Source organism: Pseudomonas sp. FG-3G, assembly GCF_901007645.1.
Classification (GTDB): domain Bacteria; phylum Pseudomonadota; class Gammaproteobacteria; order Pseudomonadales; family Pseudomonadaceae; genus Aquipseudomonas; species Aquipseudomonas rhizophila.
This window is the reverse complement of the sequence record NZ_CAAKGZ010000004.1, coordinates 54,233-106,752: the sequence shown is the minus strand read 5'-3', so window position 1 is coordinate 106,752 and position 52,520 is coordinate 54,233. Positions and strand designations below refer to the sequence as shown.

At 60.3% G+C, this 52,520-nt stretch carries 53 protein-coding genes (1 of these 53 cut by a window edge); 19 read left to right on the top strand and 34 right to left on the bottom strand.

Features of this window, described 5'->3' with window-relative positions:
* Positions 1–466: 466 nt before the first annotated feature.
* The 7 genes from PSEUDOMOFG3G_RS03060 to rplM all read right to left on the bottom strand — a co-directional run bounded on the left by PSEUDOMOFG3G_RS03060 (position 467) and on the right by rplM (position 5,342).
* Positions 467–880 carry a ClpXP protease specificity-enhancing factor gene (locus PSEUDOMOFG3G_RS03060; protein ID WP_047228570.1) on the bottom strand — a complete coding sequence of 138 codons (414 nt, stop codon included), beginning with the start codon at positions 878–880 and terminating at the stop codon, positions 467–469.
* A 16-nt stretch (positions 881–896) separates the two neighbouring features.
* Entirely contained in the window at positions 897–1,514 is a 618-nt protein-coding gene (locus tag PSEUDOMOFG3G_RS03055) for a glutathione S-transferase N-terminal domain-containing protein (RefSeq protein WP_047228571.1), read from the bottom strand.
* Positions 1,515–1,663: 149 nt separating this feature from the next.
* Positions 1,664–2,446: a cytochrome c1 gene (locus PSEUDOMOFG3G_RS03050; RefSeq protein WP_047228572.1), complete on the bottom strand. Its 783-nt coding sequence runs from the start codon at positions 2,444–2,446 to the stop codon at positions 1,664–1,666.
* Positions 2,446–3,657: a cytochrome bc complex cytochrome b subunit gene (locus PSEUDOMOFG3G_RS03045; RefSeq protein ID WP_047228573.1), complete on the bottom strand. Its 1,212-nt coding sequence runs from the start codon at positions 3,655–3,657 to the stop codon at positions 2,446–2,448. The genes PSEUDOMOFG3G_RS03050 and PSEUDOMOFG3G_RS03045 overlap by 1 nt, the downstream gene beginning before the upstream one ends.
* Positions 3,657–4,250, bottom strand: coding sequence for a ubiquinol-cytochrome c reductase iron-sulfur subunit (gene petA, locus PSEUDOMOFG3G_RS03040; protein ID WP_047228574.1), 594 nt, complete (start codon positions 4,248–4,250; stop codon positions 3,657–3,659). Before petA ends, PSEUDOMOFG3G_RS03045 begins: the two co-directional genes overlap by 1 nt.
* A gap of 256 nt (positions 4,251–4,506) precedes the next feature.
* Complete coding sequence (gene rpsI / locus PSEUDOMOFG3G_RS03035) at positions 4,507–4,899, bottom strand: 30S ribosomal protein S9 (protein ID WP_003205364.1); 393 nt, start codon at positions 4,897–4,899, stop codon at positions 4,507–4,509.
* A gap of 14 nt (positions 4,900–4,913) precedes the next feature.
* Positions 4,914–5,342 carry a 50S ribosomal protein L13 gene (gene rplM, locus PSEUDOMOFG3G_RS03030; RefSeq protein ID WP_003205365.1) on the bottom strand — a complete coding sequence of 143 codons (429 nt, stop codon included), beginning with the start codon at positions 5,340–5,342 and terminating at the stop codon, positions 4,914–4,916.
* A gap of 245 nt (positions 5,343–5,587) precedes the next feature.
* Here rplM and PSEUDOMOFG3G_RS03025 point away from each other — a divergent pair, with 245 nt between their 5' ends.
* On the top strand, positions 5,588–6,628 hold the full coding sequence (locus tag PSEUDOMOFG3G_RS03025; RefSeq protein ID WP_047228575.1) for an NADP(H)-dependent aldo-keto reductase: 1,041 nt from the start codon (positions 5,588–5,590) through the stop codon (positions 6,626–6,628).
* 129 nt (positions 6,629–6,757) lie between these two features.
* Here PSEUDOMOFG3G_RS03025 and PSEUDOMOFG3G_RS03020 read toward each other — a convergent pair whose 3' ends face one another.
* A complete protein-coding gene (locus PSEUDOMOFG3G_RS03020; RefSeq protein WP_047228576.1) occupies positions 6,758–7,894 on the bottom strand; it encodes an acyl-CoA dehydrogenase family protein in 1,137 nt (378 codons plus the stop codon).
* A 245-nt stretch (positions 7,895–8,139) separates the two neighbouring features.
* Between PSEUDOMOFG3G_RS03020 and PSEUDOMOFG3G_RS03015 the strand changes: the two genes are divergently transcribed.
* On the top strand, positions 8,140–9,036 hold the full coding sequence (locus PSEUDOMOFG3G_RS03015; protein ID WP_171061317.1) for a GlxA family transcriptional regulator: 897 nt from the start codon (positions 8,140–8,142) through the stop codon (positions 9,034–9,036).
* Positions 9,037–9,226: 190 nt separating this feature from the next.
* Here the strand turns inward: PSEUDOMOFG3G_RS03015 and zapE are convergent, their stop codons facing one another.
* From zapE to PSEUDOMOFG3G_RS03000, 3 genes are all read right to left on the bottom strand, one after another.
* Positions 9,227–10,321 (bottom strand): cell division protein ZapE, encoded by a 1,095-nt coding sequence (zapE, locus tag PSEUDOMOFG3G_RS03010; protein WP_047228578.1) that lies wholly within the window; start codon positions 10,319–10,321, stop codon positions 9,227–9,229.
* 100 nt (positions 10,322–10,421) lie between these two features.
* On the bottom strand, positions 10,422–11,777 hold the full coding sequence (locus tag PSEUDOMOFG3G_RS03005; protein ID WP_139049179.1) for a tryptophan--tRNA ligase: 1,356 nt from the start codon (positions 11,775–11,777) through the stop codon (positions 10,422–10,424).
* A gap of 24 nt (positions 11,778–11,801) precedes the next feature.
* Positions 11,802–12,431: an alpha/beta hydrolase gene (locus PSEUDOMOFG3G_RS03000; protein WP_047228580.1), complete on the bottom strand. Its 630-nt coding sequence runs from the start codon at positions 12,429–12,431 to the stop codon at positions 11,802–11,804.
* Positions 12,432–12,579: 148 nt separating this feature from the next.
* Here PSEUDOMOFG3G_RS03000 and PSEUDOMOFG3G_RS02995 point away from each other — a divergent pair, with 148 nt between their 5' ends.
* Complete coding sequence (locus PSEUDOMOFG3G_RS02995) at positions 12,580–13,017, top strand: YhcB family protein (protein ID WP_047228581.1); 438 nt, start codon at positions 12,580–12,582, stop codon at positions 13,015–13,017.
* A 242-nt stretch (positions 13,018–13,259) separates the two neighbouring features.
* Here the strand turns inward: PSEUDOMOFG3G_RS02995 and PSEUDOMOFG3G_RS02990 are convergent, their stop codons facing one another.
* The 8 genes from PSEUDOMOFG3G_RS02990 to PSEUDOMOFG3G_RS02955 all read right to left on the bottom strand — a co-directional run bounded on the left by PSEUDOMOFG3G_RS02990 (position 13,260) and on the right by PSEUDOMOFG3G_RS02955 (position 22,768).
* Positions 13,260–14,645, bottom strand: coding sequence for an aspartate aminotransferase family protein (locus PSEUDOMOFG3G_RS02990; RefSeq protein WP_139049178.1), 1,386 nt, complete (start codon positions 14,643–14,645; stop codon positions 13,260–13,262).
* Positions 14,642–16,129, bottom strand: a complete 1,488-nt coding sequence (locus tag PSEUDOMOFG3G_RS02985; protein ID WP_139049177.1) for an NAD-dependent succinate-semialdehyde dehydrogenase — start codon at positions 16,127–16,129, stop codon at positions 14,642–14,644. The genes PSEUDOMOFG3G_RS02990 and PSEUDOMOFG3G_RS02985 overlap by 4 nt, the downstream gene beginning before the upstream one ends.
* A gap of 129 nt (positions 16,130–16,258) precedes the next feature.
* Positions 16,259–16,738, bottom strand: a complete 480-nt coding sequence (locus PSEUDOMOFG3G_RS02980; protein WP_139049176.1) for an Lrp/AsnC family transcriptional regulator — start codon at positions 16,736–16,738, stop codon at positions 16,259–16,261.
* Between the two features lie 196 nt (positions 16,739–16,934).
* A complete protein-coding gene (doeB, locus tag PSEUDOMOFG3G_RS02975) occupies positions 16,935–17,936 on the bottom strand; it encodes a N(2)-acetyl-L-2,4-diaminobutanoate deacetylase DoeB (protein ID WP_047228585.1) in 1,002 nt (333 codons plus the stop codon).
* A 3-nt stretch (positions 17,937–17,939) separates the two neighbouring features.
* Positions 17,940–19,130 (bottom strand): ectoine hydrolase DoeA, encoded by a 1,191-nt coding sequence (gene doeA / locus PSEUDOMOFG3G_RS02970; protein ID WP_047228586.1) that lies wholly within the window; start codon positions 19,128–19,130, stop codon positions 17,940–17,942.
* A 41-nt stretch (positions 19,131–19,171) separates the two neighbouring features.
* On the bottom strand, positions 19,172–20,164 hold the full coding sequence (locus tag PSEUDOMOFG3G_RS02965; RefSeq protein ID WP_047228587.1) for a cyclodeaminase: 993 nt from the start codon (positions 20,162–20,164) through the stop codon (positions 19,172–19,174).
* Positions 20,165–20,188: 24 nt separating this feature from the next.
* Positions 20,189–21,160: a hydroxyectoine utilization dehydratase EutB gene (gene eutB / locus PSEUDOMOFG3G_RS02960; RefSeq protein WP_139049175.1), complete on the bottom strand. Its 972-nt coding sequence runs from the start codon at positions 21,158–21,160 to the stop codon at positions 20,189–20,191.
* 213 nt (positions 21,161–21,373) lie between these two features.
* A complete protein-coding gene (locus PSEUDOMOFG3G_RS02955) occupies positions 21,374–22,768 on the bottom strand; it encodes a PLP-dependent aminotransferase family protein (RefSeq protein ID WP_047228589.1) in 1,395 nt (464 codons plus the stop codon).
* A 290-nt stretch (positions 22,769–23,058) separates the two neighbouring features.
* On the opposite strand from PSEUDOMOFG3G_RS02955, the gene ehuB reads away from it, so the two are divergent.
* From ehuB to ehuA, 4 genes are all read left to right on the top strand, one after another.
* The gene (gene ehuB, locus PSEUDOMOFG3G_RS02950) at positions 23,059–23,916 is read left to right on the top strand and encodes an ectoine/hydroxyectoine ABC transporter substrate-binding protein EhuB (protein WP_047228590.1); all 858 of its coding nucleotides are present in this window, start codon (positions 23,059–23,061) and stop codon (positions 23,914–23,916) included.
* Positions 23,917–23,982: 66 nt separating this feature from the next.
* Positions 23,983–24,642 carry an ectoine/hydroxyectoine ABC transporter permease subunit EhuC gene (gene ehuC, locus PSEUDOMOFG3G_RS02945; RefSeq protein ID WP_047228591.1) on the top strand — a complete coding sequence of 220 codons (660 nt, stop codon included), beginning with the start codon at positions 23,983–23,985 and terminating at the stop codon, positions 24,640–24,642.
* Complete coding sequence (ehuD, locus tag PSEUDOMOFG3G_RS02940; RefSeq protein WP_047228592.1) at positions 24,639–25,295, top strand: ectoine/hydroxyectoine ABC transporter permease subunit EhuD; 657 nt, start codon at positions 24,639–24,641, stop codon at positions 25,293–25,295. The genes ehuC and ehuD overlap by 4 nt, the downstream gene beginning before the upstream one ends.
* A complete protein-coding gene (ehuA, locus tag PSEUDOMOFG3G_RS02935; RefSeq protein WP_373685062.1) occupies positions 25,295–26,164 on the top strand; it encodes an ectoine/hydroxyectoine ABC transporter ATP-binding protein EhuA in 870 nt (289 codons plus the stop codon). The genes ehuD and ehuA overlap by 1 nt, the downstream gene beginning before the upstream one ends.
* A gap of 127 nt (positions 26,165–26,291) precedes the next feature.
* Here the strand turns inward: ehuA and PSEUDOMOFG3G_RS02930 are convergent, their stop codons facing one another.
* Together PSEUDOMOFG3G_RS02930 and PSEUDOMOFG3G_RS02925 are read right to left on the bottom strand one after the other, a co-directional pair.
* The gene (locus PSEUDOMOFG3G_RS02930) at positions 26,292–27,026 is read right to left on the bottom strand and encodes an OmpA family protein (protein ID WP_076383595.1); all 735 of its coding nucleotides are present in this window, start codon (positions 27,024–27,026) and stop codon (positions 26,292–26,294) included.
* Positions 27,027–27,130: 104 nt separating this feature from the next.
* A complete protein-coding gene (locus PSEUDOMOFG3G_RS02925) occupies positions 27,131–28,306 on the bottom strand; it encodes an aspartate aminotransferase family protein (protein ID WP_139049174.1) in 1,176 nt (391 codons plus the stop codon).
* Positions 28,307–28,404: 98 nt separating this feature from the next.
* Between PSEUDOMOFG3G_RS02925 and PSEUDOMOFG3G_RS02920 the strand changes: the two genes are divergently transcribed.
* The 3 genes from PSEUDOMOFG3G_RS02920 to PSEUDOMOFG3G_RS02910 all read left to right on the top strand — a co-directional run bounded on the left by PSEUDOMOFG3G_RS02920 (position 28,405) and on the right by PSEUDOMOFG3G_RS02910 (position 31,369).
* Entirely contained in the window at positions 28,405–29,322 is a 918-nt protein-coding gene (locus tag PSEUDOMOFG3G_RS02920) for a LysR family transcriptional regulator (RefSeq protein WP_139049173.1), read from the top strand.
* A gap of 190 nt (positions 29,323–29,512) precedes the next feature.
* On the top strand, positions 29,513–30,526 hold the full coding sequence (locus tag PSEUDOMOFG3G_RS02915) for a diguanylate cyclase (RefSeq protein ID WP_139049172.1): 1,014 nt from the start codon (positions 29,513–29,515) through the stop codon (positions 30,524–30,526).
* A 138-nt stretch (positions 30,527–30,664) separates the two neighbouring features.
* Positions 30,665–31,369, top strand: a complete 705-nt coding sequence (locus tag PSEUDOMOFG3G_RS02910; protein ID WP_139049171.1) for a hypothetical protein — start codon at positions 30,665–30,667, stop codon at positions 31,367–31,369.
* A 344-nt stretch (positions 31,370–31,713) separates the two neighbouring features.
* On the opposite strand, the gene cyoE is transcribed toward PSEUDOMOFG3G_RS02910, so the two are convergent.
* The 7 genes from cyoE to hmpA all read right to left on the bottom strand — a co-directional run bounded on the left by cyoE (position 31,714) and on the right by hmpA (position 39,375).
* Entirely contained in the window at positions 31,714–32,601 is an 888-nt protein-coding gene (gene cyoE, locus PSEUDOMOFG3G_RS02905; RefSeq protein WP_047228597.1) for a heme o synthase, read from the bottom strand.
* Positions 32,602–32,612: 11 nt separating this feature from the next.
* Positions 32,613–32,948 carry a cytochrome o ubiquinol oxidase subunit IV gene (gene cyoD / locus PSEUDOMOFG3G_RS02900; protein WP_025211927.1) on the bottom strand — a complete coding sequence of 112 codons (336 nt, stop codon included), beginning with the start codon at positions 32,946–32,948 and terminating at the stop codon, positions 32,613–32,615.
* Positions 32,949–33,575, bottom strand: a complete 627-nt coding sequence (locus tag PSEUDOMOFG3G_RS02895; RefSeq protein ID WP_047228598.1) for a cytochrome o ubiquinol oxidase subunit III — start codon at positions 33,573–33,575, stop codon at positions 32,949–32,951.
* 3 nt (positions 33,576–33,578) lie between these two features.
* Complete coding sequence (cyoB, locus tag PSEUDOMOFG3G_RS02890) at positions 33,579–35,609, bottom strand: cytochrome o ubiquinol oxidase subunit I (protein ID WP_047228599.1); 2,031 nt, start codon at positions 35,607–35,609, stop codon at positions 33,579–33,581.
* A 3-nt stretch (positions 35,610–35,612) separates the two neighbouring features.
* Positions 35,613–36,560, bottom strand: a complete 948-nt coding sequence (gene cyoA, locus PSEUDOMOFG3G_RS02885) for a ubiquinol oxidase subunit II (protein WP_047228600.1) — start codon at positions 36,558–36,560, stop codon at positions 35,613–35,615.
* A gap of 793 nt (positions 36,561–37,353) precedes the next feature.
* Positions 37,354–37,863 carry a disulfide bond formation protein B gene (locus tag PSEUDOMOFG3G_RS02880; protein WP_047228601.1) on the bottom strand — a complete coding sequence of 170 codons (510 nt, stop codon included), beginning with the start codon at positions 37,861–37,863 and terminating at the stop codon, positions 37,354–37,356.
* A 330-nt stretch (positions 37,864–38,193) separates the two neighbouring features.
* A complete protein-coding gene (gene hmpA, locus PSEUDOMOFG3G_RS02875) occupies positions 38,194–39,375 on the bottom strand; it encodes an NO-inducible flavohemoprotein (protein ID WP_139049170.1) in 1,182 nt (393 codons plus the stop codon).
* 151 nt (positions 39,376–39,526) lie between these two features.
* Between hmpA and norR the strand changes: the two genes are divergently transcribed.
* The 5 genes from norR to PSEUDOMOFG3G_RS02850 all read left to right on the top strand — a co-directional run bounded on the left by norR (position 39,527) and on the right by PSEUDOMOFG3G_RS02850 (position 44,673).
* Complete coding sequence (norR, locus tag PSEUDOMOFG3G_RS02870; protein ID WP_139049169.1) at positions 39,527–41,083, top strand: nitric oxide reductase transcriptional regulator NorR; 1,557 nt, start codon at positions 39,527–39,529, stop codon at positions 41,081–41,083.
* Between the two features lie 200 nt (positions 41,084–41,283).
* Positions 41,284–42,186: a chemotaxis protein CheV gene (locus tag PSEUDOMOFG3G_RS02865; protein WP_047228604.1), complete on the top strand. Its 903-nt coding sequence runs from the start codon at positions 41,284–41,286 to the stop codon at positions 42,184–42,186.
* Between the two features lie 98 nt (positions 42,187–42,284).
* Entirely contained in the window at positions 42,285–42,611 is a 327-nt protein-coding gene (locus PSEUDOMOFG3G_RS02860) for a hypothetical protein (protein WP_139049168.1), read from the top strand.
* 77 nt (positions 42,612–42,688) lie between these two features.
* On the top strand, positions 42,689–43,438 hold the full coding sequence (locus tag PSEUDOMOFG3G_RS02855) for a YkgJ family cysteine cluster protein (protein WP_139049167.1): 750 nt from the start codon (positions 42,689–42,691) through the stop codon (positions 43,436–43,438).
* Between the two features lie 263 nt (positions 43,439–43,701).
* Positions 43,702–44,673 (top strand): D-glycerate dehydrogenase, encoded by a 972-nt coding sequence (locus tag PSEUDOMOFG3G_RS02850; protein WP_139049166.1) that lies wholly within the window; start codon positions 43,702–43,704, stop codon positions 44,671–44,673.
* 42 nt (positions 44,674–44,715) lie between these two features.
* Here the strand turns inward: PSEUDOMOFG3G_RS02850 and PSEUDOMOFG3G_RS02845 are convergent, their stop codons facing one another.
* Complete coding sequence (locus tag PSEUDOMOFG3G_RS02845) at positions 44,716–45,618, bottom strand: DMT family transporter (protein ID WP_139049165.1); 903 nt, start codon at positions 45,616–45,618, stop codon at positions 44,716–44,718.
* Between the two features lie 139 nt (positions 45,619–45,757).
* Here PSEUDOMOFG3G_RS02845 and PSEUDOMOFG3G_RS02840 point away from each other — a divergent pair, with 139 nt between their 5' ends.
* Entirely contained in the window at positions 45,758–46,633 is an 876-nt protein-coding gene (locus PSEUDOMOFG3G_RS02840; protein ID WP_139049164.1) for a helix-turn-helix domain-containing protein, read from the top strand.
* Between the two features lie 205 nt (positions 46,634–46,838).
* On the opposite strand, the gene PSEUDOMOFG3G_RS02835 is transcribed toward PSEUDOMOFG3G_RS02840, so the two are convergent.
* Positions 46,839–47,249, bottom strand: coding sequence for an HPF/RaiA family ribosome-associated protein (locus tag PSEUDOMOFG3G_RS02835; RefSeq protein WP_139049163.1), 411 nt, complete (start codon positions 47,247–47,249; stop codon positions 46,839–46,841).
* A gap of 499 nt (positions 47,250–47,748) precedes the next feature.
* Between PSEUDOMOFG3G_RS02835 and PSEUDOMOFG3G_RS02830 the strand changes: the two genes are divergently transcribed.
* Positions 47,749–48,066 (top strand): DUF3509 domain-containing protein, encoded by a 318-nt coding sequence (locus PSEUDOMOFG3G_RS02830; protein ID WP_047228614.1) that lies wholly within the window; start codon positions 47,749–47,751, stop codon positions 48,064–48,066.
* On the opposite strand, the gene PSEUDOMOFG3G_RS02825 is transcribed toward PSEUDOMOFG3G_RS02830, so the two are convergent.
* Positions 48,063–48,563: a phosphate-starvation-inducible protein PsiE gene (locus PSEUDOMOFG3G_RS02825; RefSeq protein WP_076383585.1), complete on the bottom strand. Its 501-nt coding sequence runs from the start codon at positions 48,561–48,563 to the stop codon at positions 48,063–48,065. The genes PSEUDOMOFG3G_RS02830 and PSEUDOMOFG3G_RS02825 overlap by 4 nt on opposite strands.
* Before the next feature lie 305 nt (positions 48,564–48,868).
* Between PSEUDOMOFG3G_RS02825 and PSEUDOMOFG3G_RS02820 the strand changes: the two genes are divergently transcribed.
* Positions 48,869–49,129, top strand: a complete 261-nt coding sequence (locus PSEUDOMOFG3G_RS02820; RefSeq protein WP_047228616.1) for a YebG family protein — start codon at positions 48,869–48,871, stop codon at positions 49,127–49,129.
* Positions 49,130–49,201: 72 nt separating this feature from the next.
* Here PSEUDOMOFG3G_RS02820 and PSEUDOMOFG3G_RS02815 read toward each other — a convergent pair whose 3' ends face one another.
* On the bottom strand, positions 49,202–50,221 hold the full coding sequence (locus tag PSEUDOMOFG3G_RS02815) for a Glu/Leu/Phe/Val dehydrogenase dimerization domain-containing protein (RefSeq protein ID WP_047228617.1): 1,020 nt from the start codon (positions 50,219–50,221) through the stop codon (positions 49,202–49,204).
* Between the two features lie 186 nt (positions 50,222–50,407).
* On the opposite strand from PSEUDOMOFG3G_RS02815, the gene PSEUDOMOFG3G_RS02810 reads away from it, so the two are divergent.
* Positions 50,408–51,211, top strand: a complete 804-nt coding sequence (locus PSEUDOMOFG3G_RS02810) for a SirB1 family protein (protein ID WP_047228618.1) — start codon at positions 50,408–50,410, stop codon at positions 51,209–51,211.
* A 153-nt stretch (positions 51,212–51,364) separates the two neighbouring features.
* Here the strand turns inward: PSEUDOMOFG3G_RS02810 and maiA are convergent, their stop codons facing one another.
* Entirely contained in the window at positions 51,365–52,000 is a 636-nt protein-coding gene (maiA, locus tag PSEUDOMOFG3G_RS02805; RefSeq protein ID WP_047228619.1) for a maleylacetoacetate isomerase, read from the bottom strand.
* Between the two features lie 10 nt (positions 52,001–52,010).
* On the bottom strand, positions 52,011–52,520 hold the 3' end of the coding sequence (gene fahA / locus PSEUDOMOFG3G_RS02800) for a fumarylacetoacetase (protein ID WP_076383583.1). 795 nt of this gene lie beyond the right edge of the window; the window shows 510 of its 1,305 coding nt (coding positions 796–1,305); its start codon lies beyond the right edge, outside the window; its stop codon occupies positions 52,011–52,013.

The window sequence follows — 52,520 nt, the reverse complement described above, 5'->3', positions numbered from 1 at the left end:
CTCTTGCTCTTGCTCTTGCTCTTGCTCTTGCTCTTGCTCTTGCTCTTGCTCTTGCTCTTGCTCTGCTTTTGATCTTGATCTTGATCTTGATCTCGACGCCCCGTTAAACCACGCTGGCCGAACGTAGGAATTGCGCAGTGGGCATCCCGGCATGGATGCCGGGATAGCCGCGCTGGGCCATGGATGGCCCTTCGCGGCGGGCCCACGGAGCAATGCCGGAGTGAGGGTACACCGAGCCTAAGCGAGGTGCCGAGTGGTGGGGCAAAGCGCTTTGGTTACTTTCGCGCTCTTCGAAAGTGACCCGCCGTAAGGGCGGAACCATAAGCAGCCGTTACCGAAGAAATGGATATACACACCAACCATGACACTACAAAAAAAATGCCCACATCTCACGATACGGGCATTTTCTTAACCAAGTTGCGACACCCGGCTTATGGCTGGATGGCTTTTTTCATACCCCGGCCACTTATTTCACCACTTTCAAACTAGGCCGCCCGCTAGGACGCGGCGGCTCGTCATCCGGTGGCGGCAGGTCATCATCAGCCTCGAACTCTTCTTCGCCATCCAACGGCGATTCCAGCTCGAACACCATACCCTGACCATTTTCCCGGGCATAAATCCCCAGGATCGAGGCGATAGGCACGTACAGGGTGTGTGGCACCCCCCCGAAGCGTCCCTCGAAACTGACCGCGTCATTGTCCATGTGCAGGTGACGCACAGCGGCCGGTGATACGTTCAAGACAATTTGCCCATCGTTGGCAAAACCCTGCGGCACCTGCACCGATGGATACTCGGCGTTGACCAGCATGTGCGGGGTGCAATCGTTGTCCACAATCCACTCGTAGAGCGCGCGGACCAGATAAGGTCGACTGGAGTTCATAGCGGCTCCCTAAGCCTTAGCGCATGTCACGTTCGACACCAGACAGACTCGCCTGGAATGCCTCACGCGCAAATTGGCGCTCCATATAATCAAGCAACGGCTTGGCAGGCCGCGGCAGTTCAATACCCAGAATCGGCAAACGCCAGAGTATTGGCAATAGGCAGCAATCCACCAGGCTTTGTTCCTCACTGAGGAAGAATGGCTTGTCGATGAACAGCGGCGATACGCCAGTCAGGCTTTCACGCAATTCTTTGCGCGCCACGACCCGCGCAGGTTCTTTGGTTCGTGAATCCAGGATCAGGTCCACCAACCCGCACCAGTCACGCTGGATGCGATGGATCAGCAAACGGCTGTTGGCCCGCGCAACAGGATATACCGGCAGTAAAGGCGGATGCGGATAACGCTCATCCAGGTATTCCATCACCACTGTCGACTCCCACAATGCCAGGTCACGATCGACCAGCGTGGGCAGGCTGCCGTAAGGGTTCACTTCGATCAGCTTCGGCGGCTGACGGCCCGCTTCGACGTAAATGATCTCGGCGCTGACACCCTTCTCTGCCAGTACGATGCGTACCCGGTGGGAGTAGTGGTCGGCGGGGTCGGAGTAACAGGCCAACCGATTGGTCACGCCCATGGCGATCCTCCTCGCTTGTTGAAATTATCGAAAAACGGAAAAACGAGCGCGCCCAAAGGGCGCCTCCCGTAACACCCGGCGGACCAGGTTCGTTACATCCAGAGACGCCCTTGGGCGCGCACGATTAACAGCAACGGTTTACAGCTTTATCAATGCACGTCTTTCCAGTATTCGCGCTTGAGCAGGTAAGCGAATACGAAGAAGAACGCCAAATACAGCAACACATAAGTACCGATGCGCTGATGCTCCAGCTTCACCGGGTTGGCCGAGTAGGCCAGGAAGGTCACCAGATTCTTGACCTTCTCGTCGAACTGCTCTTCAGTCAGGCTGCCGGTGTTCGGCAACACGGTCAACTGGTCGCAGGCTTCGTGAGTCAAAGCGGTGCCGGTCAGCGGATCGTATTGCTTCTTGCCGTCCTCGACGATTTGAACCTGTTTGCAGCCTACCACCTGGCGACCCTGCAGGCCGACCAGAACGTTTGGCATGCCGACGTTCGGGAAGACCTTGTTGTTCACGCCCCAAGGACGCGCAGGATCTTCATAGAACGAACGCAGGTAACCGTAGAGCCAGTCGGTGCCACGCACGCGTGCCACCAGGGTCAGGTCGGGCGGTGCAGCCCCGAACCAGGTCTTGGCGTCTGCCGGCTGCATGCCGATGTTCATGTGATCGCCCAGCTTGGCGCCAGTGAACACCAGCTTCTCGAGCATCAACTCATGGGGAATGCCCAGGTCATCAGCTACGCGCTCGTAACGCTGGAACTTGGCGCTGTGGCAGCCCATGCAGTAGTTGGCGAACGTACGCGCGCCATCCTGCATGGCAGCTTTGTCGGAAACGTCAATGTCGACTTTTTCCAGCTCAGGACCACCGGATGCGGACGCAAAGGACAGTACAGGCATAGCAGCAAGAATCAGTACAGAAAATAGCTTTTTCATCAGCCAGTCACCCTTTCCGGAACCGGTTTGGTCTTCTCGAGCCTGGTGTAGAACGGCATCAGAATGAAGTAGGCGAAGTACAGGAAGGTGCAGACCTGCGACAGCAGCGTCCGGCCCGGCGTTGGAGCGAGTACGCCCAGCACACCCAGGATCACGAACGAGATGCAGAACACCCAGAGCCAGATTTTGCTCAGCCAGCCTTTGTAGCGCATCGACTTGACCGGACTGCGGTCCAGCCACGGCAGGACGAACAGCACGGCGATCGCTGCACCCATGGCGATGACGCCCAGCAGCTTGTCCGGAACCGCCCGCAAAATCGCGTAGAACGGCGTGAAGTACCAGACCGGAGCAATGTGCTCAGGGGTCTTGAAGGCGTTCGCCTGCTCGAAGTTAGGCTTCTCGAGGAAGTAACCACCCATCTCTGGGAAGAAGAACACGATGGAGCAGAAGATGAACAGGAACACTACCACGCCGACGATATCTTTGACGGTGTAGTACGGGTGGAAGGCGATGCCGTCCAGCGGTACACCGTTTTCGTCCTTGTACTTCTTGATGTCCACGCCATCGGGGTTGTTCGAGCCAACTTCGTGCAGCGCCAGGATGTGCAGCACCACCAGACCGAGGATCACGATCGGCAGGGCCACCACATGCAAGGCGAAGAAGCGGTTCAGGGTAATGCCCGAGATCAGGTAGTCACCGCGAATCCACTGGGTCAGGTCATCACCGATGACCGGGATTGCACCGAACAGCGAGATGATCACCTGGGCGCCCCAGTAGGACATCTGGCCCCACGGCAGCAGATAGCCCATGAAGGCTTCCGCCATGAGCGCCAGGTAGATCAGCATGCCGAAGACCCACACCAGCTCACGAGGCTTCTGATACGAACCGTAGAGCAGACCACGGAACATATGCAGGTAAACCACGATGAAGAACGCCGAAGCGCCGGTGGAGTGCAGCAGACGCAGGATCGAGCCGTACTCGACGTCACGCATGATGTATTCGACGGAGGCAAACGCTTCTTCCGCCGAAGGGGTGTAACTCATGGTCAGCCAGACACCGGTGACGATCTGGTTGACCAGAACGAGCAATGCCAGGGAGCCAAAGAAGTAGAAGAAGTTGAAGTTTTTCGGAGCGTAATACTTGCTGAGATGGTCTTCCCACATTTTGGTCGCGGGAAAGCGCGCATCAACCCAATCCATGAATTTGCTCATCACGCTGTCTCCGTATCGACGCCAACGACAATGATGTCGTCGGTCTCATAGGAATGCGGGGGAACTGGCAGGTTCAGAGGTGCAGGCTGCGATTTGTAGACGCGACCCGCCAGGTCGTAGTGGGAGCCGTGGCAAGGGCAGAAATAACCACCGACCCAGTCCTTGCCCAAGTCGGCAGGGGCTACCTCAGGACGGAACGTTGGCGAGCAACCCAGGTGCGTACAAATCCCGATCAGCAGCAGGACTTGCGGCTTGATCGAGCGTGTCTCCGGATCGACATAGGTCGGTTGCGTCGAGTTCTTGGAGGTAGGGTCAGACAACTGGCCCTCGATCTTTTTCAGATTCCCCAGGATTTCCTCTGTACGGCGGACGATGAACACCGGCTGACCGCGCCACTCAGCAATCATCTGCTGGCCTGGCTCGATCTTGCTGACATCCACTTTCACCGGTGCACCTGCGGCTTTCGCCTTGGCACTGGGAAACCATGACCCCACGAACGGGACCGCAGCCCCCACCGCTCCTGCAGCACCCACCACGGATGTGGCTGCTACCAGGAAGCGACGCCGGCCTGCATTCACGCCGTCATTGCTCATTCAGTCCTCTCCCATCAGCTTTGTGGCCTGTTAAATCAGGCGTCTACTAAGTAAAAATCTGAACTTATAAAAATTTTGCCGAATGGTAATGAAAAGCCCCAGTTCTGACAAGGTAATTACCAAGCGACCCAACCGCCAAGCCTTGTAGTATAGGGGCTTCACGGATGTGGCAAGTTGTCACAGCATAAATCTTTCGCGCATAAAAAAACGCCCAGCTCCGTGAGGAACTGGGCGCCTTTTGAACGCGAAAGCGAAATTAACGCTTCGAGTACTGCGGACGCTTACGCGCTTTACGCAGACCGACTTTCTTACGTTCAACTTCACGAGCATCGCGAGTTACGAAGCCGGCTTTGCGCAGTGCACCGCGCAGAGTTTCGTCGTAATCCATCAGTGCGCGAGTGATGCCGTGGCGGATTGCGCCAGCCTGACCACTTACACCACCACCGATAACAGTGACGTAGATGTCGAATTTTTCGACGGTCTCGGTCAGTTCCAGCGGCTGACGAACTACCATGCGGGCAGTTTCGCGGCCGAAGAAGTTATCCAGGGAGCGGTTGTTGATGGAGATGTTACCAGTGCCCGGACGCAGGAAAACGCGTGCGGTTGCAGTCTTGCGACGGCCAGTGCCGTAATTTTGAGTCGCCGACATAATGAACTATTCCGTTAAAACTTCAGTTCTTGGGGCTGCTGAGCAGTATGAGGGTGAGCAGCGCCCGCATAAACCTTCAGCTTACGATACATGTCGCGACCCAGTGGGTTTTTAGGCAGCATGCCTTTAACCGCGGTCTCGATCACGCGCTCAGGGGCTTTGGCGATCAGCTTTTCGAAGTTGATCGACTTGATGCCGCCAGGAAAACCGGAGTGGGAGTAGTACATTTTGTCAGTGGTTTTAGCGCCAGTAACACGTACTTGCTCAGCGTTGATGACGACGATGTAGTCACCGGTGTCGACGTGAGGGGTGTACTCAGGCTTGTGCTTGCCACGCAGACGGCTCGCGATTTCGGTGGCCAGACGACCCAGGGTCTGACCAGCAGCGTCGACGACAAACCAGTCGCGCTTTACTGTTTCCGGTTTAGCAGTAAAAGTTTTCATTCTTTATAGCCTCAGGGGCCGCCCTGTAAATTAGACGGCGGATCTTACTGAATAGTGCGTACTTTGACAAGTCAAAGGCAGCCGGATACAGACGCTTTCGGGGGCTCGGGTCGGCGCGTCCGTTCAACGGCAAGATTCTTCGGCGGCGGCGCATCACTTCCACTGCAGAAAGAGGTGCGCAATTATGCAGATTGCGAAAAATAATTCAACCTGCTTTTATGATTGTTTTGCCCAAGGAGTTCCCGATGGATTATCGCCAGCTAGGCCGTACCGATCTAAACGTGAGCGCCCTGTGCCTCGGAACCATGACCTGGGGTGAGCAGAACAGCGAGGCCGAGGCCTTCGCCCAGATCGAACGCGCCAAGGGTGCCGGGATCAATTTCATCGACACCGCCGAGATGTATCCGGTACCGCCCAAGGCCGAGACCTACGCCACCACCGAGCGCTACATCGGCAATTATTTCAAGAGCCGCGGCGACCGTGCCGACTGGATCCTGGCGAGCAAGATCGCAGGCCCGGGCAACACCATCGACTACATCCGCGACAAAAACCTCAAGCACAACCGCCGCCATATCGTCGAAGCGGTGGACGCCAGCCTCAAGCGCCTGCAGACCGACTGGATCGATCTCTACCAACTGCACTGGCCGGAACGCAGCACCAATTTCTTCGGCCAGTTGGGCTATCAGCACAAGGCCGACGAAGATTTCACCCCGCTGGAGGAAACCCTCGAGGCCCTGGACGAGCAGGTCCGGGCCGGCAAGATCCGCCACATCGGCCTGTCCAACGAAACGCCGTGGGGCACCATGAAGTTCCTCGCCCTGGCCGAAGCCCGTGGCTGGCCGCGGGCAGTGTCGATCCAGAACCCCTACAACCTGCTCAACCGCAGTTTCGAGATCGGGCTTTCGGAAATCGCCATCCGCGAACAGTGTGGCCTGCTGGCTTACTCGCCATTAGCGTTCGGTTTCCTGTCGGGCAAGTATGAAGGCGGCGCACGGCCAGCCAAGGGCCGCCTGACGCTCTATAGCCGCTTCATGCGCTACTTCAATCCGCAATCGGAAGCGGCGTGCAGCCGTTATGTGGCATTGGCCCGGGAACACGGCCTGGACCCGGCGCAGATGGCCCTGGCCTTCGTCACCCGACAACCGTTCGTGACCAGCAACATCATTGGCGCCACCACGCTGGAACAACTGGACAGCAACATCGCCAGCTTCGACCTGAAGCTGTCCGATGAAGTGCTGGCGGGGATCGAGGCGATTCACAAGGATCAGCCGAACCCGGCGCCTTGATCCATAGGCCTCATCGCGAGCAAGCTCGCTCCCACATGGGTTCGATGTCGATCACGAAATAGCGATCAGACACGAATCCCATGTGGGAGCGAGCTTGCTCGCGATAGCGGCCTCAAGCTCACAGCGAATTCAAAGCGACCGCGCAATAATTTCCTTCATGATTTCATTGGTCCCGGCATAGATGCGCTGCACCCGCGCGTCGGCCCACGCCCGGGCGACCGGGTACTCCCACATGAACCCGTAGCCGCCATGCAGCTGCACGCATTCGTCGAGCACCTTGCACTGCAGGTCGGTGCCCCAGTACTTGGCCATCGCCGCCGTCGGCACGTCGAGCTTGCCTTGCAGATGCAGTTCCAGGCAGCGGTCGACGAAGACCCGACCGATCTGGATCTCGGTCGCCATTTCCGCCAGTTTGAACCGGGTGTTCTGGAAGTCCGCGATGGATTTACCAAAAGCCTTGCGCTCGCGGGTGTAGTCCAGCGTCCATTGCAGCGCCGCTTCGGCCGACGCCAGGCCGCCAATAGCCACCGTCAGGCGTTCCTGGGGCAGTTCCTGCATCAGGTAGGCAAAGCCCATCCCGGCCTGCCCCAGCAGGTTTTCCTTGGGCACGCGAACATCCTGGAAGAACAGCTCCGAAGTGTCCTGAGCCTTCATCCCGACCTTCTCCAGGCGCTTGCCTTTTTCGAAGCCAGGTGTGCCCGCTTCCACCAGGAACAGACTGGTGCCCTTGGCGCCTGCCTTCGGATCGGTCTTGGCAACCACGATCACCAAGTCGGCCAGAAAGCCGTTGGTGATAAAGGTCTTCGAGCCGTTGATGATGTACTCATCACCCTCCAGCACCGCCGTGGTCTTCACGCCTTGCAGGTCGGAACCGGCGCCCGGCTCGGTCATAGCGATGGCCGTGACCATCTCACCAGACACCAGTTTGGGCAGGTACTTGTGTTTCAGCGCTTCGCTGCCGTAGTGCAGGATGTAGGGTGCCACGATGTCGGAGTGCAGCGAGAAGCCGATGCCCGTCAGCCCCAGCCTTCCAATTTCTTCAATCACCACGGTGCTGTAGAGAAAATCGGCATCCAGCCCGCCATAAGCCTCTGGCAGATGCGAGCACAACATCCCCGCCTCCCCCGCCTTGTTCCACAGCTGACGATCCACATGCCCCTGTTTTTCCCACTGGCTGTGGTACGGCACCGCTTCTTTTTCGAGGAAGGTTCGTACGCTGTCGCGAAACAGTTCGTGTTCGGAACTGAACAGGGTTCTGGGGATCATGGCGCACCTTTGCATTATTGTTCGAGGGGGTTATCCAACAGAGCCTAAGCCTGCGAGGGATGACAGGACACTGGACACATCCGACAAAAAATAAGACGATCCAGCCGTCTGGTGACCACTTTCCCCTATAAAAATAAAGATCAACTATGTCCAAGCACACCTCCACGCCCTTGCGGCGCGTCAGCATCCTGGCTATCGACCGGGTTTTCGCTTCCACCCTCATGCAAGCCAAGGATTTTTTCCACCTGGCCAGCCTGCGCTACGGCAAACAACTGGGCCACGGCCTGACACCGGCGTTCGAAACGCGGCTGGTCAGCCCCGACGGCAAACCGGTGAACAGCTTCAGCGACGTGATCATGCCGGTGGACGGCGGCCTGGAAAACACCGATGTGATCATCCTCCCGGCTTTTTGGGATGATTTCGCCACCCTCTGCGAACGTTACCCGCAGGTCCTGCCCTGGCTGCGGGAACAGCATGCCCGTGGCGCAGTGCTCTGCGGCGAGGCGACCGGGGTGTTCTGGCTGGCCGAGGCCGGGCTGCTCGATGGCAAGGAAGCCACCACGTACTGGCGTTTCTTCAACGCCTTCAAGGAGCGCTTCCCCCAGGTCCACCTGAACCAGGACAAGCACCTGACCGACGCCGACAACCTGTTCTGCGCTGGCGGCACGACCTCGGCCTGCGACCTCTATATCTACCTCATCGAACGGTTCTGCGGCGCCAACGTGGCCCAGGCCGTGGCACGAGACATTCTCTATGAAGTGCAGCGCAGCTACTCACCGGGAAGAATCGGTTTCGGGGGCCAGAAACTGCATCAGGATGTGATCATCCTGCAGATCCAGCACTGGCTCGAAGAACACTTCGCCGACAAGTTCCGCTTTGAGGACGTCGCTCGGGAGCACGGTATGAGCATCCGCAACTTCATGCGCCGCTTCCAGACCGCCACGGGGGACAAACCGCTGCATTACCTGCAACGGCTGCGTATAGAAACCGCCAAGGGCTTGTTGTCCGGCAGCCGCAAAAGCATCAAGACCATCAGCTATGAAGTCGGCTACGACGATGCAAGCTTCTTCGCACGGCTGTTCCGCCAACATACCGAGTTATCGCCGAACCAGTATCGACAGCAATTTCAGCAGGCGGCGTGAATCAAGGGTTGAATACAGTCCAATGTGGGAGCGAGCCTGCTCGCGATAGCGGTGTATCAGTCAACATCAATGCTGGCTGCCACACCGCTATCGCGAGCAGGCTCGCTCCCACAGGGTTATGCGGTGCGCCGTTGAGCTCGCACGCGCAAAAAAGGCCTGCAATTGCAGGCCTTTTTTTATCCGAACCGGTTTACGGCTTATGCGCCCGCGCCAGGAATTCGTGTGATTGCATTTCCAGCAAACGACTCAAGGTTCGCTGGAACTCAAAGGTCAGGCGACCGCCGGTGTAGAGATCCTTGAGTTCGACTTCGGCCGAAATGATCAGCTTCACGTTACGGTCGTAGAACTCGTCGACCATGTTGATGAACCGGCGGGCAATGTCGTCGGTGGTGACGCTCATTTGCTCCACGTTGCTGAGCAGTACCGCATGGAAAATCTTGCCCAGCTCGATGTAGTCGTTCTGGCTACGAGGGCCATCGCACAGTTCACGAAAGTCGAACCAGGCCACGTCATCGCAAGTCCGCACGGCGCGGATCTGGCGATTCTCGATGACCAACACATCATTTTCGACCGCCTGGGTGCATTCCGGCGTCAGGGCCCGGAAGCTCTTGCGCAGGCTTTCTTCAGCTGCGGCGTCCAGGGGAAAGTGAAACAGCTCCGCCTGCTCCAGGTGACGCAGGCGATAGTCCACCCCGCTGTCGACGTTGACGATATCGGTGTGTTCCTTGATCAGCGCAATGGCCGGCAGGAAACGCGCGCGTTGCAGGCCGTCCTTGTAAAGGCCGTCCGGCACGATGTTCGAGGTGGCGACCAAAGTCACGCCGTTCTTGAACAACTCCTCCATCAAGGTGCCGAGAATCATGGCGTCGGTGATGTCGGAAACGAAAAACTCATCGAAGCAGATCACCCGGGTCTCGTCGGAGAACCGCTTGGCGATGATGGTCAGCGGGTTCTTCTCGCCGCCCAGCGTCTTCATTTCTTCATGCACGCGCTTCATGAAGCGGTGGAAGTGCGTCCGTGTCTTCTCCTTGAACGGCAACGCCTCGAAGAAGGTGTCGACCAGGTAGGTTTTGCCACGGCCGACACCGCCCCAGAAATACAGGCCCTTGACCGGGACCTGATCCTTCTTGCCGAACAGTTTGCCCAACAAGCCCGGCTTGTTGTTCGACGCGGCGACCAGATCGTCGTACAGGCGCTGCAAATGCCGCACTGCCGTTTCCTGGGCTGCGTCGTGGAAGAACTCCGGGCGTTTCAGATCAGCTTGATATCGTTCTAGGGGCGTCATATTCGTTAGCAAGGCAACAAAAACGGGCCGTCACTGTAGCGACGGCCCGCGGGAATGGCAATCGGCCCTTATTCGAGCCGATGGTCGGAATAGCCCCGGTTCAGTCCTGAACTGGCGTCAGGGCCACGCGCAAAGCCTCGATGGCAGCATCCCGAGCGGCGCTGTCCGCAAAGGCCGGACTGTCGGCCACACAGGCGCCGTCAAGCCAGACACTGAAGCTCAGCTCGTCGCTGCGCACGTCCAGGGGCTGGCCGGCTTGCAGTTGCTTGGTGACCTGGCCCGCGGTCTTGCCATCGGCAAAATTGCGCGACAACACCAATTGCTCGCCATCGGCGGCCAGCAGACGGAAGCGGAAACTGCCGTCGTCTTCGCGAAAGCTCACGAAACGTGCGGCTTTGGCCACTTTCTTTTTCGTGCTGGTCGCCACCTGAACCTGGCTGACAAACGAACGCAGGCCGACGGCTTCGCGCAGTTCGTTGAGGAACGGTGTGGCCACGGCCCGGGCTTTTTTCGCGCCCAGTTGCAGGATGTCTTCAAGGTCCGCCGGGCGTTCGATCAACTGGTGATAACGTTCGCGGGACTCGCCCAGTTCACTGTCGAGCAATTGGAACAGGCGGTTCTTGGCTTCGCCCCAACCCAGGCCCTGCAGCAGTTCGCTGCGGAACTCGTCGGACTGCGCTGGCGTGGCGAAGGCCTGGAACAGGGTGAACAGGTGGGAGTTGTCCGGATCCTTGGCTTCGCCCGGTGCGCGGGAGTCGGTGACGATCCGCGAGATCGCGTCCTTCATGTCCTTGGCGCTGCTGAACAACGGGATGGTGTTGTCGTAGCTCTTGGACATCTTGCGGCCATCGAGGCCCGGCAGGGTGGCGACGCTCTCCTCGATCAGCGCCTCGGGCATGGTGAAAAACTCCTTGCCCTGGCCGAACAGATGGTTGAAGCGCTGGCCGATGTCGCGGGCCATTTCCACGTGCTGGATCTGGTCGCGACCGACCGGCACCTTGTGGGCGTTGAACATCAGGATGTCCGCGGCCATCAGCACCGGGTAGCTGTACAGCCCCATGGTGATGCCGGCATCCGGGTCTTCGCCGGCCTCGACGTTTTTGTCCACCGACGCCTTGTAGGCGTGGGCGCGATTGAGCAACCCCTTGGCGGCGACGCAGGTCAGCAGCCAGGTCAGTTCCGGAATTTCGGGAATGTCGGACTGGCGATAGAAGGTCACGCGGTCCACATCCAGGCCACCGGCAAGCCAGGTCGCTGCGATTTCCAGGCGCGAGCGCTGGATGCGCAACGGGTCATCGCATTTGATCAAGGCGTGGTAGTCGGCCAGGAAATAGAACGAATCGGCGTTGGTGTCGCGGCTGGCGAGGATCGCCGGACGGATAGCGCCGGCGTAGTTGCCCAGGTGCGGGGTGCCGGTGGTGGTGATGCCGGTCAGGATGCGGGTACGAGTCGTCATGGGTTATCGCTTGTCAGACTGCTGTCAATTCGAGAGGCGCGGCAGGAGCAGATCCTTGAGATCGGTCAGCTTGCCATGGAAAAAGTGCCCGCATTCTGCCACTTTCAGCAGCTCATGGGGGCGCTGGAGCGCGTCCGACCATTGGTAAACCAGCTGGGGGTCGACCACTTCGTCGGTTTCCGGCTGGATCACGGTCAACTCGCCGCTCATCGGCAAGGGCGATTGCGCGTCCAGGCGCATCACCGCCGGGGCCACCATGAACAGGTGCTTGGGTGGCTGGCCCTGGGCTTCCAGACGTCCGCCAAGGCTTGCGGCAACGAAGCCGCCAAACGAGAAACCGAACAGGGTGAGCGGCAGTTGCGGGTATTTTTCCCGCAACCAATCGGCTGCAGCCTGGGCGTCGTCGACTTCGCCGGTGCCCATGTCATGGCTGCCGGCACTGGCGCCGACCCCGCGATAATTGAAACGCAACGTAACCAGGCCAGCATCACGGGCAGTGCGTTGCAAGGTCGAGACGACTTTGTTGAGCATGGTCCCGCCCTGCACCGGGTTGGGGTGGCAGATCAGCGCCAGGCCACGGGGCGCTTCGCTGTCCAGGTACAAGGCTTCCAGTTGGCCCACGGGGCCATCAATGACTACAGGGGTTTCGCGCATAAGCAAGGGAAAGAACTCCGTGACCCCGAATAGGGTCGACTCGTCTAGCTAAAAGTCTGTGCCTGGCATGATTGCGATGTTCTTCGCGGTATACAGCGCAGGTCCGAGCCGTTAACGTAAAGCAAAGCCGTTTATAGAGGAAGGACTCGTGGAACACTCGCTCTTAGTTTGGCTGTTGCCGACTCTTGCCCTGGTTGCCGGTGTCGCCATTGGATTCCTGCTTGCCCGACTGCTGCCCAATGCGGTGCCTAACAGCACGCAACGTCAGCTGGACGACATTCAGGAACGTTTCGACAGTTATCAGAATGAAGTGGTCACTCACTTCAACAGCACCGCTTCTCTGGTGAAAAAACTCACTCAGAGCTACCAGGACGTCCAGGATCATTTGTCCGAGGGTGCCAATCGCCTGGCCCTCGACGAGCAGACTCGCCAACGCCTGCTGGCCGCCCTGCACGCTGATGCGGCGCAGACGCCACGGGAACGCCTGACCCCGCCAAAAGAGGTCCAGGAACCGCCCCGGGACTACGCCCCCAAGGCCCCCAATTCACCCGGCATGCTCGATGAGCATTACGGTTTGAAGAAGTAATCTCCAAGCGACACCCAAAAGCCCGCCCGATCGCATGATCGGGCGGGCTTTTTTTTGACTCCGACGCCTTGTGGGAGCGAGCCTGCTCGCGATGTCGGCGGCACATCCAGCATCACCGTTTCAGACACACCGCTTTCGCGAGCAGGCTCGCTCCCACAGTTTTGATCGGGGTGTTCACAAAGTCTGTGCCCGCACCCATCTCCTGTGGGAGCTGGTGTCACAGGTTCTGCGCCACCCTGCCCTCACCCCAACACTTCACCCGCCACCTGATCGATAGCCCCTTTGGTGATGTCGACGATCAGGTCCGCCTCTTCGCGGGTCAGGATCAGCGGCGGGGCGAAGCCCAGGATGTCGCCGTGGGGCATGGCGCGGGCGATCATGCCGCGTTCCAGGCAAGCGGCCGAGACCCTGGGGCCGACTTTCAGCGCCGGATCAAAAGCGCTGCGCTGCTCGCGATCAGCCATGAACTCCACCGCCGCAAGCATGCCATCACCGCGCACTTCACCCACCAGCGGATGGCCTTCGAGGCTTTCACGCAGCCGGCGGTTCAGGTAGCCGCCGACATCCTCGGCGTTGGCGGTGAGGTTTTCCCGCTCGAGAATGTCGAGGTTGGCCAGTGCCGCCGCCGCGCAGATCGGATGCCCTGAATAGGTCCAGCCGTGCCCCATGGCGCCTTCGGTCTGGGAGGCTTTTTCAATCACACTCCAGACCTTTTCCCCGATGATCACCGCCGACAACGGTGCATACGCGCTGGTCAGGCCTTTGGCGGTGGTAATCAGGTCCGGCTTCATGCCGTAGCGCTGGCTGCCCATCTTCGAGCCCAGGCGACCGAAGGCGCAGACCACTTCATCGGCAATCAGCAACACGTCATACTTTTTCAGCACCGCCTGGATCGCGTCCCAATAACCGGCCGGCGGAACAATGATCCCGCCCGTGCCCATCAAAGGCTCACCAATGAACGCCGCCACGGTGTCCGGCCCTTCAGCCAGGATCATTTTTTCCAGCTCATCGGCGCAGTAGCGTACGAACGAGCCTTCGTCCATGCCCGCCGGGGCCTTGCGATACCAATGGGGGCACACGGTGTGCTTGACCCCTTCCACCGGCAGGTCGAAATGCTGGTGGAAGGTCGCCAGCCCAGTCAGGCTGCCGGTCATGATGCCCGAACCATGGTAGCCACGATCGCGAGAGATGATTTTCTTCTTCTGCGGCCGGCCCAGCACGTTGTTGTAGTAACGCACCAGTTTGACCTGGGTTTCGTTGGCATCGGAACCGGACAGGCCGTAGTAGACCTTTTTCATCCCTTCCGGTGCCCAGTCCATGATGCGACTGGACAGTTCGATGATCGCCTCGCTCGAGTGGCCGACGTAGGTGTGGTAGTAGGCCAGTTCCTTGGCCTGCTTGTAGATGGCATCGGCCACTTCGGTGCGGCCGTAGCCGATGTTCACGCAGTAGAGGCCAGCAAAGGCGTCGATGAAGTCACGGCCTTCATGGTCGCGAATGCGGATGCCCGCTGCGCTCTTGATGATCCGGCCCTTGAGCGCACCGCTGGCGTGGTCGTGGGCATGGGTCGAGGGGTGCATGAAATGCGCACGGTCTTGTTCGAACAGCGTGTTGAATTCCTGGCTCATGCGGATTCTCCTGGGAACTGGCCTTGATGGTGCAGGCAAAAGTATTTGGTTTCGACGAAGGGCTCGAAGCCCTCGCTGCCACCCTCGCGGCCAAGGCCCGAGGCTTTCATGCCACCGAAGGGAATCGGATGGCCGGTGAACTTGACGCCGTTGACCGCGACCATGGCGTGGTCGAGACGGTGAATCAGTGGATAAATGAGGTCCAGGCGGTTGGAGCAAATATAGGCTGCCAGTCCGTACTCGGTGTCGTTGGCCATTTCGATGGCTTCATCCAGAGTGTCAAATGGCATCACCCCGGCGATGGGCGCGAAATTTTCTTCGCGGTAGATGCGCATCTGCGGCGTGACATCAGCCAGCACCGTTGGCTGGTAGAACAACCCGCCCAAGGCATGGGCCTCGCCACCGACCAGGCGCTGGGCGCCAAGGGCCAGCGCATCGGCGACCCGGTCGGCAGTTACGTCGAATGCCGCCTGGTGCATCAACGGGCCAATATCCACATCCTGCTCCTGCTGATCGACCATGGCCGGGCCGACCCGCAACGCCCGAACCGCCGCGGCGAAACGGCTGAGGAACGCCTGATAAACCGGGCGCTGGACCATGATCCGGTTCGCCGCGCAGCAATCCTGGCCCGAGGTCTGGAACTTCGCCTCCACGGCGACTTTTACCGCCAGCGCCAGGTCAGCATCGGCGCAGACAATGAACGGCGCGTTGCCGCCCAACTCCAGGGCGACTTTCTTCACATCATGGGCGGCGGCTTGCAGCACCAGTTTGCCGACCCGAGTCGAGCCGGTGAAGCTCACTGAGCGGACACGGCGATCCTTGACCAGGGTTTCCATGGTCATCTGCGGCTCACCCAACACCACGTTGAAGACCCCGGCAGGAAAACCCGCCTCCTCGGCCAATTGCGCCAAGGCCAAAGCCGAGTACGGCGTTTCGTGGGCCGGTTTGATGACCACGGTGCAACCGGCAGCCAGGGCAGCGGCGGCCTTGCGGGTGATCATCGCCGACGGAAAATTCCACGGCGTGAGCAGCGCGCAGACGCCCACTGGCTCCTTGAGGGTGCCCAGGTGGGCGTTGGGAATGTGGCTGGGGATGTTCTGCCCGTACAAGCGCCGGGCTTCTTCAGCGAACCAGGGAATGAAGCTTGCGGCATAGGCGATTTCGCCGCGGGATTCGGCCAGGGATTTGCCCTGCTCCAGGCTGAGGATGCGCGCTAGGTCTTCACTGTGTTCGACGATCAACGCCGCCCAGCGTCGTAGAATCTTGCCCCGGGCATCCAGGCTCTGTTCACGCCAGGCCGGGAATGCTTGCTGGGCCGCGTCCACCGCCGCGACAATCTGCGGCTGATCGAGCATCGGCACATGGCCGATCACCGTACGGGTGGCGGGGTTGTGCACGGCAATGCTCTGGCCGCTGTCGCTGTGGACCCACTGGCCGTTGATGTAGCAAAGCGCTTTGAACAGCAGCGGATGTTGATAAGTCATGACGTTCACTCCAGACCGTGTGCGTGAAACCATGCTAGGGCAGCAGCACTTGGATAATCGGGTGTTTGCCGTGGGTCATTGCTTGGTTTTTTCTGAAACAAGGGGCTGTAAAAGTGATTTCTGCGGTGCTCAGGTTGACGGTGCCAGCTCCGCCGGCAAGGCGCCGCCGGTCTTGATGACTTTGGTGACGATGTAGGTGAAATAGCGCTCGATGCCGAGGTCTTCGAGTAGCAGTTGATCGACAAAGCGCTGGTAGTGATCGATATCCGGAGACTGGATCATCGCCAGGTAATCCACCCCGCCGCCGGTGGCGTAACAGAACGCGACTTGCGGGGCGGTGGCCATGCGCTGCTCGAAGCGACGCATGTCCTGGGCGGTGTGTCGGGCCAGGGTGATTTCCACTAGCACCTGTTGACGCTTGAACACCGCGCCCCAGTCGATCTGCGCCCGATATCCGGTGATCAGCCCTGCCATTTCCAGCTTGCGCACCCGCTCCCAGGCCGGCGTCACCGAAAGGTTGATCGCCTCGGCCAGACTCGACTTGGTGATCCGTCCATCCTCCGCGAGGATCTGCAGGATCTTGAGGTCATAGCGGTCGAGCTTGTGCATGGGCCGGGCTCCCGGTGATTAAAAACTCAAGGCATACATCAATTATGGCGAGGGGATTTATCCCCGCTGGGTTGCGAAGCAGCCCCCAAGTTACTGACTCAATCTGTCTGCCATACCGAAGTGTCAGGTTGTAGGGTCGCTGCGCAACCCAGCGGGGGATAAATCCCCTCGCCACAAGTTCAGTGCCCAACCCGACTCACGCCAACACATCCGCAATCACTGCCAAGGTATCGCCACATCGCACCAGCCCCGGAAAGTGCCGGGCCGCCAGCAGTCCGCTGCGGGCGGCGCGGTATTCGATGGGGGCGACGCCGCTGCGGGTGGCGTCGTAAATACGCGCCACCACCTCGCCCAGGGTCACGTGTTCTCCCAGGTCGCGGCACATTTCCAGCAGGCCGTCGTGTTCGCTGGCGATGAAGCAACTGGCATCGGGCATGTCGAGCATCATCGATGGCTGTAGCTCGATTTCGCCGCGCAGGATGCCGGCGTGGATCAGCAGATTGCGTACGCCGCGCTCGGCAATCGCCACGCTGCGGGCCGTCGATGAGCCGCCACCGCCCAGTTCGGTGGTGACAAACACCTTGCCCTGGGATTCGGCGGCAGTGTCGTACATCGCTCCGGCGTCCAGTTCCAGCATGCGCATGCAATACGGCGCATTGAACGCCAGCATCCCCGCCTCGCAACGGGCCTGTTGCTGCTTGTCCGGCAACACGTGGCAGGCGGCGAACGGCAGGAAGTCCAGGGTCCGGCCACCGGAGTGGATGTCCAGGACGATGTCGGCCAAAGGCAGCAATGTACGGTTGAAGTAATCGGCGATTTTCTCGGTGACGGTACCGTCCGGCTTGCCGGGAAAACTGCGGTTGAGATTGCCCTTGTCGATGGGCGAAGTCCGGCGTGCGGCATGGAACGCCGGGGTGTTCATGAACGGCACGATAATCACCCTTCCGCTCACCTCTTGCGCGGTCAACCGTTGTGCCAGCTTGCTCAGGGCTACCGGGCCTTCGTACTCATCGCCGTGGTTGCCACCACTGAGCAACGCCGTCGGGCCGCTGCCGCGCTGGATCACGGTGATGGGAATCATCACCGCGCCCCAGGCCGAATCGTCTCGCGAATACGGCAGTTTGAGGAAACCGTGCTGTACGCCCTCGCGGGTGAAATCGACCGTGGCGCTGATGGGATTGGCAGGCAAGTCAGTCATGGCTCAATCCTTCACGAACAATTGACGAGGCACGTTGCACAGCGTCTCGACGCCGGTTTCGGTGATCAGGATGCTTTCAGTGATTTCCAGGCCCCAATCGTCCATCCACAATCCGGGCATGAAGTGGAACGTCATGCCCGGCTGCAACACGCTGGTGTCGCCGGGGCGCAGGCTCATGGTGCGCTCGCCCCAATCCGGTGGGTAACTGATACCGATCGGGTAGCCGCAACGGCTGTCCTTGTGGATGCCGAACTTCTCCAGCACTTTGAAAAACGCCACGGCGATGTCGCCCGTGGTGTTGCCCGGCTTGGCCGCGTCCAGGCCGGCGGCGATGCCCTCGACCACGGCTTTTTCGCCGTCGAGAAAATGCTGCGGCGGCTTGCCCAGGTAGATGGTGCGTGACAGCGGGCAGTGGTAACGCTTGTAGCAACCGGCAATCTCGAAAAAAGTCCCGGCGCCCTTCTCGAACGGCGAGTCGTCCCAGGTCAGGTGCGGCGCGCTGGCGTCGGCACCAGTGGGCAGCAAGGGCACGATGGCCGGGTAATCGCCGCCATGACCATCGGCCCCAAGGATGCCGCTGCTGTAGATCTCGGCCACCAGTTCGTTCTTGCGCATACCCGGCTCGATCCGCTCCAGAATCCGACCGTGCATGTTCTCGACGATGCGCGCGGCGATGCGCATGTAGGCGATTTCCTGGGGGGACTTGACCGCCCGCTGCCAGTTCACCAGGCCCACCGCGTCCACCAGTTTGGCCTGCGGCAAATGTTTTTGCAGCGACAGGTATGCGGCGGCGCTGAAGTAGTAGTTGTCCATCTCCACGCCGATGGTCAGCGCGCCCCAGCCACGAGCGCTGATCACTTCCCGGGACAGGTAGTCCATGGGATGGCGTTCGCGCGACTGCACGTAGATGTCCGGGTAGCCGACGATATTCTCGGCCTGCATGAACACCGTGCGTTTGGCACCGTTGGCATCCTGGCCGCGACCGAACCACACGGGCTCGCCGTCCAGCGCCAGCAGCACGCACTGGTGTACGTAGAACGACCAACCGTCGTAGCCGGTGAGCCAGGCCATGTTCGACGGATCGGTGACCAGCAACAGCTCCAGGCCCTGGACCTGCATGGCCACACGGACCTTCGCCAGGCGCTGGGCGTATTCCTCCCGCTGGAACGGAAGATTGACGACTATCTCTGACATCCACCTGCCCTCTGATCAATGACGCACGAATAAAAGATCGGTCAACGACCGAATGGGAAACCCTTGCCTGCCGCCCGCGCCCGCTCAAAGGCCAGGTTGGCGATGGCGGTGTCCTGGGCGCCGGTGCCGGTGAGGTCGCACAAGGTGACTTGCGCCTCATCGGTCCGCCCGGCCCGCTGCCCCGCCAGTACCTGGCCCAGCTCCAGCAACGCCGACTCATCGCCGACGACACCGGCCGCCAGGGCGTGATGCAATTCGCCGAGCACGCGGGTCTGGCTCAGGCGATCAGCGACGTAGCAGTCGACTGCCGCCAGGGCTTGCGGACAAATCTCGTTCTTGTTCTCCGCGTCCGAGCCCATCGCCGTGATATGCAGGCCGGGATGCAGATGCCGGGACTCGATCAGCGGCTCACGACTGGGTGTGCAGGTAATGGCGATGTCCACACCTTCCAGCGCGGCGTCGAGCGTTGCGCACGGTGTCACCGAAAGCCCCGTCTCACGTGCCAGTTCGGCACTGAAGGCCTGGGCCTTTTGTGCATCGCGAGCCCAGACCCGCACCTCCTCGATGGGCCGCACCAGACGCAGCGCCTGAAGCTGCAACGCGGCCTGCTCGCCAGCGCCGATCAACGCGACACTGCGGCTCTGCGGGCGGGACAGGCAGCGCGCCGCCACCGCCCCGGCCGCGGCCGTGCGCACGGCAGTGAGGTAGCCGTTGTCGAGTAACAGCGCCTCGAGCAAACCGGTGCGCGCCGACAACAACATCATCATGCCGTTGAGGCTGGGCAGGCCGAGTTTCGGATTATCGAAAAAGCCTGGGCTGACCTTGATCGCAAACCGCTCCAGACCCGGCAGATAAGCGGTCTTCACATCCACCTCACCGTTATGTTCGGGGATGTCCAGCCGCAGGATCGGCGGCATCGCCACGGCTGCCGTTGCCAGCAGCACAAAGGCCTGCTCAATGGCGTCGATGCTGGGCAAGTCGAGGGCCACGCAACTGCGCAGATCCGCTTCGCTCAATAGGGTGACTTCACTCATGGCTGGCTCCGTTGCGGCTGAGGGTTATTGAAGGGCCCCGGCGATCACGCGGGCATGTTGTTCGGTGTCGACGTTGCGCCCGCTGATCACCAGCACAATGGGGCCGCGCGGTTCGATCAGGCCGTCGAGCAAAGCGGCAATACCCACCACGGCAGCGCCCTCAAGCACCAGGCGTTCCTCGTGATAGGCGTGGCGCAAGGCATTGGCGATGGAAGCTTCTGAAAGCAGGTGCAGGTCATCGCTCAGTTGCCGGGTCATGTCGAAGGTGTAGCGGTTGTCCAGGCCGATGCCGCCGCCGAGGGAGTCCGCCAGGGTGGGCAACTCCTCGACTTCCACCGGATGCCCGGCGGCGAGGCTGGCGCCCATGGCGGCGCCTCGGGCCATGCTGATGCCATGCACCTGAATCGCCGGATTCGCATTTTTGAGCGCCAGCGCCACACCGGCGAACAGGCCGCCACCGGACAACGGCACCAGCACCTGGGCCACATCCGGCTGTTGTTCGAGGATCTCCAGGCCGAGGGTGCCCTGGCCGGCGATGATCGCTGGATGGTCGAAGGGCGGCAGAAAGGTCGCACCCTGCTCTCTGGCGATGCGTTCGGCTTCGCGCTGGGCATCGTCCTGGGACTGGCCGACGATGCACACCTGCGCGCCGAGGTCGCGGATCGCCTGGACCTTGTTGGCCGGCACCAGGTTCGACAGGCAGACAATCGCCTTGACGCCTTGTTGCGAAGCGGCATGGGCCAGCGCCCGACCATGATTGCCGGTCGAAGCGGTGACCACGCCGAGGGTCTTTTGCTCGGGGCTGAGCTGGGCCACGGCATTAGTCGCGCCGCGCAGCTTGAAGCTGCCGGTGATTTGCAGGGATTCGAGCTTGAGGTACACCGCCACCCCCATCAGCCGTGACAGGCTGGGGGAATGCTCCATGGGCGTACGCCGCACCAGCGATTCGATGCGCTGGCGAGCGAGGTAGACATCCTGTAGCTGCAACACTGCCATGACCGCGTCCCGAGCTGATGTGTTGGGCGCAGTCTAAGAGGGCTGGATTGTGGTGATGAATGTACTAGGGCAATTTAATCAATGATTGTCCGGCCCCAAATCCTCGACCACTACAAATCCCCTGTGGGAGCGAGCCTGCTCGCGATGGGGACAGTACAGCCACAGTTTCTGTTGGCTGTTACGCCGCTATCGCGAGCAGGCTCGCTCCCACAGTTAAAAATCATGCACCTGCGGATACTGGTCAAACATCTCGCGCATGCCGATCAGCGCATGGCGCATTTCCTCATCGCTGCATTCGGCGCCTACGCATACTCGCACCGCACGGGGTTTGGGGGTGCCGCGCACGGTGAACGGGTCGGGAGAGGTTACGGCGATGTGTTTGTGCCGCAGCGCCCGCACCAGGCTGTCCACCTCCCACCGGGGTGGGATGCCTATCCAGGCATTCAAGGCGTGAGGATGCTGGCCCAGCAAATGCTCGCCCATGTACTCGGTCACCATCGCCTGGCGCCCGGCCAACAGCCGTCGTTGCAACTGCACCAGCGACTCGGCGCGGCCATCGCGAATCCAGCGGGCGGCGATCTCCGAGACCATGGGCGTGGCCATCCAACTGTTGACCCGCAGGATGCTCTCGGTGCGTAGCGCCAGGCGCTTGGGCACCACCAGATAACCGATGCGCAGCCCCGTGAGCACCGACTTGGTCATGCTGGTGCAATAGAACGACAGCTCCGGCAGGTAGTGGCTGATGGGCGGCGCACGGCGCTCGTCCAGCAGCGGACCGTATACGTCATCTTCGATGATGTGCACACCAAAGCGCCGGGCAATCTCGGCGATTTCCCGCCGGCGGGTGTCGGGCATCAGGCTGGTGGTGGGGTTGTTCAGGTTCGGCGTGCACACCAGCGCGGTGATGCGCTCGTTGCTGCACATGTCCTCGAAGTGTTCAGGGTCGATGCCATAGCGATCCATCTCCAGGCCCTTGAGGGTGAAACCCAGCACCTGGGAATTGCCGATCACCCCGTGGTCGGTCACCCCTTCGCAAAGCACCACATCATCGGGACCGGCCAGGGAAGCGAGGGCCAGGAAGATCCCATGGGCTGCGCCGTTGGTGATCAATATGTCGTTGCGATCAACCTTCAACCTCTGGCGGCCGATCCATTGGGCGGCCGCTTCGCGATGGGATTCAAAACCTGCGATCGGACGAAAAGCATGAATCCACGGCTGATCTTCTTCGGTGCTCAATTGAAGGCAGGTGTCGCGCCAGAACTGGTCGTGCTCGCGGGTGTGCATGATTCGCGTGATGGAAAAGTCCACCAGCGCTCGCTCGGGGCTGTCGAGGATGTAGGTCGCGACCCGATCACTCATGCGTCGCGAAACGAAGCTGCCGCGCCCCACTTCACAGCGCACCAGCCCCTGGCGCTCCAGCTCCTTGTAGGCATTGGTAACGGTCTGCACGCTGATGCCCATGGCGTCGGCCACTTGCCGTTGCGGCGGCAGGCGTTGGTCATTGGCCAGGGCGCCCTGCTCGATATCGTCAGCAATGGCCTGTACCAGAATCTTGTATTTGGACTCACCGCTACGGGCCGCGTCCAAGGCTGATTTCCACTTTTCCATGACGCTGCAACCCGCGTGTGTTCTGGTGCGCACAGCATCCCGCGGCAACGGCGACAAAGCAATTGTCCTAGTGCAATACAATCGGTGCCGGGGCTTTTGTATGCTCGGTCCAAGGTTGTCATCCAGGCGGGTTCACCACCCCGACAAAAAAGCCGGATCGACCTGTACCGGCGCCGTTCCCGATTCCAGGCCAAGGCCGGATCAGCCGCTGTACGCTTTGCTCTTGTAACACTGCCTCCTACCACAGAGCCGTCAAACGACGGATCCACAAGAAACAGGAGATTTTACCGATGAGCAATTTCCTTCCCGCCACATGCGCGCCCCTGCGTCGGCTCTTAATGACTTGTGCCGTACTTGGCCTGGCTGGCAGCGTTCACGCCGCCACCCTCGATACCGTCAAAAGCAACAGCAGCATCCGGATCGGCTACGCCAACGAAACTCCGTTCGCCTTTACCGAAACCGACGGCACCGTAACCGGTGAATCACCGGAAATCGCCAAGATCATCTTCGCCAAGATGGGCATCAAGCAGGTCAACGGCGTGCTCACCGAATGGGGCTCGCTGATTCCCGGCCTGCGCGCCGGCCGATTCGATGTGATTGCCGCCGGGATGTACATCACCCCGGCGCGCTGCAAGCAGGTATTGTTCACCGATCCGCAATACCAGTTGCCCGATGCCCTGCTCGTGGCCAAGGGCAATCCCAAGCAACTGCACAGCTATGAAGACATCGCCAAACAACCGGACGTGAAGCTGGCAATCATGGCCGGTACGGTGAACCTGGCGTACGCCCGGGATTCCGGGGTCAAGGATGAGCAGATCCTTCAGGTCCCCGACACCACCGCGCAGTTGCAAGCGGTGCGCGCCGGTCGCGCGGACGCTGCCGTCGGCACGCAACTGACCATGAAGGGCCTGGCCAGCAAGGGCGGTGACAAGGTTGAGGCGATGACCGAGTTCAAGGACGACCCGTCGCACATCGGCTACGGCGCCCTCGCCTTCCGCCCCGAAGACAAAGACCTGCGCGATGCGGTCAATGCCGAGCTGAAGAAATGGCTAGGCTCTGAAGAACACCTCAAGGCCGTTGCGCCGTTCGGTTTCGACAAGTCCAACGTGACCAGCAAAACCGCGGCCGAGCTCTGCGCTCAGCCATAGCCGAAACGGGCATGACGCGCAGTGCGTGATGCCTGTTCCCTGCTTCATCGGATATCGGGTTGAACCATGGGCGAATTACTTCCGTTATTGATTCAAGGGGCCTGGGTCACGCTTCAGGTGACCTTTCTCGGCTCGCTGCTGGCGATCGTCGCCGCGGTCCTGGCGGCCTTGGGGCGGCTGTCACCGTGGCGAGCGCTGCGCTGGTTTTCCATCACCTACATCGAAGTGTTTCGTGGCACGTCGCTGCTGGTGCAGTTGTTCTGGTTGTTCTTCGTGCTACCACTGCCGCCGTTCAACGTTGAGTTGAGCCCCTATGCTGTGGCGATTGTCGGCCTGGGCCTGCACATCGGCGCTTATGGTGCCGAAGTCATGCGCGGCGCCATCAGCTCGGTGGCCAAGGGGCAATACGAAGCGTGCACGGCGCTGAATTTCAGCGGCTTCAAGCGCTTCAAACGGATCATCCTGCCCCAGGCCCTGCTGGCGGCGATCCCACCGGGCACCAACCTGCTGATCGAATTGCTCAAGAACACGTCGCTGGTGTCGTTGATCACGTTGTCCGACCTGAGTTTCCGTGCTCGGCAGCTGGATCAGGCAACCTTCCAGACCCTGGAGATCTTCAGCCTGGCGCTGGTGATGTATTTCATCCTCGCCCAGGCCATTAACCTGGGGATGCGCCATGTCGAACGACGACTGAGCCGGGGCCGGATGCGTGGAGGTCTGTCATGACCCTGTTCGACTGGTCCTACGCCGCACAGATCCTGCCGGACTTGCTGCGCGCCTCACTCAATACGGTGGGCATCACCCTGATCGGCTTTCTGATCGCGATTGTCCTGGGGCTGTTCCTGGCAATTGGTCGGCGCAGCCGAAAAGTCTGGCTGTCATGGCCGGCCACCGCCGTGATCGAGTTCATCCGCAGTACGCCGCTGCTGATCCAGGTGTATTTCCTCTATTACGTGCTGCCTAACTACGGCTTGAGCCTGACGGCCATGCAAGTGGGGATTCTGGGCATCGGCCTGCACTACGCCTGCTACATCGCCGAGGTCTATCGCAGCGGCCTCGACGCGGTGCCGCGGGCGCAGTGGGAAGCGGTGACGGCGTTGAACATCGCTCCGTACAACGCTTACCGCAACATCATCCTGCCCCAGGCGCTGCGGCCGATCATACCGCCGCTGGGCAATTACCTGGTGGCGATGCTCAAGGACACGCCGGTGCTGTCGGCGATCACCGTGGTGGAAATCATGCAGCAGGCCAAGAACATCGGCTCCGAGCATTTCCGTTATCTGGAGCCGATCACCATGGTCGGCCTGTTCTTCCTCGCCCTGAGCCTCGCCTTGGCCTATCTGGTACGGCGCCTTGAAACGCGCATGGAGCTACGCTAATGACTTTACCCCTGTCCTCGCCCACCGATTTGTCCCGGCGCAGCACGCTGGCGTCGCAGCAGGAGGCCCCGGCCATGCAAGATCAGACACCGTCCCGGCCGATCGTGAGTTTCCAGGACGTGACCAAAAGCTATGGCAGCTTTACGGTGCTCGACCATCTGAACCTGGATGTCGCGCCCGGTGAAAAAGTCGCGATCATCGGCCCCAGCGGCTCGGGCAAGTCCACATTGTTGCGGGTGTTGATGACCCTGGAAGGCATCGACCAGGGCCAGATCCGCATCGAAGATGACTCCCTGACCTACATGCCCAACCGCAACGGCGTGCTGGTGCCGGCCAACGACCGGCACATCCGCCGTGTGCGCGGCAAGATCGGCATGGTGTTCCAGAGCTTCAATCTGTTTCCCCACATGACCGCGCTGCAAAACGTGATCGAGGCGCCGGTGCAGGTGCTGGGCATGAATCCGAAGGAAGCCCGGGAGCGCGCCGCCGATTTACTGGAGCTGGTAGGGCTGGGCAGCAAGCTCGACCATTACCCTTCGCAGTTGTCCGGCGGCCAGCAACAACGGGTGGCGATTGCCCGGGCGCTGGCGATGCGACCCAAGGTGATGCTGTTTGACGAAGTGACCTCGGCACTCGATCCGGAACTGTGTGGCGAAGTGCTGAATGTGATCCGCAAACTGGGGGCCGAGCACAACCTGACCATGCTGATGGTGACCCACCAGATGGGCTTCGCCCGGGAATTCGCCGACCGGGTGTGCTTCTTCTACAAAGGGCAGATCCACGAACAGGGCACTCCGGCGCAGATCTTCGAAAACCCGCAGCAGGAGCGCACGTGCGCGTTCTTGAGTGCGGTGAAAGAGGCTAACTGAACCTATCTACTAAAGTGAACACTGTTGTGGCGAGGGAGCTTGCTCCCTCGCCACAAAGGTCCAAACGCTAGCCGCAAAAAAGGGGGCCCCTGTTTTCAGGGGCCCCCTTTCATTTACCGCCCAGCGATTATGGGTACTGCTGGTAAGTCTGCCCCTGCTGCGGCGCTGTCTGGTATTGCTGGCCCGGAATGGCCTTGAGGTTGACTTCGACGCGGCGGTTTTGCGCGCGGCCATTGACGTCGGCGTTGCTGGCCACCGGATTGTCCGGGCCGGCACCGCGGGCCGTCAGGTTGGCGCCACTGACACCTTGGGACGTCAGGTAGGTCGCCACGCTCTGTGCACGACGTTGCGACAGATCCATGTTGTGCTGGCGGCTGCCGGTGCTGTCGGTATAACCCACGATTTCGATCTGGTTCTGGTTGAACTCCTTGAGGGAGTTGGCCAGGTTGTTCAGCGGCTGGTAGAAACTGGACGCGATGTTCGCCGAGTCGGTGGCGAAGGTGATGTTGCCCGGCATGATCAGTTTGATCTGGTCGCCCTGGCGCTGCACTTCAACGCCGGTATTGGCCATGCTGGCACGCAGTTTCTTTTCCTGCTGGTCGGCGTAGTAACCGTAGCCGGCCGCGGAAGCCCCCACGACCGCAGCGCCGATCAATGCACCCTTGCCACGGTTATCGTGACCGATGGCCGCACCGGCCAACGCACCGGCCAGGGCACCGAGGCCGCCGTACTTGGCGGTCTTGCTCATGCCGGAGGACTCTGTGGAGGCCTGCCCCTGGTTGTCATAAGGATTAGGCGACGCGCAGCCGGACAGCAGGGCCACAGCGGTTGCGACAACAATCAAGCGACGCGAGGTGAACATGAAGATGCTCCTGGTATTTTAATTCTGAAGTGCCAGTATCGACTCTGGCTGGCGTTGGAACACGGTAATTGGCAAAAATTCCGTCCAGCCGTGTCGCGCCTGGCTTAGTCCTGCGTCAGGCACCGGCTCACACCCCTGACGATCATCTCCACTTCCCGCCCATCAATGGTCAACGGGGGCAGCAGGCGGATGGTCTTGCCGCGAGTGACATTGATCAGCAGAGCGTGGTCGCGTGCGGCGCAAAGGCTCAGGTCGCGGACCGGTTGCTTGAGTTCGACGCCGATCATCAAGCCCTGGCCGCGAATCGCCAGCACGTTCGGGTTGTCCGCCAGTTCGGCCGTCAGCCGGTTGAGCAACTGTTCACCCTGATGCCTGGCGTTGTCCAGCAAACCTTGCTCCTGGATGATGTCCAGCACCGTACAGCCGACCCGACAGGCCAGCGGATTGCCGCCGAAGGTGCTGCCGTGGCTGCCAGGGGTAAACAGTTCGGCCGCCTTGCCCCGGGCCACGCAGGCGCCGATGGGCACGCCATTGCCCAAACCCTTGGCCAGGGTCATGACGTCCGGCACGATGCCTTCGTGCTGGAACGCAAACCATTGGCCGGTGCGGCCGATGCCGGTCTGGATCTCGTCGAGCATCAGCAACCAGGCGCGCCGGGTGCACAGTTGACGCAAGGCCTTGAGATAGCCCGGCGGCGCCAGTTGCACACCGCTTTCGCCCTGGATCGGTTCCACCAGTACCGCAACGATGCGCTCGCCATGAACCTGCTGAATATTTTCCAGCGCCGCCAGATCACCGAATGGCACCTTGATGAAATCCCCCGGCAACCGATTGAAGCCCAAGCGCACCGCCGGGCCATCACTGGCGGACAAGGTGCCCAATGTGCGTCCGTGAAACGCATTCTCCATGACCACCACCAGTGGCTGCTCGATACCTTTGTGCCAGCCATAAAGGCGCGCCAGTTTCAGTGCGGTTTCGTTGGCCTCGGCACCAGAGTTGTTAAAAAACACCCGATCCATGGCTGAGAGCTGAGTGAGTTTTTTCGCCAACCGTTGCTGCCAGTCGATGCCGTACAGGTTGGAGGTGTGCAGCAGCAGGCCAGCCTGCTCGCTGATAGCCTCCACCAGTCGAGGGTGGGAATGGCCGACGTTGGTCACAGCCACGCCCGCCACCGCATCCAGGTACTCGCGACCGTCCTGATCCCACAGGCGCGTACCCAACCCATGGGTAAAATTCAGCGCCAGGGGTTGGTAGGTGGTCATCAGGCAGGCGGCGGTCATGGCTTCAAGCTCCATCAGGTGGTTTTTTCCAGTATGGTTAGCCACTCTTGCTGGATAAACGCTACATTCCTTCAATCATTTTAAAGCCAGGCTTGATAATGGATCTTTTTCAGGCAATGACGGTTTACGTCAAAGTGGTGGAAACCGGGAGCCTGACAGCGGCGGCCCAAGCGTGCGAAATGTCCACCACCATGGTGGGTAATCACCTTCGCGCACTGGAAGAACGTCTTGGCGTGCGCCTGATCAACCGTACGACGCGGCGCCAGCGCCTGACGGAATTCGGCTTTTCCTATTACCAGCGCTGCCTGGAAGTGCTCGGGCTGGTGGCCGATTCCGAACGACTGGCCGAGCAAACGCAAGGCGAGCCCACCGGCACCTTGCGCATCACCGCGCCACTGACCTTTGGCACCGAGCGACTTGCCCCGGCGCTGGCCGAATTCAGCCGGCTCCATCCCCAGCTTAAACTCGACGTGGTGCTGACCAACCAACGCCTGGACCTGCTGGATCACGGTTTCGACGTCGCCATCCGTCTCGGCCCCATCGACCCTAAGCTGATCGCCCGACCATTGATGGACTACACCCTGACCATCTGCGCATCCAGGGCCTACCTGGCGCGCCGCGGCACACCGCAAAAACCCGCTGACCTGGAGCAGCACGACTGCCTGTCCTTCGCCTATTCCGCCGGCGACGAGTGGCGCTTCGCCCAGGATCACTGGCCCATCAACGGGCCGGAAGGTGAAATCAAAGTACCGGTGACTGGGCCGATGCTGATCAACAGCTCCTCAGGACTGCATCGCGCGGCCCTGGCCGGCATGGGCGTGGTGATGCTGCCCGATGCACTGGTGGCGCAAGACCTGGAAGAAGGCCATCTGGTCGCGCTGCTGCAGGACTATCAACTCCCCCACCGGCCAATGAACCTGATGTATGCCCAGGATCGCTATCGGTTGCCCAAACTGCGCAGCTTTGTCGAATTTGCGATGCAGCAATGGGGCAAACCCCAAACCCAACCCGAATGACAAAGTAGGAGCTGACGCGTGCAACGAGGCTGCGATCTTCCCCCCAGCGCTTGAGTCCCACACAGACCGTCCACCCCGGCCCTCGTCAGCGCCCCAACAGAGCGAACCCCGCTAGTGCCCCCCCGCCCCATCAGCTACTCTTCTTCCTTGGACGAGCATTTTGATATCAAGGCTGATTGAGGAAACGACGATGGGCGACGCCTCGAACATCGATATGCTGCGCCTCGACCTGTCCGGTCTGGACGAAGGTGTGCTGCACACCATCCTTGAGCTGGTCAGCGATGGCATCTGGGACTGGAACGCCAACACCGGTTTCGTCTACCGCAACCCTGGCTGGTACACGATGCTGGGGTATCCGCCTCACTCACTCGATAACACCGTGCTGACGTGGGAAAGCGTGATCCATCCCGATGATTACCCGCAGGTGATGGCTTTGTTCGACGACCACCTGCAACAACGCTCCCATCACTACCAGGCCGAATACCGCTGTCGCACGCGCGACGGCTCCTGGATGTGGATCGAGGACCGTGGCTATGTGATCGCCCGTAACCCCGACGGCACGGTGGCGCGGATGATCGGCGCCCATCGCAGCATTGACGACAAGAAGCGTCTGTTCGAACAACTGGAACGGCGCAACAAATCGCTGGAAGCCGTCATCCAGGAGCGAACCCTGGAACTGTCCCGGGTCAACCATCAGTTGCAGATCCAGCTCGACGAAAACCGCAGGCTTGCCGAAACCGACGCCCTGACGCGGGTTGCCAACCGCTATCGTCTCGAACAGGCCCTGCCGCTGGCCTGCGAGCGTGCCCAGCGTTTTCGCGAGCCGTTGTCACTGATCGCCATGGACGTCGATGACTTCAAGGACATCAATGATCATTACGGTCATGCTTTCGGCGACGCAGCGCTGGTGCAAGTGGTGCAAGCCGTTAAACGCTGCGAACGCGACGGCGACTTGCTCGCACGTTGGGGGGGTGATGAATTCATCATGATTTTGCCCAATACCTCCCTGGCCGACGCCTGCCTGATGGCTGAAACCATTCGCCGCAGCCTGTCCGATCTGCTGCCGGTGGGCGATTTCCAGGTCACCATGAGTTTTGGCGTGGTGCAGCGGCATGGGGATGAGCAGCACACGATGCTGCTGGACCGGGCGGACCAGGCGCTGTATCGCTCCAAGGTGGCCGGCAAGAATGTGATCTGCCAATGATGCGTACCTGAACAACAAATGCCGACCTGCCACCGGTTCAACCGTGACAACGCCGCCCGGGTCCAATAGATTAGGCGACCGGAAAAAAGCTCAACGCCTTTCTCGCCTCATCCAGCTAACAGAAGTAGTGAAATTTCAATGTCCGATTCCAATACCGCTGAATCCGTAGTCACCCTGTCGTCCAAAGCGGAATACGAAAACTCCATCAATCTTTCACAGCATCTGCCTCAGGCCAAAAGCATCAGTGAGATGGTTCTCGATGCGTTCCAGTCGAACCGCGAAAGCGATCAGATCCGTGAGCTGCGCAACGCCATCCGTCAGGCCCATGACGCGTTCGACGATGACAAGGCCTACGAACTGATGGGCCAGCTCAAGCAGCTCAAGGACGCCGAAGCCGCCGATTTCGCGGCACTGGAAGACCTGAGCAGCCGCTTCCCCATCAGCCGTATCCTGTCCAGCTACAAGGACGACCCGACCTTCCAGGAACTGGTTTATGGCCTGGCCCTGAAAGTGCTGAACCAGACCCACCAGGCCATCAGCAATCCGAGCGGCAGCAAAGGTAAGGCTTCGCGGCCCAAGAAAGAGGCCGAAGTGTTTGTCATCAGCAAGGACGGCATCAGCGTCACTCTGCCCTTGCGCACCCCACGCTCCAAGCCGAACGTCGACCGCGAGGCCTTCGAATTCCTGGGCTTCAGTTTCGTCGGCGAAGGCGACCAGGCCGAGCTGGAAAGCGAAACCTTCCTGGACAACGACGGCACCGAACAACCGGTCACCCGCAAAAGCATCGTCACCGCCCTGCAACAGCAGAAAGCGTTCGACGGCTACAGCATCGCCCAGCAATAAGCCTTCTTGTTCGGCGGTTGTCAGCCCGCCGCCAGAACCTGTGGGAGCGAGCTTGCTCGCGATAGCGGTGGTTCAGCTTGCATCGATGTTGAATGGGCCGGCGTCATCGCGAGCAGGCTCGCTCCCACAATGGATCAGCGGCGTTCGCAGATTATGTGCTCGCCGTAGACCTGTGGGAGCGGGCTTGCTCGCGAAGGCGCCCTGTCAGTCAACATCACCTCAGCTGACCCACCGCTTTCGCGAGCAAGCTCGCTCCCACAGGAATGTCGGCAGTTCGAAGCAACACCCACAAAAAAGCCCCGCGCTTCTCTCGAAGGCGGGGCTTTTTGTGTGGCGTCTGAAGCTTAAGGCGCGTAAGTCAGCAACAACTCACTCGGCACTTTGAAGTCCAGGGACATCATGACGCTCAGGGCGGTGATGGTGAAGATCGAGAACACGAACAGCTTGCGTGCCCAAACCGTGTCATCCACCGCCTTGTAGCCGGTCCAGGCCATGTACAACCAGTACATGCCCATGGCGGCGGCGACGGCGAGGTAGCTCATGCCGGCGTAGCCGCTGAAGGTCAGCATCAAGGTTGCCACGAGGAAGGCCAGGATGTAGAGCAGGATGTGCTTCTTGGCCACCTGGATGCCGCGCTTGACCGGCAGCACCGGAATCGAGGCGGCCAGGTAATCGTTGAAGCGGAAGATCGCAATGGCATAGGAATGCGGCATCTGCCACAGGCTGAACATCACCAGTAGCGTCAGCGCCGCCATGTCGAAGCTGTTGCTCACCGCCACGTAACCGATCACTGGCGGCATCGCCCCCGACAGACTGCCCACCAGCGTGCCGTGGACCGACTTGCGCTTGAGGTACAGGCTGTAGAAACCGACATAGATGACAAACCCGATCACCGCGAACAGCGCCGCCAACGGGTTGGCCACCCAGTACAGCAGCGCCACACCGGCGACACCCAGCACCGTGGCGAACGCCAGGGCCAGTTGCACCGGGATCAGGCCCTGGACCAGGGCGCGGTTCTTGGTGCGCTCCATCTTGATGTCGATGTCGCGGTCGATGCAGTTATTGAATACACAACCGGACGCCACCACCAGGGAAGTGCCGATCATCGCCGCCAGAAAGATGGCCAGATCGACATGCCCTTTCGAGGCCAGGAAAAACCCGCCTGCCACAGAAAGCACGTTACCGAAAATGATCCCCGGCTTGGTGATTTGGATAAAGTGCTTTAAGGACATCCGGACTTTCCTCAGTGCGCCATCATGTTGGTGTGGATGCTGAACATGATCCACAACGACAGGCCGACCAGCAGGACAATGACGATCGCGGCAAAGACAAACGCGACCACGTTGTTACGCTGGGCAGCGGAGCGGTCCAGGTGCAGGAAGTACACCAGGTGCACCAGTACCTGGACCACGGCGAAGATCAGGATGATCCACAGGGTCAGACTTTTCGGCAGCGTCGGGTACATCACCAGGCCAAACGGAATAACCGTCAGGATCACCGACAGAATGAAACCGATGGCGTAGGACTTGACGCTGCCGTGGCCGGCGTCGTGGCCATCGTGGGAATGTGCGTTAGCCATTTACAGGGTCCCCATCAGATAAACAACGGTGAATACGCAGATCCACACCACGTCCAGGAAGTGCCAGAACAGGCTCAGGCAGCTCAGGCGCGTCTTGTTGGTGGCGGTCAGGCCGTTTTTGTGGACCTGGTACATCATGATCGCCATCCAGATCAGGCCGCTGGTCACGTGCAGACCGTGGGTGCCGACCAGGGTGAAGAACCCGGACAGGAAGCCGCTGCGGCTAGGGCCGTAGCCTTCGGCGATCAGGATGTGGAACTCGTTGATCTCCATGGCGATAAAGCCGGCGCCCAGCAGGAAGGTCATCGCCAGCCAGCCCAGTACCTGGGTTTTCTTGCCCTTGAACAACGCCAGCATGGCGAAGCCGTAGGTGATCGAGCTGAACAACAGCAGTGCGGTTTCGCCCAGCACATACGGCAGCTCGAAGATGTCGTGGCCCGACGGGCCACCGGCGACGTTGTTAACCAGCACCGCGTACACCGCGAAGATCGACGCAAACAGAATGCAGTCGGTCATCAGGTAGAGCCAGAAACCGAATACGGTCATCTCGCCCGAGTCGTGGTGATGGTCATCGTGCCCATGGTCATGACCATGGGCGTGTCCAACATTGGTCACTAAGTTCGACATGGTTTAAGCCTGTTCCAACGAGGTTTCAACACGGGTGGCGGTGGCTGGGACTTTCCCTGCCGCGACCAGACGTTTGTGCTGCTCGGCTTCGATGCGCTCGATGACATCCACCGGCACCATGTAGCCCTGATCGTCACGGGCGGCATGAATGGTGAAATACACCACGGTGCCGACCAGACTGGCGATGGCCAGCCACCAGATGTGCCAGATCATCGCGAAACCGAACACGGTCAACAGCGCACCCATGACCACACCGGTCGCGGTGTTGTTGGGCATGTGGATCGGCGCGTACTTGGCCGGAGTCTGGTACGCGGTACCGTTTTCCTTGGCTTCGGTGAACGGGTCGATGACGTCGGCTTTCGGCAGCACGGCAAAGTTGTAGAACGGCGGAGGCGACGAGGTCGACCATTCCAGGGTATGGGCATTCCACGGATCACCGTGTTCGCACATGTTCTCTGGCTTCTTGCGGTCACGCACGCTGACGTACAACTGGATCAGCTGGCAGGCGATACCCACGGCGATCATCACCGCGCCGAACATGGCGACGTACAGGTACGGCACCCACTCAGGGTTGGTGGTGGCGTTCAGACGACGGGTCATGCCCATGAAGCCCAGTGCATACAGCGGCATGAACGCGACGAAGAAGCCCGAGATCCAGAACCAGAATGCAGCCTTGCCCCAGCCCTCGTGCAGCTTGAAGCCGAACGCTTTCGGGAAGTAGAAGGCGAAGCCGGCGATGTAGCCGAATACAGCGCCGCCGATGATCACGTTATGGAAATGCGCGATCACGAACAGGCTGTTGTGCAGCACGAAGTCCGCACCCGGGATGGCCAGCAGTACGCCGGTCATGCCGCCGATGGCAAAGGTCACCATGAAGCCCAGGGTCCACAGCACGTGGCTGGTGAAACGCAGACGGCCCTGGTAGATGGTGAACAGCCAGTTGAACAGCTTCACACCCGTCGGGATCGAAATCAGCATCGTCGCCAGACCGAAGAAGGCGTTGACGCTGGCACCCGAACCCATGGTGAAGAAGTGGTGCAGCCAGACCATGAAACCCAGCACCGAGATCGCGCCGCTGGCGTAGATCATCGAGTGGTGGCCGAACAGCTTCTTGCCGGAGAACGTCGAGATGACTTCGGAGAAAATCCCGAACGCCGGCAGAATCAGGATGTACACCTCGGGGTGACCCCAGGCCCAGAACAGGTTGACGTACATCATCGGATTTCCACCCAGTTCATTGGTGAAAATGTGGAAATCCATGTAGCGGTCAAGCGTCAGCAAAGCCAGGGTAGCGGTCAGGATCGGGAACGAAGCGACGATCAGGACGTTGGCCCAGGTGCAGGTCCAGGTGAAGATCGGCATGTCCATCAGCTTCATGCCCGGGGTACGCATCTTCAGCACGGTGGCCAGGAAGTTGACCCCCGTTAGCGTTGTCCCAAGTCCCGATAGCTGTAGCGCCCAGATGTAGTAATCCATCCCCACGCCCGGACTGTATTGCAGTCCCGACAACGGTGGATAGGCAACCCAACCGGTCTTAGCAAACTCGCCAACGCCCAGGGACAGGTTGATCAGTACCACACCGGAAACCAGCAGCCAGAAGCTCAAGGAGTTCAGGAACGGATAGGCCACGTCACGCGCGCCGATCTGCAGCGGCACTGCAAGGTTCATCAGGCCGGTGAAGAATGGCATCGCCATGAAGATGATCATGATCACGCCGTGGGCGGTGAATATCTGGTCATAGTGTTCAGGCGGCAGGTAGCCAGGCGAACCCTCGGTGGCCATGGCCAACTGGGTACGCATCATGATGGCGTCGGCAAAACCGCGCAGCAGCATGATCATGGCGACGATGATGTACATCACGCCGATTTTCTTGTGGTCGACCGACGTCAGCCACTCGGTCCACAGGTAGGTCCACTTCTTGAAGTAGGTAATCCCCGCGAACAACGCCAGACCACCGAGCGCGATGATGGCGAGGGTCACCATGACAATCGGCTCGTGGAACGGGATCGCTTCCCAACTTAATTTACCAAACATCGTTTACTCCTCTGCCCCGGCAGCTGAATGCGAACTCATGTCCATCCCTTCCATGTTGTGGGCCACTTCCTTTTCGTTCTTCTCGTGGTGCATCGGCTTGCCCGGGTTCATCCCTTCATACTTGTCGATGATGGTCTGGAACAGGTTCGGCGTGACCGAAGAGTAGAGCTCGACTGGGTTGTTCTGGCTCGGTTTGGAAAGGGCTTCGTATTCAGCTTTTTCAAGCTGTTTAGGTGCCTTCTTCACATCGTTGACCCAGGCGTCGAATTCTTCCTGGGTCGTGGCGATTGCTTTGAACTTCATGCCGGTGAAACCCGCGCCGCTGTAGTTGGCGGAGATACCGTCGAGTTCGGCGTTCTGGTTGGCGATCAGGTGCAGCTTGGTCTGCATGCCCGCCATCGCGTAGATCTGGCCACCCAGGCCCGGGATGAAGAACGAGTTCATCACGGTGTCGGAGGTGACTTTGAAATTGATCGGCGTGTGGGCCGGGAACACGATCTTGTTGACCGTGGCGATGCCTTGTTCCGGATAGATGAACAGCCACTTCCAGTCCATGGAGACCACTTCAATGGTGATCGGCTTGACGTCGGAATCCAGCGGACGATACGGGTCAAGGGCATGGGTGGACTTGTAGGTGATGTAACCCAGGGCAATGATGATCAGTACCGGAATAGTCCACACCGCCACTTCGATTTTGGTCGAGTGCGACCACTTGGGCGTGTACGTGGCACTGGTGTTGGACGCGCGGTATTTCCAGGCGAACAGGAAGGTCATGACGATAACCGGCACGACGACCAGCAACATCAACAGCGTAGCGGTGATGATCAGATTACGTTCATCCAGGCCGACCTGACCCTTGGGATCGAGCAAGGTCATGTTGCAGCCTCCCAGCAACAACGTGCCGAGCAAAGGCAACAAGCCTAGTAATCGGGGGTACCTGTTTTTACTCATCTCACGACCTCTAAAGCAGCTTGCGCAATGCAGTTGGGTTTTGATCGCCAACACTTCACCCTGCCAAGGGTTGGCATTTTTCTTGGATTGAATAAGGGCTGACCGTCGCAGCGTCAGACGCTGTTCGACACATCCCGGGCCAGCAGTGAGTTCTTATTCGAATTCGTAGGTCAAAGGCCTTGTTACAGCCCAATTCCATTTGGTGCGGGTAGTTGGAAGGCACCGACACCTGGGGTCGCATGGGGCGTTGAGCCCTTCGACCACCTCACGGGCTCAAGCTTGAGCCGGGTCGGAAATTCGGTGCGGGCGATTGTAGTGAGCTGAGGCGCCGGAGACCATGTCTTATCCTGAAATAATTTTCATCAAATCGAGCAACAATCTTTCGCAGAATTCGAAACAAGCCGGCATCTTATCGAAATTCATTCTCAACAAGAACCCCAGAAAACGTAGGTCTACTACGCCCGATTTAGACAGCTTGCACTGATTAAAGAGGCTTTTTACGCCCGTAGAGCCCGCGTCATTCGGGGGCTGAGCGGCAAGACGCCCGATTGTTAGAAATGCCTGCTACGGGGGGGAGACAGTTAGCCGGATGGAGCCTGCAACGGCTGATTTTTCATTGCAGAACGAGGTGCTTATTCGCGCAGCAAGTGGCCGAATGACAGCAAATGTGTGACAACGTGTCGCACGCTGTCGCGGCTCATTATTGTCTCGGATCAAGGCTGGCACGCAGTAAGACTGAAACGCAAAACGCCCCGGCTTCCTACAGAAAACCGGGGCGTCTGATTGAGGCGCTTTAGGGCAGTTGTTTGCGATTGCGCGACACCAGCAACGGCACCAGGATCGCCGTGAGGACGAACGCCACCAGTGCCCATTGTGCCAGGGACAAGCCCAGGATCGGCGGATACGGGGTGGAGCAAAAGCCGTCGACCTGGAAGCCCAACGGGAAGATCTTCGCCAGCGGGAGGTCATCGACAATCGGTTGCAGCACGTCGACGCCACAGCTGACCGCCGGGAAGAACTGGGTGTACACGTGATGCCCCGCTACCGCCGCACCGGCCAGGGCACTGAGCACCACCAGGCCTTCGAAAACCGTCAGGCTGCGACGGGTGCGCATGGCCGCGCCAATGAAGGCGAAAATGGCGATCAGCAACAATGCATACCGCTGCAGGATGCATAGCGGGCACGGCGCCTCGCCGAGCGCCACCTGCATGTACAGCGCACCGCCGATCAGCGCCAGACAGATCAGCCCCAACAGCACCAGATAGCGCCGTTCACGGCCTAAGCGCAGCATTTGCTCATTCATTGCGTTTCCCTTTGTATGCATTGGATCGACGCGCAGCCTGGAGAAACCCGGCGCACTGTCGGATGGCCAAAGTCTACACGCTGACCATGACAGAGAACGAGCGGCTGCCGCCCACATTGAGGGGAATAAACAGGAGGGAGGTTAAGTACGGATTAATTTTGCTTGGAGAAGTCAGGCGGGATGGGGTGAACATGGCGCCGCTATCGCGAGCAGGCTCGCTCCCACAGTTGTCTTTGCGTTGATCACCCAATCGTGCCCGCCGCAAATCCATTGTGGGAGCGAGCCTGCTCGCGATGCAGACGAACCGGGTCACCCCGGCTCGCCCCGCCGTTACTCCAGCGCCGCCGCCGGGCCGAAGAATTCGTAGCGGCTTTGCCCGTCCGGCACGCCCAGTGCCTTGAGGTGGCGCTTGACGGCGGCCATGAAGCCTTTGGGCCCAAGGAAGTAGGCATCCAGGTCACGCTGCTGCGGCAACCATTGCGCCAGTTGTTCCTGGCTCAACAAGCCGACCTTGTCAGCTGCCGGGCTCAAGCCGTCATCTTCGTCGTAGCAATAGAAGCGCTTGAGTTGTGGATGCCGCTGGGCCAGGTCATCGATCCAGTCACGGAACGCGTGCGCGCCGCCGTTACGTGCACAGTGGATAAAATGCACCGGCCGCTCGGTTTGCAGCGCCGCCTGCAACATCGCCAGGGTCGGGGTGATGCCGACGCCGCCGCTGATCAGCACCAGCGGTTTGTCGCTCTGGGTCAGGAAGAAGTCCCCTGACGGTGGAAACAACTGGATGCTGCTGCCAATCGGGAAATGATGGTGCAGGTGGTTGGACACGCGCCCGCCCGGCTCGCGCTTGACGCTGATGCGATACTGACCGTTGTCCGCCAGGGCCGACAGCGAATAATTGCGGCGCACCTCCTCGCCATCCAACACCAGTTTCATGCCGATGTACTGGCCTGGTTCCGCCACCAGGATCGCGCCCTTGTCCGCCGGCTCGAAGTAGAACGAAGTGATTTCCGAGCTCTCCTGCACCCTGGCTGCCAGGACGAACTCACGCTCGCCCCGCCAGCCGCCCGGCGCTGCGGCTTTCTGCTCGTACATGCCGGTTTCGGCACCGATCAGGATATCGGCCAACTGGTTATAGGCAGCGCCCCACGCGGCAATCACTTGCGGCGTGGCGATCTCTTCACCCAGCACCTCGGCGATCGCCCGCAACAGGCAGGCCCCCACAATTGGGTAATGTTCCGGCAGGATTTGCAGGGCGACGTGCTTGTTGACGATTTTGGCCACTAGGTCGCCCAACTGATCGAGCTGGTCAATGTGCCGGGCATACATCAATACGCCGTTGGCCAGGGCGCGGGGCTGATCACCGCTGGCCTGGTGAGCCTGGTTGAACAACGGGCGCACTTGCGGGTATTCGGACAGCATCATGCGATAAAAGTGAGTAATGAGCGCTTCACCACCGCTTTCAAGCAAGGGCACGGTGGAGCGGATGATGGCGCGTTCTTCTCGGCTGAGCATAAGGTGACTCCTGGCGTATTACGAAAAACTGATACCTATGCCTATCAGGTTTCATGCCATAAAATTTATTAAACATTTTCAATTGCTTACGAATTAAGTAGTCATAAAGACATATGGCATCTTATAGTCATTAGGACCATATGGAGTCATTATGACCGCAACCTCCCTACTGACCTCGCTGCTTCCGCTGGTGGCCGACCTCTCCCGCGAGTTGCCGGAAGGCGAGCGCTACCGACGCCTGCTTGGCGCGCTGCGAGCCCTGTTGCCCTGCGACGCCGCCGCGCTGTTACGCCTGGACGGAGACTGTCTGGTGCCGCTGGCGGTGGATGGCTTGAGTACCGATACCCTGGGCAGACGCTTCCGGATCAGTGAACACCCCCGCTTCCAGGCACTGCTGGCCAGCCCGCAGCCCACTCGCTTTGCCGCCGACAGTGAGCTGCCCGACCCCTACGACGGATTGGTCGAAGGTCTGGCTGAGCACTTGGAGGTCCACGACTGCATGGGCTGCCCACTGTTCGTCGACGAGCAACCGTGGGGCCTGCTGACCCTCGATGCGCTGAACCCCGAACGCTTCGAGCCGATCGACCTGAGCGCCTTGCAGGCCTTTGCCAGCCTGGCCGCCGCCACGGTCAGCGCGGCCGAACGCATCGATCGGCTGGCCTTGAAAGCCGAAGACGAACATCGCCGCGCCGAGGTCTACCGCCAGGCCAGCGGCCAGCAACCTCGCGACATGGTCGGCCAGAGCAAGGCCCACAAGCGATTAGTGGAAGAAATCAACCTGGTGGGGGGCAGCGACCTGACGGTGCTGATCACTGGCGAAACCGGGGTTGGCAAGGAGCTGGTCGCCCAAGCCATACACGCGGCCTCCAAGCGCGCCGAGCAGCCGCTTATCAGCCTCAATTGCGCTGCACTGCCGGATACCCTGGTGGAAAGCGAACTCTTCGGCCATGTACGCGGCGCGTTTACAGGGGCCACGAATGACCGGCGCGGCAAATTCGAACTGGCCGATGGCGGCACGTTGTTCCTCGATGAAGTGGGCGAGTTGTCCTTGACCGTGCAGGCCAAGCTGCTGCGAGTGTTGCAGAGCGGCCAGTTGCAACGACTGGGCTCGGACAAGGAACATCGGGTCGATGTACGCCTGATTGCGGCCACCAATCGCGATCTGGCTGAAGAAGTGCGCAACGGGCGATATCGGGCCGACTTCTATCATCGTCTGAGCGTGTACCCGTTGCTGGTGCCGGCACTACGGGATCGTGGGCGCGATGTGCTGCTGCTCAGCGGTTTTTTCCTGGAGCAGAACCGTTCGCGCATGGGCCTGGGCAGCCTGCGCCTGACCAGTGACGCCCAGGCCGCATTGCTGGCGTATGACTGGCCGGGGAACGTGCGTGAACTGGAGCACCTGATCGGCCGAAGCGCCTTAAAAGCCTTGGGCCGGTGTCCGGTGCGGCCAAAGATCCTCAGCCTCAGCGCCCAGGACCTGGACTTGCCCCGCAGTCCGGAAGAAAACCCGCCACCTTCATCCGCCAGCCCCGCACCTGCCCTGGAGGGGGTCACGGGGGACTTGCGTGAAGCCATGGACGATTTTCAACGCAAGCTGATCATCGCCTGCCTGGAACGGCATCAGCACAACTGGGCCAGCGCCGCCCGGGAACTGGGTCTGGATCGGGCAAACCTGGGGCGGATGGCCAAGCGGTTGGGACTCAAATAAACCTTCTGTACCACCGACGCCCCATGCGGCGAGGGCATTTGTCGCCTGACCATAGCGTATGCATTCCCAGGCCACTGAGCTGAAATCGATTGTCTGTGGGTTTCGCCCTAAAGCCAGCCCCCATCGGGTCGATAACCCAATATCAAAAGCTGTTTTGGCGTTCTTCACGCTCGCCCCACCTTTTTCCACAGAAGGTTTTTATGTCTTCCAACAAAGCCCGCGCAGACTCACTTTCGCTTCTGCTGTTTACCTTGCGCAGCGGCAAGCTGATGGCAATCAACCTGCTCAAAGTCAGCGAAATCATTCCCTGCCCGCCGTTGACCAAACTGCCGGAGTCGCACCCGCACGTCAAAGGCATCGCCACCCTGCGCGGGGCCTCGTTGTCGGTGATCGACCTGAGCCGCGCCATCGGCGAACGCCCTCTGGAAGATCCGGATGGCGGCTGCCTGATCGTCACCGATGTGAGTCGATCCAAACAGGGTCTGCATGTGCAGGCGGTGAGCAAGATCGTGCATTGCCTGACCACCGACATCAAACCCCCGCCTTTCGGCTCAGGCGGCGTACGCGCCTTCATCACTGGCGTGACGTCGGTGGATGGCACGCTGGTGCAGGTGCTGGACATCGAAAAAGTCATCCACGGTATCGCCCCGGCGCAGATTGAAACGGCGCCCACCGAGCTGAGCATGGAAGACGCCGAAGTCCTGGGCAACGCGCGGATCCTGGTGGTCGATGACAGTCAGGTGGCGTTGCAACAATCGGTACACACCTTGCGCAACCTCGGGCTGCAATGCCACACCGCTCGCAGCGCCAAGGAAGCCATCGAATGCCTGCTGGACCTGCAAGGCACCGCACAGCAGATCAACCTGATCGTTTCCGACATCGAAATGTCGGAGATGGACGGCTACGCCCTTACCCGGACCCTGCGGGAAACGCCGGACTTCGCCCACCTCTATGTGTTGCTGCACACCTCGCTGGACAGCGCCATGAACAGCGAGAAGGCTCGGCTATCCGGGGCCAATGGCGTGCTGACCAAGTTCTCCTCACCGGAGCTGACCAAGTGCCTGATCACGGCCGCCAAGGCGGTTGCCGAGCAAGGCCACTGAGTCATGCCTGATGATCATTCCCATGCGTATAGGGGAATGATCATCCCGGCACCTCAGGCATACTCCTGTCCTGGCTTCCCGGAACAAGGATCTTGCTGATGAAAATCCACGCACTCATGTTTTTGGGCTTCACGGCCCTCGCCGCCCAGGCCCACGCCTCCAGCCCAGAAGCCTGGGCCACCCATGACAAAGCCGTGCTTGCCAGTTGCATCAAGGCCAGCGGCTTGAAGAACGCCGAGCCTGTGGGCACTGCCGCGCAGTTCGATGACCGGGTGGGTTATACCGCGCTGTTGCTGCAAGGCCAGTATCCGCAGAAACACATGAAAGGCGCGACGGGCACCGAGCTGTGCCTTTACCGCAAGAAATCCAAGACCGCCTACGTGACCGAGTGGGACTCCATCCGCCCCGCCGACAACAGCCGGTGATGGCGCACAACTTGCTTCGCATCGGTTAATCGCGGCGTTTTTCTGTCGCCGCCTTCCAGCTTTTGACCGGGCGCTCAATGAACACAACGTTTTCCTGCGTAGGCTGTGGCAAATGCTGCACCGATCACCATGTCCCCCTGACCCTCGACGAGGCCCGGATGTGGGCTGACGACGGCGGCCAGGTGATTGTCCTGGTGGAAGCCTTCCTGCCCAACGGGCTCGGCCTGCCGGCGGCGCAACGCGAACACGCTGAGCGCCGTTCGGCGCGGGTCCACAGCGGCACCACCGAGGCCTTGGTGGCAATCACCTTCGCCGCCTATAACGCCGGGCGCTGCCGCAATCTTGACGAAGAAAACCTGTGCCGCATCTACGAGCGCCGCCCCTTGGTGTGCCGTATCTATCCGATGGAAATCAACCCGCACATCCCGCTCAACATTGCCGTAAAGGAATGCCCGCCAGAGTCGTGGGAGACCGGACCGCAACTGATACTCGGCGGTGAACTGGTCGACAAGGAACTGGCGCAGTTGATCGAACGCTCACGTCAGGCCGATCGCGAGGAAATCCGGATCAAGGAGCGCATCTGCGCTTCGCTGGGCATCCTCACCACCGCGCTGAAGGGCGACGGGTTTACCGCGTACCTGCCGGACATGAGTGCATTCGCCGCCGTCATTGATCAGGTCCGTTTGCAGCCACTGGAGCAAGCGGCCAGTGAATGGCAGTTCCATTTGTCCGGTGATGACGTGGCCTGCCAGGTCCTGGCCAGTGGAGCACGGGTCGCCACTGAGGCACCGGTCAACTACGCGTTTATTTCGCTGCGGGCGGCGTAAACACCCCAGGGATGAAATAGAAATCCCTTGTGGGAGCGAGCCTGCTCGCGATAGCGGTGGATCAGTTTGCAGTGATGGTGGATGTGCCGCCGTCATCGCGAGCAGGCTCGCTCCCACATCCAACATAGATGCTCCCCCATAGGTACTGCCCATAAGTACTCCATTCCTGCCACTGACTCGCCTCAATCGACGCTCCCCTCTCGCCTAACCCACATCCAGAATGTTAGCGTGCTTGGTATTCCTTGCCTGATGAGCCTTCTGCGATGAAAAAAACCGTACTTGCCTTCAGCCGTGTCACACCCAAGATGGTCGAACGACTGCAACAGGATTTCGACGTGATCGTGCCCAATCCGTCGAACGGCGACATCAATGCACAGTTCAACGAAGCCTTGCCCCACGTGCATGGCCTGATCGGTGTCGGACGCAAGCTCGGCCGCGAACAACTGCAGAGCGCCGCGAATCTGCAAGTGGTGTCCAGCGTGTCGGTGGGTTACGACAACTATGACCTGGCCTACTTCAATGAGCGTGGAATCATGCTCACCAACACCCCTGACGTGCTCACCGAAAGCACCGCTGACCTGGCCTTCGCCCTGCTGATGAGCAGCGCCCGGCGCGTCGCTGAACTGGACGCCTGGACCAAGGCCGGCCAATGGCAGGCGACGGTCGGCCCGCAGCTGTTCGGCACTGACGTGCACGGCAAGACCCTGGGCATCGTCGGCATGGGCAACATCGGCGCCGCCATTGCCCGGCGTGGCCGGCTGGGGTTCAACATGCCGATTCTCTACAGCGGCAACAGCCGCAAGACCGAACTGGAAGATCAGTTGGGCGCACAATTTCGCGAGCTGGATCAGTTGCTGGCCGAAGCGGACTTTGTTTGCCTCGTGGTGCCATTGAGTGAGAAGACCCGCCACCTGATTGGCCAGCGCGAACTGGCTCTGATGAAACCGAGTGCCATTCTGGTCAATATTTCCCGCGGTCCGGTGGTGGATGAGCTGGCGCTGATCGAAGCCTTGCAGAACAACCGCATCCGCGGCGCCGGGCTGGACGTTTACGAGAAAGAACCATTGGCCGAATCGCCGCTGTTCCAGCTGAAAAACGCCGTAACCCTGCCCCATATCGGCTCGGCCACCCACGAAACCCGTGAAGCCATGGCCAATCTAGCCGTGGAAAACTTGCGCAGCGCTTTGCTGGGCGAGCGACCGAAGAACCTGGTCAACCCGCAAGTCTGGAAGTAAACCATCGGGCAGGCGCCGGGTCCGGGCCTGCCATACCCTGGCTCAGCGTGCGCCCAGGGCGGCTTGCGTCGCCACGGGCCGGGGTTTGCGAAACACCAGCACGTTCCCCAACATCACCAGCACCAGCCCGAGCAGTGCCGGCGCCGTCCATTGGTAACCCTCGACCAACGCCGAGACGTTCAACGCCACCACCGGAAACAGCACCGTGCAATACGCCGCCCGCTCCGGCCCCATGCGCCCCACCAGCGTCAGGTAGGCGGTGAAGCCGATCACTGAACCTGGGATCACCAGGTACAACAGCGAGCCGACATAGCGCGCGTTCCATTCCATATCGAACGGGATGCCTTTGAAGAGGCACCACACCGCCAGCATCGCTGCCCCATAAGCCATGCCCCAGGCGTTGGTGGTCAAGGGTTTGAGACCGGCCTTCTGCTGCAAACTCGAGAGCATGTTGCCCGCCGAAAAGCACAAGGTTCCCAGCAGCGCCAAGGCCAACCCGAGCAGCGTTCGCGGGCTTGCGCTATGACCCGCCAGCTCCGGCCAGAACAGCAGCGCCAGCCCCAGCAAGCCCAAGGCGCCGCCGAGCATGACGTTGCGGGCGATCCTTTGACCGAAGAACACGCGGGCATTGAGGGCATTCCAGAGCGTGGCAGTAGAGAACACCACCGCGACCAACCCACTGGGAATCCATTGGCTGGCAGTGAGGAAACACATGAAGTTGATGCAGAACAGGCACAGGCCCTGGGCCACGCAAATCAAATGACCGCGCCGGTTCATTGCTTGCAGACGTCGGCTGAGCAAGAGCATCACAAACAGAATCAGCGCCGCCAGGCCGAAGCGATAGACAATCGACACGGGGATGGCGACCACGCCCAACTGCAATTTCAGCGCAATCCAGGTAGTGCCCCAGATGAGCACGGTAAGCAGATACAACGAGAGGTTCATGACGGCAACTCCTGACAATGACCGCCAGTGTTGCGCCGCCCACCACCAGGCGCTTGCGTAAACTTGCGGTTTTGTCGGTTTGCAGGCTGGCATGAGCCGATCGACGGAGTAGGATGCAAGGCGTTGGAGAGACCCGATCATGCCCACACTGCAAACCCTGCAAGTCTTTCAAGCCCTCAACAGTTCGCCCAATGCTCGCCTTGAGCACAGTGCCGAGCTTGGAGACGGCATGGCGGCCGCTTTGTGGAGCAACCATCACGACGCCCAAGACTACGAGGCGCCGACGCACCACACGCTGTCGTGCTACATCGCCGGTGGTACCGGCACGTTTCGCCGCGAACGCCCCGACACCACCGGGGCACCCGGCAAACTCTGCGTCCTGCCGGCCGGGCATGAATCGGCCTGGGTCATCAATGGCGACATTCGCCTCGCCCACCTGTACTTCAGCCCTGAACAATTCGCCCTCGGTTGCGTCACGCTACTGGATCGCGAGCCGCGGCAAGTGCAACTGCGCGAAGCCACCTTTCTCGACGACCCGCAACAGGCACAGCGCTTTCGCCAGTTGATCGCCCTGAACTGGGATGAGCCCGGTGAACGCCTTCTGACCACCAGCCTGGCCCATGACTTGCTCAACCATCTGCTATTGAGCCAGGTCGGCCAGCGCCAGGGGCTTCGCCTCAAGGGCGGGCTGGCCGCTCACCAGCGGCGAATGCTGGTGGACTACATCGACAGCCATCTGGCCGACGCCATCAGCCTCGGCCAACTGGCGGCGCTGTGTGCGCTGTCCGAATACCACTTTGCCCGGATGTTCCGCGAAAGCTTCGGCCTGCCGCCCCATCAATACGTACTGGCACGACGTCTGGCCCAAGCGCGGCACTGGCTGCGCAGCACGTCAAAACCGCTGGGTGAGGTCGCATTGGCCTGCGGGTTCGCCAGCGCCAGCCATTTTACGAATCGTTTCCGGCAGGCCCTCGGCGCGACACCCGGCGAGTATCGACAGGCGTTTTTGCGCTAGCGAACAAGCTGCCAGACGCACTATCGCCATCGCGAGCAGGCTCGCTCCCACAGGAGTGCTATGCCGAACGCAACATTCACGTCCACTGAAGGTCCAGTGTGTGCGAGCCTGCTCGCGATACCGTGGCGCATCCAATATGGAGTGCAAGCAAAACGGGCCTGCGTTGGCAGGCCCGTTTTCGGTCGGTCAGTAAAAAGAATTAGGCTCAGCCGTTGAGTGCAGCCCGTTCGTTCTCCAGGAATTCTTCTTCCAGCATCGCATCGGCCAAGGCCACCGACTCGGTCGGTTTCTCAGCGGTGGCGCGTTTGACGCGCAGTTTGCCGAACAGATGCTCCAGGGCATGTTCAAGCTTGGTGGCCGCCCCTTCGATGGCCAATTCCAGCGTATCGGCCTTGTGTGTCACCGAGACCGGTTGCAGACCCTTTGGCCGTGCTTCCAGCTGACAACGCAAGTCATGGGGACCGGGCTTGTCGCCGTTCTCGTCCCGCAAATGGACCTCGACCCGTATCAGGTCTTCTTCATAACGTTCGAGCGTGCTTTCGATGGTAGTACGTACCCACTCCTCCAGTCGGATGCTGCTTTGAATATGGTTATCGCTGTTGACTTGGATTTGCATAGTTCATCCCTTATTTCGGCTAGCTCGCCAGGGGCCAATCGACGGTAGCGCGACGACCCCTTGAATACAGAGTCGGGCTGGCGGCAGAACAATTCAACCCCTTCGAAAAGATAAATATTCATACGCAAATAAAGCCGGACAACGGACAAAAGCGCTGTTAATGTCGGGAGTTGCCTCGCCTTGCTTACCCCACGAAAATTCTGCGCTCACCCTGCACCGTCAACGACCATTCGCCCATTCCTGCACAGAAACGGGCAGCCTCCCGGGCCGCATGCCAAGGCCTTCAGCGCCTATGCGCCGTGATCATTGTCCGACAGTTTTTCCGGCATGCCCCTTGCTACCTCTCTGCTGGAGCGGTCGCAGGTTGGGATCTTCCGATCCAGCCTCTGCCTGGCTCTGGATGAAGCACGATCATGGAATGGCCGGTGGTCCGGTATCGCGAACTAATCCCGATCACGGCCGGTCAACAACTGCACGTTCAATCAGGCGGTGACGCATCATGGACAACCCTTTTCAGCTCATTACCGACGCTTTTGCGCCGCAGTATCAAATCAATCTGAGCATCCAGGGCCTGGACGGCAGCATCATGCTGACCCTCTCCAAGGCCGGGCGCATCGTCGCCAAGCGCATGATCAGCGCCCAGCAACGCAATGACCCGGAACGCCTGCGGCGCCTGGTCCAGAGCATCCAGTTCGGCATCGCCATCGAGCAGGGCCACAGCGCTGTGGCGATCCTCGAAGCCATGACCGGCGGTGACAACGTCAAGCTGCCACCACCGCAGACGCAGGGCGCGACATCCGCCCCCGCCGGTTTCTAGATCTCGCCCTTCTCCACTTCGGCGTGCTCGCTGGAACCCGCGCCAACCTTGCGGTGCGGGTGCTCGATTTTCACCGAAGGGAACTGTGAGGAAGCGTAACGCACCACCAGGATCGCGAACGCCAGCAGCAAGATGCCGCCGCACAAGTAGATGATGCCCAGGTCAGGCGGACTGTGGTGGGAGACGTTGGAAATCAACAAGCGCGTCAGCGCCGTGATCGCCACGTAGATCAGGAACCGCACCGGCATGTGGTTGGTCTTGAAGTAGATCCCGACCATCGCTCCCAATTCCAGATAGATGAACAGCAGCAGGATGTCATCGATCTTGATGTGCCCCTGCTCGAGCATCTGCAAAAACTCCATCACCGCCGCCCAGGCGGTCACCGCTCCGATGGCAAACAGTGCCAGGTAATGGAACGTCTCGACGAACAGATTGCCCAGGGATTCGGCCAACTGATGTACGTTCTGGCGCAGGTTCTCGGCCCAGTTGATTTTCACGATGTAGTTTCCTTAGGTCGACTCGACCGGATGATGCGGGTTGGACGTGACGGTTGTTCTGCATGCAGAAAAAAGGCCAGCGGCTGAGGGTGAGATGGCGATGGGCCGCAACCCGACACTTTTGCGATGTTGATGCCGCCCTGTCGTGAGCAGGCTGGCTCCCACACCAGCGCTCGCGACAAATGTGCAAATACGTCTACATTAAAAAGCCACTATCCAAAGGGAAGGGATTCGCTTATCCTTTTGGCTGTATATAAATACAGTAGTCACAAAGATAACCAATGTGAAGGCATGTGAGGTGGTGAATGGCCGTCGAAGTGGTATACCGCAGCAGCCGAGATCTGGAGCGCTTGTTCATGGATAAAGCCGAAGCTGACCGTCATGACAAAATGCTGGAACTCGCCGAATTGCTGGCCGAAGTGTTGCAAAAAGCCGTTCCCTCGCTGAGCGAGAAACAGGTTGAGGAAGCCGGCATCTACATGGCGAAAAATCGCGATGTGTTCGCCAAGGCGTTCAAGAGTCAACCGGACGCCTTGTCCGAACTGCTCAATGCCCCTGCTGAATAAGCCTTGAAAAGATCGCAGCCTTCGGCAGCTCCATGGAATCCACCCAGGAGCTGCCGAAAGCTGCGATCTTTTTTATCGGTACAACAAACGCTCTGCCAATTCATCGGCCACCCTGGCCGGTGAGCGTTTTTCTGCCTGGGCGTGGGCAAAGACTTCCGTAAGCCGGGCGCCGATCTTCGACAAATGCGCGGTGATCGTCGACAGCTCTTCGCCGCGATGCTTCAAGGCGACATAGATCAGGCCTCCGGAGTTGATCACATAATCCGGCGCATAGAGGATCCCACGCCGTTCCAATTGATCGGCCACCTGCAGGTTGCTCAACTGGTTATGGGCCGACCCGGCAACCGCCGAGCAGCGTAGTTGCGCCACGCTCTGGCTATTGAGCACCCCGCCCAGGCCACAGGGGGCGAGGATGTCGCACGGGGTACTGAGCAGTGCATCGTTGGCGATCGGATGCGCGCCCAGTTGCTCCATCGCCAGTTGAACCTTGCCAGGGTCAATGTCGCTGACCAACAGTTCGGCGCCTGCGGCGTGCAACTGTTCGGCCAGGGCGAAACCGACATTGCCCAGGCCCTGGATCGCTACCCGCAGGCTTTCCAGGTTATCGCTGCCCAGGCGGGCCATGGCCGTGGCACGGATGCCGGCGAATACCCCCATCGCCGCGTGAGGCGCTGGGTCTCCCGAAGCCGTGGTGCTGGTCACATGACGGGTCTGTTGGGCGATGCAGTCCATGTCCGCCACCGAGGTGCCGCTGTCGATGGCGGTGATATAGCGGCCATCCAGTTGCTCGATGCAGCGCCCAAATGCCTCAAACAGCGCAGCGCGGCTTTCGACATGGGCCGGACGCATGATCACGGCCACGCCGCCGCCCACCGGTAAGCCGGCCAGTGCGGCCTTGTAGCTCATGCCCTGGGCCAGGCGCACGGCGTCGACCACGGCACTTTCATCGTCGGGGTAGGACAGATAACGACATCCACCCAGAGCAGGCCCAGGACGGCTGCAATGAATGGCAATCACCGCCTTCAACCCGGTGGCCGGGTCTACGCTCAGGTGCAGCGATTCAAGGCGGGAGCTTTGCATGAGAGCAAACATCGACAGGCTCCCGAATCACTTTTGTTTGTTCCGCCAGTATAGGCGTGCGCTCAAAATTTGCTGGAGCGCGCCGGAATAAGTCGACCGGACGGCCAGTCTTTTGGGCATAACCTGATTCCTTCCGCGGACGAGACTGGACGAAAGCCCGCAGCAGAGCTAAAAACGAGGCATAGCCCGGAGACTGTGATGACACCGCGCCAAGCCTTTTTTGATTGCCTGCACCGCTCCCCACCGGCGCTGTTCGAAGCAGCGTTGTGGATTGCTGCCGAACATGATCGCGAAGTGGACGTACCGGCGTTGCTGAAGGATTTCAAGGATCTGCAACAGCGTGTCAGCCATGACCTGCCGATGCTGCCCGTCAGCGAACTGGGACAACCCTTGCTGCGCCGCCTCAATGACCTTGGATTCGCCCAGGACGATTTCACGCCCCTGCGCCCACGGGCCGCGTTGCTCGACAAGGTGCTGACGCGTAAACGTGGACAGCCCCTGGCCCTCGGCCTGATCGCCCTGGAGCTGGCTCGTGGCCTGGAGATTCCGATGGTCGGTGTCAATTTCCCCGGTCACTTCCTGTTGCGGGTCCCCGGTGCCGATCATCTGCTCGACCCGTGTGGCGGACGCCGGTTGTACCCCAACGACTGTCGGGAATTGCTGCAACGCCAATACGGCGCCAACATGCCCCTCAAGGCCGAGCACCTGGTCAGTGCCGAGCCCATGCAGATGCTCCAGCGCCTGTCGCGCAATCTTCGCCAATTGCATCTGACTAACGACGACTACATTGCTGCACTGATCGACGCCGAACGGGTGCTTGAACTGGGCAACGCCAGCGCCGCCGATTACCTGGCCCGCGCCAGCCTGTACCAACGGCTCGACTGTCCCAACGCCGAACGATTCGACTTGGAGCACGCGCTGATGCTCAGCGAAGACCCGATCCAGCGAATCCGGCTGACGGAACGGCTGGGGCATCTGCCGCCCAATTCAATTGTGCATTGAGCAAGTGTAGATCGCGGATGACGAGGTGGTAACCCAACGGCTCGCCCCCTCTCCTTCGGTGGGAGCGAGCCTGCTCGCGATAGCGGTGTGTCAGACAACATGTTTGTAAGCTCAACCACCGCCATCGCGAACAGGTTCGCTCCCACAGGGGGCTCAAGGTGTATCAGGCTGATTTGCCGGATGCGCCTGTTGAAACGCTGGATGCGCAGCCGCCAACGCCGCAACGCGACGGATCCGTGGATACGCCTCCAGGGAGACATTGAACCGTTCTGCCGCGTATACCTGCGGGATCAGATACACGTCCGCGACCCCGGGTGCTGCACCGAAGCAGTAGCCGTCATCCCCAATCAACTGTTCCACCGCCGCCAGTCCCTGGCTGATCCAATGCCCGATCCACTGCGCCACCTGCGTTTCATCGTGGCCCCACTGCCGCAGCTGGTTGAGTACGCTGACGTTGTGCAGCGGATGAATATCGCAACCGATCAATGCCGCGACGCCTCGCTCATGAGCCCGAACCGTCAGGTCGGCGCTGAGCAACGGCACCTGTGGATAACGCTCCTCCAGGTACTCGATGATGGCGGGTGACTGCACCAGCAACGCGCCTTCGTCGGTACGCAGCGCCGGAACCCGGCCCTGAGGGTTGATCGCCAGATAGGCCGGCTGACGATGTTCGCCCCCAGGCGCAGCGATCAGGTTGACCGGCAGGGCCTGGTAATCCAGGCCCTTGAGCGCCAGGGCAATGCGCACCCGGTAGGACGAAGTGGAGCGGTAGTAGGTGTAGAGTTCCATGCCCTGTCCCTCACCGCGCCGGCAGGATCTTGCCCCGGCATTCGCCAAAGCCGATGGACGCAACACCTTCGCGGTGGCAACGGGCCCGCAGGATGATCTCGTCACCGTCCTCAAGGAATTTGCGCACTTCGCCAGAGGCCAGCTCGATTGGCTTTTTACCGCCCTCGGTAATCTCCAGCAGGCTGCCGAACTGACCGCTCTCAGGCCCCGACAAGGTGCCCGAACCGAACAGGTCACCGGCCTGCAACTGGCAACCATTGACGCTGTGGTGGGCGACCATCTGCGCTACGGTCCAGTACATGTACTGGGTGTTGCTCAACGTCAGGCGATGGGCCGGCAGGTTCTGCTCGCGCATGGCTTCGGTCAGCAGCAGGACTTCCAGTTCAATGTCGAAGGCCCCACCGGCCTGGTCACGCTTGTCCAGCAGATATGGCAACGGCTGCGGATCGCCTGCCGGACGCGCCGGTTGTGGGCGACGGAACGGTTCAAGGGCTTCGGCGGTCACCACCCACGGCGAAAT

What these genes read in the sequence shown, in the direction of transcription:
- PSEUDOMOFG3G_RS02915 (WP_139049172.1), top strand. Translation starts at nt 29,513, where the DNA reads ATGGGCGACGCCTCGAACATCGATATGCTGCGCCTCGACCTGTCCGGT.
- PSEUDOMOFG3G_RS03020 (WP_047228576.1), bottom strand. Translation starts at nt 7,894, where the DNA reads ATGATCCCCAGAACCCTGTTCAGTTCCGAACACGAACTGTTTCGCGAC.
- ehuD (WP_047228592.1), top strand. Translation starts at nt 24,639, where the DNA reads ATGACCCTGTTCGACTGGTCCTACGCCGCACAGATCCTGCCGGACTTG.
- PSEUDOMOFG3G_RS03060 (WP_047228570.1), bottom strand. Translation starts at nt 880, where the DNA reads ATGAACTCCAGTCGACCTTATCTGGTCCGCGCGCTCTACGAGTGGATT.
- PSEUDOMOFG3G_RS02990 (WP_139049178.1), bottom strand. Translation starts at nt 14,645, where the DNA reads ATGAGCCAGGAATTCAACACGCTGTTCGAACAAGACCGTGCGCATTTC.
- PSEUDOMOFG3G_RS02860 (WP_139049168.1), top strand. Translation starts at nt 42,285, where the DNA reads ATGAAAATCCACGCACTCATGTTTTTGGGCTTCACGGCCCTCGCCGCC.
- PSEUDOMOFG3G_RS03055 (WP_047228571.1), bottom strand. Translation starts at nt 1,514, where the DNA reads ATGGGCGTGACCAATCGGTTGGCCTGTTACTCCGACCCCGCCGACCAC.
- PSEUDOMOFG3G_RS03005 (WP_139049179.1), bottom strand. Translation starts at nt 11,777, where the DNA reads ATGACGACTCGTACCCGCATCCTGACCGGCATCACCACCACCGGCACC.
- PSEUDOMOFG3G_RS02880 (WP_047228601.1), bottom strand. Translation starts at nt 37,863, where the DNA reads ATGAATGAGCAAATGCTGCGCTTAGGCCGTGAACGGCGCTATCTGGTG.
- PSEUDOMOFG3G_RS02830 (WP_047228614.1), top strand. Translation starts at nt 47,749, where the DNA reads ATGGACAACCCTTTTCAGCTCATTACCGACGCTTTTGCGCCGCAGTAT.
- PSEUDOMOFG3G_RS02840 (WP_139049164.1), top strand. Translation starts at nt 45,758, where the DNA reads ATGCCCACACTGCAAACCCTGCAAGTCTTTCAAGCCCTCAACAGTTCG.
- PSEUDOMOFG3G_RS02910 (WP_139049171.1), top strand. Translation starts at nt 30,665, where the DNA reads ATGTCCGATTCCAATACCGCTGAATCCGTAGTCACCCTGTCGTCCAAA.
- PSEUDOMOFG3G_RS02855 (WP_139049167.1), top strand. Translation starts at nt 42,689, where the DNA reads ATGAACACAACGTTTTCCTGCGTAGGCTGTGGCAAATGCTGCACCGAT.
- PSEUDOMOFG3G_RS03025 (WP_047228575.1), top strand. Translation starts at nt 5,588, where the DNA reads ATGGATTATCGCCAGCTAGGCCGTACCGATCTAAACGTGAGCGCCCTG.
- petA (WP_047228574.1), bottom strand. Translation starts at nt 4,250, where the DNA reads ATGAGCAATGACGGCGTGAATGCAGGCCGGCGTCGCTTCCTGGTAGCA.
- rplM (WP_003205365.1), bottom strand. Translation starts at nt 5,342, where the DNA reads ATGAAAACTTTTACTGCTAAACCGGAAACAGTAAAGCGCGACTGGTTT.
- rpsI (WP_003205364.1), bottom strand. Translation starts at nt 4,899, where the DNA reads ATGTCGGCGACTCAAAATTACGGCACTGGCCGTCGCAAGACTGCAACC.
- PSEUDOMOFG3G_RS02810 (WP_047228618.1), top strand. Translation starts at nt 50,408, where the DNA reads ATGACACCGCGCCAAGCCTTTTTTGATTGCCTGCACCGCTCCCCACCG.
- cyoE (WP_047228597.1), bottom strand. Translation starts at nt 32,601, where the DNA reads ATGTCCTTAAAGCACTTTATCCAAATCACCAAGCCGGGGATCATTTTC.
- cyoA (WP_047228600.1), bottom strand. Translation starts at nt 36,560, where the DNA reads ATGAGTAAAAACAGGTACCCCCGATTACTAGGCTTGTTGCCTTTGCTC.
- PSEUDOMOFG3G_RS02820 (WP_047228616.1), top strand. Translation starts at nt 48,869, where the DNA reads ATGGCCGTCGAAGTGGTATACCGCAGCAGCCGAGATCTGGAGCGCTTG.
- ehuC (WP_047228591.1), top strand. Translation starts at nt 23,983, where the DNA reads ATGGGCGAATTACTTCCGTTATTGATTCAAGGGGCCTGGGTCACGCTT.
- eutB (WP_139049175.1), bottom strand. Translation starts at nt 21,160, where the DNA reads ATGGCAGTGTTGCAGCTACAGGATGTCTACCTCGCTCGCCAGCGCATC.
- zapE (WP_047228578.1), bottom strand. Translation starts at nt 10,321, where the DNA reads ATGACGCCCCTAGAACGATATCAAGCTGATCTGAAACGCCCGGAGTTC.
- PSEUDOMOFG3G_RS02835 (WP_139049163.1), bottom strand. Translation starts at nt 47,249, where the DNA reads ATGCAAATCCAAGTCAACAGCGATAACCATATTCAAAGCAGCATCCGA.
- PSEUDOMOFG3G_RS02980 (WP_139049176.1), bottom strand. Translation starts at nt 16,738, where the DNA reads ATGCACAAGCTCGACCGCTATGACCTCAAGATCCTGCAGATCCTCGCG.
- norR (WP_139049169.1), top strand. Translation starts at nt 39,527, where the DNA reads ATGACCGCAACCTCCCTACTGACCTCGCTGCTTCCGCTGGTGGCCGAC.
- PSEUDOMOFG3G_RS02930 (WP_076383595.1), bottom strand. Translation starts at nt 27,026, where the DNA reads ATGTTCACCTCGCGTCGCTTGATTGTTGTCGCAACCGCTGTGGCCCTG.
- hmpA (WP_139049170.1), bottom strand. Translation starts at nt 39,375, where the DNA reads ATGCTCAGCCGAGAAGAACGCGCCATCATCCGCTCCACCGTGCCCTTG.
- PSEUDOMOFG3G_RS02895 (WP_047228598.1), bottom strand. Translation starts at nt 33,575, where the DNA reads ATGTCGAACTTAGTGACCAATGTTGGACACGCCCATGGTCATGACCAT.
- PSEUDOMOFG3G_RS02985 (WP_139049177.1), bottom strand. Translation starts at nt 16,129, where the DNA reads ATGACTTATCAACATCCGCTGCTGTTCAAAGCGCTTTGCTACATCAAC.
- cyoB (WP_047228599.1), bottom strand. Translation starts at nt 35,609, where the DNA reads ATGTTTGGTAAATTAAGTTGGGAAGCGATCCCGTTCCACGAGCCGATT.
- doeB (WP_047228585.1), bottom strand. Translation starts at nt 17,936, where the DNA reads ATGACTGACTTGCCTGCCAATCCCATCAGCGCCACGGTCGATTTCACC.
- PSEUDOMOFG3G_RS02815 (WP_047228617.1), bottom strand. Translation starts at nt 50,221, where the DNA reads ATGTTTGCTCTCATGCAAAGCTCCCGCCTTGAATCGCTGCACCTGAGC.
- PSEUDOMOFG3G_RS02920 (WP_139049173.1), top strand. Translation starts at nt 28,405, where the DNA reads ATGGATCTTTTTCAGGCAATGACGGTTTACGTCAAAGTGGTGGAAACC.
- PSEUDOMOFG3G_RS02965 (WP_047228587.1), bottom strand. Translation starts at nt 20,164, where the DNA reads ATGAGTGAAGTCACCCTATTGAGCGAAGCGGATCTGCGCAGTTGCGTG.
- PSEUDOMOFG3G_RS03000 (WP_047228580.1), bottom strand. Translation starts at nt 12,431, where the DNA reads ATGCGCGAAACCCCTGTAGTCATTGATGGCCCCGTGGGCCAACTGGAA.
- ehuA (WP_373685062.1), top strand. Translation starts at nt 25,295, where the DNA reads ATGACTTTACCCCTGTCCTCGCCCACCGATTTGTCCCGGCGCAGCACG.
- maiA (WP_047228619.1), bottom strand. Translation starts at nt 52,000, where the DNA reads ATGGAACTCTACACCTACTACCGCTCCACTTCGTCCTACCGGGTGCGC.
- PSEUDOMOFG3G_RS02850 (WP_139049166.1), top strand. Translation starts at nt 43,702, where the DNA reads ATGAAAAAAACCGTACTTGCCTTCAGCCGTGTCACACCCAAGATGGTC.
- ehuB (WP_047228590.1), top strand. Translation starts at nt 23,059, where the DNA reads ATGAGCAATTTCCTTCCCGCCACATGCGCGCCCCTGCGTCGGCTCTTA.
- PSEUDOMOFG3G_RS03045 (WP_047228573.1), bottom strand. Translation starts at nt 3,657, where the DNA reads ATGAGCAAATTCATGGATTGGGTTGATGCGCGCTTTCCCGCGACCAAA.
- doeA (WP_047228586.1), bottom strand. Translation starts at nt 19,130, where the DNA reads ATGTCAGAGATAGTCGTCAATCTTCCGTTCCAGCGGGAGGAATACGCC.
- PSEUDOMOFG3G_RS02865 (WP_047228604.1), top strand. Translation starts at nt 41,284, where the DNA reads ATGTCTTCCAACAAAGCCCGCGCAGACTCACTTTCGCTTCTGCTGTTT.
- PSEUDOMOFG3G_RS02955 (WP_047228589.1), bottom strand. Translation starts at nt 22,768, where the DNA reads ATGGAAAAGTGGAAATCAGCCTTGGACGCGGCCCGTAGCGGTGAGTCC.
- PSEUDOMOFG3G_RS02845 (WP_139049165.1), bottom strand. Translation starts at nt 45,618, where the DNA reads ATGAACCTCTCGTTGTATCTGCTTACCGTGCTCATCTGGGGCACTACC.
- cyoD (WP_025211927.1), bottom strand. Translation starts at nt 32,948, where the DNA reads ATGGCTAACGCACATTCCCACGATGGCCACGACGCCGGCCACGGCAGC.
- PSEUDOMOFG3G_RS03050 (WP_047228572.1), bottom strand. Translation starts at nt 2,446, where the DNA reads ATGAAAAAGCTATTTTCTGTACTGATTCTTGCTGCTATGCCTGTACTG.
- PSEUDOMOFG3G_RS02925 (WP_139049174.1), bottom strand. Translation starts at nt 28,306, where the DNA reads ATGACCGCCGCCTGCCTGATGACCACCTACCAACCCCTGGCGCTGAAT.